This window comes from Aquimarina pacifica (genome assembly GCF_000520955.1).
In the GTDB taxonomy this organism is placed as follows: Bacteria; Bacteroidota; Bacteroidia; order Flavobacteriales; family Flavobacteriaceae; genus Aquimarina; species Aquimarina pacifica.
Genome location: NZ_JACC01000041.1, coordinates 1 through 57,671, shown reverse-complemented (window position 1 = coordinate 57,671; position 57,671 = coordinate 1). Strand labels below are relative to the sequence as shown.

At 35.1% G+C, this 57,671-nt stretch carries 46 protein-coding genes (1 of these 46 running past the window's edge); 27 read left to right on the top strand and 19 right to left on the bottom strand.

Translation table 11 applies throughout. The features are described 5' to 3' along the window. From DZ60_RS0118150 to DZ60_RS0118120, 6 genes are all read left to right on the top strand, one after another. On the top strand, positions 1-2,860 hold the 3' portion of the coding sequence (locus DZ60_RS0118150; RefSeq protein WP_025743445.1) for a DUF6443 domain-containing protein. The gene continues 773 nt to the left of window position 1, outside the view; only the last 2,860 of its 3,633 coding nucleotides appear in the window; its start codon lies off the left edge, out of view; its stop codon occupies positions 2,858-2,860. Positions 2,861-3,118: 258 nt separating this feature from the next. Then, positions 3,119-4,522, top strand: a complete 1,404-nt coding sequence (locus tag DZ60_RS25475; protein WP_025743444.1) for a hypothetical protein — start codon at positions 3,119-3,121, stop codon at positions 4,520-4,522. 20 nt (positions 4,523-4,542) lie between these two features. After that, positions 4,543-7,023, top strand: coding sequence for a S8 family serine peptidase (locus DZ60_RS0118140; RefSeq protein WP_025743443.1), 2,481 nt, complete (start codon positions 4,543-4,545; stop codon positions 7,021-7,023). Positions 7,024-7,381: 358 nt separating this feature from the next. Beyond that, positions 7,382-8,752: a hypothetical protein gene (locus DZ60_RS25625; protein ID WP_025743442.1), complete on the top strand. Its 1,371-nt coding sequence runs from the start codon at positions 7,382-7,384 to the stop codon at positions 8,750-8,752. 32 nt (positions 8,753-8,784) lie between these two features. Beyond that, entirely contained in the window at positions 8,785-9,921 is a 1,137-nt protein-coding gene (locus DZ60_RS24430) for a hypothetical protein (RefSeq protein ID WP_025743441.1), read from the top strand. A gap of 113 nt (positions 9,922-10,034) precedes the next feature. Next, positions 10,035-13,142 carry a T9SS type A sorting domain-containing protein gene (locus DZ60_RS0118120; protein WP_025743440.1) on the top strand — a complete coding sequence of 1,036 codons (3,108 nt, stop codon included), beginning with the start codon at positions 10,035-10,037 and terminating at the stop codon, positions 13,140-13,142. Between the two features lie 289 nt (positions 13,143-13,431). On the opposite strand, the gene DZ60_RS0118115 is transcribed toward DZ60_RS0118120, so the two are convergent. From DZ60_RS0118115 to DZ60_RS0118085, 7 genes are all read right to left on the bottom strand, one after another. Continuing rightward, complete coding sequence (locus DZ60_RS0118115) at positions 13,432-14,133, bottom strand: energy transducer TonB (RefSeq protein WP_025743439.1); 702 nt, start codon at positions 14,131-14,133, stop codon at positions 13,432-13,434. 18 nt (positions 14,134-14,151) lie between these two features. Continuing rightward, entirely contained in the window at positions 14,152-14,874 is a 723-nt protein-coding gene (truB, locus tag DZ60_RS0118110; RefSeq protein ID WP_025743438.1) for a tRNA pseudouridine(55) synthase TruB, read from the bottom strand. Between the two features lie 11 nt (positions 14,875-14,885). Next, positions 14,886-15,680: an undecaprenyl-diphosphate phosphatase gene (locus DZ60_RS0118105; RefSeq protein ID WP_025743437.1), complete on the bottom strand. Its 795-nt coding sequence runs from the start codon at positions 15,678-15,680 to the stop codon at positions 14,886-14,888. 64 nt (positions 15,681-15,744) lie between these two features. Beyond that, positions 15,745-16,011, bottom strand: coding sequence for a DUF3098 domain-containing protein (locus DZ60_RS0118100; protein ID WP_025743436.1), 267 nt, complete (start codon positions 16,009-16,011; stop codon positions 15,745-15,747). Continuing rightward, a complete protein-coding gene (locus tag DZ60_RS0118095) occupies positions 15,992-16,399 on the bottom strand; it encodes a hypothetical protein (protein ID WP_025743435.1) in 408 nt (135 codons plus the stop codon). Before DZ60_RS0118095 ends, DZ60_RS0118100 begins: the two co-directional genes overlap by 20 nt. Beyond that, on the bottom strand, positions 16,399-17,229 hold the full coding sequence (gene lgt / locus DZ60_RS0118090; protein ID WP_025743434.1) for a prolipoprotein diacylglyceryl transferase: 831 nt from the start codon (positions 17,227-17,229) through the stop codon (positions 16,399-16,401). The genes DZ60_RS0118095 and lgt overlap by 1 nt, the downstream gene beginning before the upstream one ends. A gap of 27 nt (positions 17,230-17,256) precedes the next feature. Next, on the bottom strand, positions 17,257-18,135 hold the full coding sequence (locus tag DZ60_RS0118085) for a cell division protein FtsX (protein WP_025743433.1): 879 nt from the start codon (positions 18,133-18,135) through the stop codon (positions 17,257-17,259). A 157-nt stretch (positions 18,136-18,292) separates the two neighbouring features. Here DZ60_RS0118085 and DZ60_RS0118080 point away from each other — a divergent pair, with 157 nt between their 5' ends. The 6 genes from DZ60_RS0118080 (at position 18,293) to DZ60_RS0118050 (ending at position 25,633) form a co-directional block, all read left to right on the top strand. Further along, positions 18,293-19,216, top strand: a complete 924-nt coding sequence (locus DZ60_RS0118080; RefSeq protein ID WP_025743432.1) for a ketopantoate reductase family protein — start codon at positions 18,293-18,295, stop codon at positions 19,214-19,216. Between the two features lie 140 nt (positions 19,217-19,356). Continuing rightward, complete coding sequence (gene leuS, locus DZ60_RS0118075; RefSeq protein WP_025743431.1) at positions 19,357-22,170, top strand: leucine--tRNA ligase; 2,814 nt, start codon at positions 19,357-19,359, stop codon at positions 22,168-22,170. Between the two features lie 45 nt (positions 22,171-22,215). Further along, entirely contained in the window at positions 22,216-22,476 is a 261-nt protein-coding gene (locus DZ60_RS0118070) for a SemiSWEET transporter (protein WP_025743430.1), read from the top strand. Positions 22,477-22,611: 135 nt separating this feature from the next. Then, positions 22,612-23,727, top strand: coding sequence for an alanine dehydrogenase (gene ald, locus DZ60_RS0118065; protein ID WP_025743429.1), 1,116 nt, complete (start codon positions 22,612-22,614; stop codon positions 23,725-23,727). 180 nt (positions 23,728-23,907) lie between these two features. Beyond that, on the top strand, positions 23,908-24,609 hold the full coding sequence (locus tag DZ60_RS0118060; protein WP_152537467.1) for a zinc metallopeptidase: 702 nt from the start codon (positions 23,908-23,910) through the stop codon (positions 24,607-24,609). Positions 24,610-24,892: 283 nt separating this feature from the next. Next, the gene (locus DZ60_RS0118050) at positions 24,893-25,633 is read left to right on the top strand and encodes a DUF547 domain-containing protein (protein WP_025743426.1); all 741 of its coding nucleotides are present in this window, start codon (positions 24,893-24,895) and stop codon (positions 25,631-25,633) included. Between the two features lie 93 nt (positions 25,634-25,726). On the opposite strand, the gene DZ60_RS0118045 is transcribed toward DZ60_RS0118050, so the two are convergent. The 3 genes from DZ60_RS0118045 to DZ60_RS0118035 form a co-directional block, all read right to left on the bottom strand. Further along, a complete protein-coding gene (locus DZ60_RS0118045) occupies positions 25,727-26,827 on the bottom strand; it encodes a DUF4407 domain-containing protein (RefSeq protein WP_025743425.1) in 1,101 nt (366 codons plus the stop codon). Positions 26,828-26,956: 129 nt separating this feature from the next. Beyond that, positions 26,957-31,342 (bottom strand): DNA polymerase III subunit alpha, encoded by a 4,386-nt coding sequence (dnaE, locus tag DZ60_RS0118040; protein ID WP_025743424.1) that lies wholly within the window; start codon positions 31,340-31,342, stop codon positions 26,957-26,959. Between the two features lie 413 nt (positions 31,343-31,755). Then, entirely contained in the window at positions 31,756-32,613 is an 858-nt protein-coding gene (locus DZ60_RS0118035; RefSeq protein ID WP_025743423.1) for a DUF6252 family protein, read from the bottom strand. 583 nt (positions 32,614-33,196) lie between these two features. Between DZ60_RS0118035 and DZ60_RS0118030 the strand changes: the two genes are divergently transcribed. The 3 genes from DZ60_RS0118030 to DZ60_RS0118020 all read left to right on the top strand — a co-directional run bounded on the left by DZ60_RS0118030 (position 33,197) and on the right by DZ60_RS0118020 (position 35,061). Continuing rightward, positions 33,197-33,730 (top strand): 30S ribosomal protein S16, encoded by a 534-nt coding sequence (locus DZ60_RS0118030; RefSeq protein ID WP_025743422.1) that lies wholly within the window; start codon positions 33,197-33,199, stop codon positions 33,728-33,730. Between the two features lie 14 nt (positions 33,731-33,744). Further along, positions 33,745-34,269 carry a ribosome maturation factor RimM gene (rimM, locus tag DZ60_RS0118025; protein WP_025743421.1) on the top strand — a complete coding sequence of 175 codons (525 nt, stop codon included), beginning with the start codon at positions 33,745-33,747 and terminating at the stop codon, positions 34,267-34,269. Between the two features lie 78 nt (positions 34,270-34,347). After that, on the top strand, positions 34,348-35,061 hold the full coding sequence (locus DZ60_RS0118020) for a tRNA1(Val) (adenine(37)-N6)-methyltransferase (RefSeq protein WP_025743420.1): 714 nt from the start codon (positions 34,348-34,350) through the stop codon (positions 35,059-35,061). Positions 35,062-35,293: 232 nt separating this feature from the next. Here the strand turns inward: DZ60_RS0118020 and DZ60_RS0118015 are convergent, their stop codons facing one another. Then, the gene (locus DZ60_RS0118015; RefSeq protein ID WP_025743419.1) at positions 35,294-35,608 is read right to left on the bottom strand and encodes a hypothetical protein; all 315 of its coding nucleotides are present in this window, start codon (positions 35,606-35,608) and stop codon (positions 35,294-35,296) included. 442 nt (positions 35,609-36,050) lie between these two features. Here DZ60_RS0118015 and DZ60_RS0118010 point away from each other — a divergent pair, with 442 nt between their 5' ends. Beyond that, positions 36,051-37,229, top strand: a complete 1,179-nt coding sequence (locus DZ60_RS0118010; protein ID WP_025743418.1) for an acyl-CoA dehydrogenase family protein — start codon at positions 36,051-36,053, stop codon at positions 37,227-37,229. 18 nt (positions 37,230-37,247) lie between these two features. On the opposite strand, the gene DZ60_RS0118005 is transcribed toward DZ60_RS0118010, so the two are convergent. The 3 genes from DZ60_RS0118005 to DZ60_RS0117995 form a co-directional block, all read right to left on the bottom strand. After that, on the bottom strand, positions 37,248-37,508 hold the full coding sequence (locus DZ60_RS0118005; RefSeq protein ID WP_025743417.1) for a hypothetical protein: 261 nt from the start codon (positions 37,506-37,508) through the stop codon (positions 37,248-37,250). A 491-nt stretch (positions 37,509-37,999) separates the two neighbouring features. Beyond that, positions 38,000-38,749, bottom strand: coding sequence for a tetratricopeptide repeat protein (locus tag DZ60_RS0118000; RefSeq protein WP_025743416.1), 750 nt, complete (start codon positions 38,747-38,749; stop codon positions 38,000-38,002). Between the two features lie 5 nt (positions 38,750-38,754). Further along, entirely contained in the window at positions 38,755-39,342 is a 588-nt protein-coding gene (locus DZ60_RS0117995; RefSeq protein ID WP_025743415.1) for an RNA polymerase sigma factor, read from the bottom strand. 762 nt (positions 39,343-40,104) lie between these two features. Here DZ60_RS0117995 and DZ60_RS0117990 point away from each other — a divergent pair. The 7 genes from DZ60_RS0117990 to DZ60_RS0117960 all read left to right on the top strand — a co-directional run bounded on the left by DZ60_RS0117990 (position 40,105) and on the right by DZ60_RS0117960 (position 48,815). Next, positions 40,105-40,782: a glycerophosphodiester phosphodiesterase gene (locus DZ60_RS0117990; protein ID WP_025743414.1), complete on the top strand. Its 678-nt coding sequence runs from the start codon at positions 40,105-40,107 to the stop codon at positions 40,780-40,782. Next, on the top strand, positions 40,782-42,002 hold the full coding sequence (locus DZ60_RS0117985) for a BaiN/RdsA family NAD(P)/FAD-dependent oxidoreductase (protein ID WP_025743413.1): 1,221 nt from the start codon (positions 40,782-40,784) through the stop codon (positions 42,000-42,002). The genes DZ60_RS0117990 and DZ60_RS0117985 overlap by 1 nt, the downstream gene beginning before the upstream one ends. A 230-nt stretch (positions 42,003-42,232) precedes the next feature. Then, a complete protein-coding gene (locus DZ60_RS0117980) occupies positions 42,233-42,790 on the top strand; it encodes a DUF1697 domain-containing protein (protein WP_025743412.1) in 558 nt (185 codons plus the stop codon). Between the two features lie 330 nt (positions 42,791-43,120). Continuing rightward, positions 43,121-43,915 carry a hypothetical protein gene (locus DZ60_RS0117975; protein ID WP_025743411.1) on the top strand — a complete coding sequence of 265 codons (795 nt, stop codon included), beginning with the start codon at positions 43,121-43,123 and terminating at the stop codon, positions 43,913-43,915. Between the two features lie 385 nt (positions 43,916-44,300). After that, positions 44,301-45,287, top strand: a complete 987-nt coding sequence (locus DZ60_RS0117970; protein ID WP_025743410.1) for a tetratricopeptide repeat protein — start codon at positions 44,301-44,303, stop codon at positions 45,285-45,287. Between the two features lie 8 nt (positions 45,288-45,295). Then, a complete protein-coding gene (locus tag DZ60_RS0117965) occupies positions 45,296-47,587 on the top strand; it encodes a CHAT domain-containing protein (protein WP_025743409.1) in 2,292 nt (763 codons plus the stop codon). Between the two features lie 217 nt (positions 47,588-47,804). After that, positions 47,805-48,815: an NAD-dependent epimerase/dehydratase family protein gene (locus tag DZ60_RS0117960; protein ID WP_025743408.1), complete on the top strand. Its 1,011-nt coding sequence runs from the start codon at positions 47,805-47,807 to the stop codon at positions 48,813-48,815. Here the strand turns inward: DZ60_RS0117960 and DZ60_RS0117955 are convergent. Genes DZ60_RS0117955 through DZ60_RS0117945 form a run of 3 tightly spaced genes read right to left on the bottom strand, consistent with a single transcriptional unit; the run spans position 48,812 to position 51,488 of the window. Beyond that, entirely contained in the window at positions 48,812-49,417 is a 606-nt protein-coding gene (locus DZ60_RS0117955; RefSeq protein ID WP_034230074.1) for a DUF4296 domain-containing protein, read from the bottom strand. The two genes, DZ60_RS0117960 and DZ60_RS0117955, sit on opposite strands and share 4 nt — an antisense overlap. Then, entirely contained in the window at positions 49,414-50,754 is a 1,341-nt protein-coding gene (locus DZ60_RS0117950) for a dihydroorotase (protein ID WP_025743406.1), read from the bottom strand. Before DZ60_RS0117950 ends, DZ60_RS0117955 begins: the two co-directional genes overlap by 4 nt. Before the next feature lie 2 nt (positions 50,755-50,756). After that, positions 50,757-51,488: a polyprenol monophosphomannose synthase gene (locus tag DZ60_RS0117945; protein WP_025743405.1), complete on the bottom strand. Its 732-nt coding sequence runs from the start codon at positions 51,486-51,488 to the stop codon at positions 50,757-50,759. A 97-nt stretch (positions 51,489-51,585) separates the two neighbouring features. On the opposite strand from DZ60_RS0117945, the gene DZ60_RS0117940 reads away from it, so the two are divergent. Together DZ60_RS0117940 and DZ60_RS0117935 are read left to right on the top strand one after the other, a co-directional pair. Continuing rightward, positions 51,586-52,239, top strand: a complete 654-nt coding sequence (locus tag DZ60_RS0117940; protein ID WP_025743404.1) for a DUF4271 domain-containing protein — start codon at positions 51,586-51,588, stop codon at positions 52,237-52,239. Positions 52,240-52,267: 28 nt separating this feature from the next. Continuing rightward, entirely contained in the window at positions 52,268-53,014 is a 747-nt protein-coding gene (locus DZ60_RS0117935) for a uroporphyrinogen-III synthase (protein ID WP_025743403.1), read from the top strand. Positions 53,015-53,110: 96 nt separating this feature from the next. Here DZ60_RS0117935 and pckA read toward each other — a convergent pair whose 3' ends face one another. Continuing rightward, positions 53,111-54,727 carry a phosphoenolpyruvate carboxykinase (ATP) gene (pckA, locus tag DZ60_RS0117930; RefSeq protein ID WP_025743402.1) on the bottom strand — a complete coding sequence of 539 codons (1,617 nt, stop codon included), beginning with the start codon at positions 54,725-54,727 and terminating at the stop codon, positions 53,111-53,113. A gap of 67 nt (positions 54,728-54,794) precedes the next feature. After that, on the bottom strand, positions 54,795-55,193 hold the full coding sequence (locus DZ60_RS0117925) for a DUF423 domain-containing protein (RefSeq protein WP_025743401.1): 399 nt from the start codon (positions 55,191-55,193) through the stop codon (positions 54,795-54,797). Between the two features lie 128 nt (positions 55,194-55,321). Here DZ60_RS0117925 and DZ60_RS0117920 point away from each other — a divergent pair, with 128 nt between their 5' ends. Together DZ60_RS0117920 and DZ60_RS0117915 are read left to right on the top strand one after the other, a co-directional pair. Continuing rightward, positions 55,322-56,692: a saccharopine dehydrogenase family protein gene (locus DZ60_RS0117920; protein ID WP_025743400.1), complete on the top strand. Its 1,371-nt coding sequence runs from the start codon at positions 55,322-55,324 to the stop codon at positions 56,690-56,692. A 222-nt stretch (positions 56,693-56,914) separates the two neighbouring features. Further along, complete coding sequence (locus DZ60_RS0117915; RefSeq protein ID WP_025743399.1) at positions 56,915-57,385, top strand: Lrp/AsnC ligand binding domain-containing protein; 471 nt, start codon at positions 56,915-56,917, stop codon at positions 57,383-57,385. Positions 57,386-57,671 lie beyond the last annotated feature (286 nt).

Sequence of the window (57,671 nt, the reverse complement as noted above, 5' to 3'; positions counted from 1 at the left end):
GTTGCCTCCAGATGCAAGCCAGAGCCCAAACTTTGGAGGTTCAGTTTCTGCTACCTTAGAATCTACGGCAGTAGTTAATACCGATGAAACCTTAGATTTGGTTGCTAGCGAATTAATTACCTTAAAAACAGGTTTTAATGCCAAAACAGGAAGTGTTTTTTCTGCTATTATTAGCGATGAAGACTCAGGGAGTAATTCTTATGATCTATGCTATCAATATAAATATGATCACCGCAATCGTCTGGTAGAAAAAAAGATACCAGGTAAAGGTTGGGAATATATTGTATACAATACACTAGATCAACCAGTACTGACTCAAGATGCTAATTTGCGAGAAAACAACCATTGGTTATTTACCAAATATGATGCTTTTGATAGAGTAGCTTTTACAGGATTACATATACATTCATCAGCAATTAGTCGGGAAGCCATGCAAGCACTTGCGGATAATACAACCGCTTACACGCAATATGTAACTCGTACCAATACAGTATCTACTATTGCGGATACAGAAATTTACTATACCAATGGAGCGATTCCGCATGGGGTTTCAGAAATATATATCATCAATTATTATGATAATTATGGTTTTGATACAGCACTGCCAGTTGCACCAACTACTGCTTTTGATCAAAGTATTACTACCAATACCAGAGGTTTGGTTACAGGAAGCAAAGTAAGGGTGTTAGGAACTGATTATTGGATTACTACGGCGACCTATTATGACAAAAAAGCACGACCTATCTATGTGTATTCTAGTAATGAATATCTAGAAACTACCGATATCACGATGATGGAGTTAAACTTTACAGGAAATGTTTTGCAAACACAAAATAGTCATAAAAAAGGAGATCTTGCCGAGATTATTGTTCGAGAAAATTTCACCTATGATCATGCTGGTCGATTATTGACTCATTACCATCAGATAGGGAATCAGACGTCTGAGTTATTAGTAAGCAATGATTATAATAAATTAGGAAAGCTAGAAACCAAAGCAGTAGGAAATACAATAGCGAATCCGCTACAAGAGATTAATTATGCTTATAATATTAGAGGTTGGCTGACCAAAATTAATGATCCTAATACCACATTAACAGACGACCTATTTGCATTTAAGATCAATTATAATACTACTGATCTTACGGCAGCTACTGAACCACTTTACAATGGTAATATCAGCGAGACTCATTGGAAAACTCTAAATGACAATAGGCTGCGTAACTATAGTTATTTATATGATGGATTAGGTAGATTGACATATGCCGGTAATTTAGGAACAAGCTATAATGTTTATGGCATTACTTATGACAAAATGGGAAACATCCAAAGTCTTAGAAGAAACGGGGCAACCAATATCGCCGCTACTAGTTTTGGTACTATGGATAATCTAAGTTATACCTATGATACAGGTAGTAAACTCCTTAAAGTGTCTGACTCTAGTGGCAGTACAGAAGGATTTAACGATAAGAATACAGCAGGAGATGATTATACATACGATGCAAACGGGAACCTGACATCAGATGCCAATAAAGGGATTACCACTATAGGATATAATCACCTGAATTTACCGACCTATGTGAATGTACCCACAGGAGGGAGATACTCGAATGCATTAGGGTATACTTATGATGCATTAGGAAATAAGCTTAGTAAAAACATATATCAATATTACTACTCCAAAACATTTTATGCCGGTAATATTATTTACAAAGAAAATCCAGTTACCAATGTGCTAGAATTACAGTATATCAAACACGCAGAAGGGTATTTAGAACCTGTTAATGGAATCAATGCCACAGGTGGTTTTACATATTCCTATCAACATAAAGATCATTTAGGAAATATAAGACTCTCTTATGAAGATACTAATAATGACGGAAATATTTCTGTAAGTGAAATCAAAGAAGAGAAAAACTACTATCCGTTTGGATTGCAACATCGAGGGTATAACGCTACGGTTGTAGGACGTGAACATCCTTATGGATATAATGGTAAGGAAGAACAAGAGGATCTAGGATTAGATTGGTTAGATTTTAGTGCAAGACACTACAATGCAGCAATTGGTAGATGGATGAATATAGATCCCCTTGCTGAGCAAATGAGAAGGCATTCTGCTTATAATTTTGCGTTTGATAACCCAGTATACTTTATCGATCCAGATGGGATGGCTCCAGATGGACCACCCGATGATAATCATTTTTCTCCATTCAAAAACTCCTATGTCGGAAGAGCGATAGAAAGTAGTCTTCCTTCAGGCCCTGTTTTTGAAGGATCAGTTTCTATACAAGGGAAATTAGGCCCAGGAATCAAAGGAGAAGTTTCTCTGGGAAAAAACGTCAAAGCAGGTGTTGATTTAGCAATAGCCGAAGGTAGTGCTACCCTAAGTACAAAGGACGGAGGAACCCTTTCAGCGAAAGGATCAATTTTAAGTATGAAAGGATCTTTTGTTGCACCAGGTGTGGGTACTGCAGAATTCGGAGGTGCTGTAGGTGAGGTCAACGGATCGATAAATGCTAATGGAGAAAAGACTGGAGATGTAGCCCTGGGAACTATTTTTGCAAAAGGAGAAACGGAAAATGGTGTTTCTGTTAACGAAAGTGCCACCTTGGTAAGTTCTAATGAAGATAAAAGTTTTACCTCTTCAGGGGAGACGCTTAAAAGTCAAGATGGTGGAGTTGGCACCTCATTAAAAGGAGATGTCTTAGCGCTCTCAGTTAACCTTTTAAAAGCAGTTAAGGTCTCAGTTTCGGCTAACCTAACCAATCTGAAAAACAATGCGAACAATGCATTTACCTTATTAGGAGCTCTTATTATGGATAGCCTTGAGATACCAGAAATTCCTGATGAAGAAGGGTATTAGTATATCGAGTCCAATGATAGAATTAATTTGAGGACTTGTCAATAGTTTTAAAACAATTATTGGGTAAGACCCGTAAAAGAAAGCTACAACTGATAACAAGGTTGTAGCTTTTTTTAGTAGTATTTCAAAATAGTCCATGTTTCCCCTAAAAAGCCTGTTAATTTTTTTAAAAACTGCATCAAGTAAATAGGGGTTACATATTTACTAAATGAGTAATTCTACAGTATAAATTAGTACAAAACACACAAATTACATAAAATGAAAACAATTACTTTTTTCGCACTGGCGTTAATCGCCAGCCTTTCTGCACATGCACAATGGACCGATTCAGGAACAAACACGACAACAACCGATAATGTAGGTATTGGGATTACAGCACCCAGAGCAAAGTTTGATATCAATGGTGATATGTACATGGGTATTGGAGAAGGGTTTAAGCTCTACGGAGATGGCAATTATTTTGGACAGTATCTTGACGCGCTTATTTTTGAGATGCGTGATGGTAATAGCACAAATGGTAATACCGACGGAGGTTTTTTATTTAGAGGGCATACTCCTACAGACGGAATAAGTAAAGATTGGATGGTAATTAAAACAGGTGGTAGAGTAGGAATAGGGACAAATTTCCCGACAGAAAATTTAACGGTTTCCGGTAATTCGGCACGTCTAGCGGTAACAGGTCCTTCAGGAAGTTCAGCGATTTTAATGGGAAATCAAGATAGTAGCGGAGTTAATAATCCTGCAATCATACAAGCAGCAAACGGAAATTTATATTTCGGAGGAGGAACAAATTGGAATCGAGGAGGAACTTTGTCTACGACCATGATTGTTGCCGACGGAGGTAATGTAGGTATAGGAATGGGAACAAGTACCCCAACATCAAAATTACAAGTAGTAGGGGATATCAAGCTAGATGATAAAATCACCTTTGATAATGGCGATATGCTATCAACGATTGGGTATACAGGTGATGAAACTGATTTTAATATCGCCACAACTGCGGATGATTTACATTTATCTTCTGGAACTTCTATTCAAAGTAAAACAGCCGAATATATTGTAAATGCCGATTGGTCTTATTTCAAAGGAGCTGAGTTTTTGGTTGATGCTTCTGATGATATTTCTTTTAGAGGTTCTGGGGCTTTCAATATTAAGAATGCAGATGAGATCAATATGGATACGGGCAATGATGTAGCGATTAATGCGGGACAAGGTGTAAATATTCAATCCGAGAATTTTTCAGTACAAGCAGATTCCTACTTTACAGGTGCCGTAGGCATAGGTACAAACACTCCAAAAAATAAACTCTCGGTTAATGGTACGATTTGGGCAAAAGAAGTAAAAGTAAGTCTTACCGATGCTGCTGATTGGGTATTCGAAGAGGATTATAATTTAAGACCATTAGAAGAAGTGGCTGTTTATATCAAAGAAAACAAGCACTTACCCGAAATTCCCTCTGCAGAAGAGTTTAGACAAAATGATATGAAAGTATCAGAAATGACAAATAAGTTATTACAGAAAATAGAGGAATTGACTCTGTATACTATTGAGCAGGAAACTCAGCTAAAAGAAGAGAAAGAAATTAATAGGCAACAAGCTCAACATGTTAAGTTACTAGAAGCTCGTTTACAAAAATTAGAAAATGTACTATTCAATAATTAGAACCTAATTTGTCTTATAACATGAAACCAATTCTTATTATAGTTACATTTTTACTCTTAAATCCAATACTTAATAGTTTTGGTCAAGAAGTACAAAGATTAGACGAACTGGGAAATTTTATCTCAACTAAAAACAAAATTACTGATGATTATGTTCCTGGAGAGGTGATCGTAAAATTTAAAAAAGGAACGCTGTCAGATACGTTTTTAGAGGGTAATGAGGTGTCTATGAAATCAAATGATGCCAAAAGTGCCGTTGTAAAATCAAAGCAAAATGACCCAAATTCTTTTTTTACGCATTTTACGAATGCTAATTTAAGAAAAGTAGTAACGAAATATAAACCCTCTTACGGAGTGTCCAAAAGTAGAAAAGGAAGTGAAGTTGAGGTATTTGACTTTGAAAATTTGACAGTGCTCGAAGTTGATTCAAAATTAGATATTCTATCGCTTTGCGAGCAAATTAGTGCATATGATGAAATAGAATATGCCGAACCAAATTATATTTTAACTACAGATGATATTCCTGCAAACGATACAGAATATAGCAGACAACGAGGTTTCGAGCAAAGTAATGATGCAGATATAGACGCAAATCATGCTTGGGATTATACAACAGGTAACTATGGTATAAAAGTAGGTGTAATTGATAATGGAGTAGATTATCATAATATCGACTTGGGTGATGGAGCTTTCAATGTAGACGGTGCCAAGGTACGAGGAGGATGGGATTATTTTAATAATGATTCAGACCCTGATGATAATGACAATGGGGAGGATAGTCATGGTACTCCCGTTGCAGGAATTATAGGTGCCTTGCGAAACAATAATAACCTAGTCGCTGGATTGGCAGGTGGTGATGGTAATGGAGAACAAGGAGTACAGTTATTTGCATTCAAAGTAGGGCAAAATAGAACGATAGTTACAAGTCATGCTGTAAATGCCATTATTGAAGGATCTACTAATACACCTAGTTTTGGTTATGGTTGCCATGTTTTAAATAATAGTTGGGGATCATATAATTACAACGAATCTGTTAGAAATGCAGTACGAGTAGCGGTACAAAATAATGTGGTTTTTGTAGCTTCAAAAGGAAATGATAATACAGATGATAGGCATTATCCCTCAGATTACGACGAAAGCTGGGTGATATCTGTCGGTGCTACAGATTACCTGGATAGAAGATCAGAATGGAGTCCGCTACAAGCATCTAACTTTGGTAATAATATAGACGTAGCGGCTCCCGGAGGAGGAATAGGAACCTATTCAGAAATATCAAATGTTCGAACTACTGGGGTAGGAAGAACTGAGCATCGCTCTTTTAACGGAACCTCTGCCGCAGGTCCTCATGTAGCTGGTTTGGCAGCTCTTATTTTATCAGAAGCAAAAGAACAAGGAAGAAGTTTGCATCATCAGGATGTAGAAAACTTAATCGAAGTATCCGCAGATGATGTTAATGGGGGAGGATACGATGATGAATTAGGACATGGTAGGATAAACGCAGGACGTGCATTAGAAATGATGAATTCCCCATGGGAGTTAACACATCATAAAACAACCGGAGGTACTACAGTAAGTAGCACTGGTTTTTATAATACGATATTCTCAGGATCGGGTCCTTTATCAAACGCCGTTTATACTGTAAAAAGACATGAAGTTCGGACTACTGTTAGTTTACCAGATTTTTCTAATAGTGTTTACGTTTGGGGAAGAGGATCTAATGAATCAAGTGGTTGGTCAGCAGCAACACCAAATTATCAATTGGGATTTTGTGATGTGCCTGTATACACAAATACCACAGCCACATTAAGAGCGTATGTATATGAGGTATATAGTATTTTGGGGCAACGATTGGGTTGGTACCCTAGTACGCCACAAAATGTCGTTTTTGCATATACTACGTTAGGCGAATCTTGTCCAGATACAATAAATATTTCCGAACCAATTGATGCTAATTCTGAAACAGTACTTTTTACTGCGAATAATCAAATAAATGCCAATAATCGTATAGCAAGTAATGCCAATGTTATATACAGCGCAGGAAACGAAATTAAATTGTCTACTGGGTTTCATGCTGAAACTGGAGCCACATTTAGAACAATATTAGAAGGGTGTGAAGTAACAACAGGCACACGAATTGTATCCAGTAAATCGAGCAATGAGGTGCTTCAGGTAGATGTAAGTGATTTAGGTAAAGATATACAGACATTATCAGTCGATGAGCAAAATCAAATAGTCGATATGTATACTAAAAAGGTAATGGTCTTTCCTAACCCATTTCAAAATACAATTACCATTACGTACAAGCTCAAAGAAAGTTCTAATGTAACTCTAAAAATATATGATAGTCAATCCAAAGTAGTTGCTACATTAGTGGATAATGATAGGAACGAAGGTGGTAGGCATTTTTCGAATTTTGATGGTAGTTTATTAAAACCTGGGTTCTATTATTATTCTCTAACAACAGATGAATATAGTAAAAAAGGGAAAATCATAAAAAGATAAAAAGGTAGAGAAGGTGCTTTTTTAGCTATCGAAAATGTGGTTATGATTATCAGTAAGAATATAAAATTTTAAGGAGAACTAGTAGTTTTGTTCTTGAGAGTAGATCGATAATCAGACTTCTAAAAAAGAAGATTTTTTATTGAATAGACTTATGTTTAATAAGGGATACGTAAAAAAGGTGTTTGAGAAATCAAACATCTTTTTTTATTTTTTTACTAAAGAATACCCCCTCTCTTAATTTTTTTAACTTTTTCATAAAAATGATGTTAAAAATCAGAAACACTGCATTAGTACTATAGAGGGCAGTCAGTATTTGCCAGGCAATCATACAAATCAAATTAGAATACACGAATTTATTATGAAAACAATTACTTTTTTTGCACTGGCGTTAATCGCCAGTCTTTCCGCACATGCACAATGGACCGATTCGGGGTCGAATACAACAACAACTGATAAAATAGGAATAGGAACAACAGAGCCACTTGAGAGGTTGCAAATAGGAACAAGCGGTTTTACTTTTCATGATGGAGGGCATAAGGTAATAGGTTTCGGATTTGCGGCATGGCCGTTCACAGATTTGAGTTCTAGTTCTTATGAAGGAGAAATACGTTTTGATATGGCAAAAGGATCTCTGCATTTGGGGGTAGGATCAAATGATGGGAATTATCCATCGAGAGATTTTAACATTTCTAATAATGGTAATATAGGGATCGGTATCTCAAGTCCTGCAGAGAAATTACATGTTAATGGAAGCATTCGAGGAAACGCAGGAGGAGGAGCTTTACGTGTTCAAACGAGCTCAGGATATATGGATGTGGGAGCACAAAACGCAAGTTGGGCACATATTTATACAGATAGACCTAAGATTATATTTAATAAAGATGTATACACTATATCTAATGCGTTTTCCTCATACAATAATGATTTAATTTTAAAAACGGAAGGAACTGAGCGTTTAAGAATTAATGATGATACAGGTAATGTAGGTATTGGAGCTACAAATCCAACATCAAAATTACAAGTCGTAGGGGATATCAAGCTAGATGATAAAATCACCTTTGATAATGGCGATATGCTATCAACGATTGGGTATACAGGTGATGAAACTGATTTTAATATCACGACTAGTGCTGATGATTTAAATATATATTCTGGAACTTCTATTCAGAATAGAACAGCTGAATATTTTATTACATCAGATTATTTTAGTTTTCGAGGAGATGAATTTTCGATAAATTCTGATGAGGATGTTTCTTTTCATGGTACAGGTGCATTTCATGTTCGCAATGCTGATGAGATCAATATGGCTACAGGTAATGATTTAGCTATTAATGCTGGGCAAGGAGTAAATATTCAGGCAGAAACGTTCTCCGTACAAGCAGAATCTTATTTTGCCAATAACGTAGGAATAGGAACTCCTAATCCAAAAAATAAACTCTCAGTAAACGGGACCATTTGGGCAAAAGAAGTAAAAGTAAGCCTTACCGATGCAGCTGACTGGGTGTTCGAAGAGGATTATAATTTAAGACCACTAGAAGAAGTGGCTGCATATATCAAAGAAAATAAACACTTACCAGAAATCCCTTCTGCAGAAGAGTTTAGGCAAAATGATATGAAAGTATCAGAAATGACAAATAAGTTATTACAGAAAATAGAAGAATTAACTCTATATATTCTGCAGCAAGAGGAACGTATCAAGGTGCTAGAGCAGACAGCTCAGAAAAATTAATTCACAAACACATTTATTCAAAATCAATTACAATGAAAAAGATCACAACACTTTTATTTTTTATTGCCTTGGGAATGACCTCAATGGTGCAAGCTCAACTTTTTAGTAATTCATTTAATCTAGATAGTAATCATGGAGACCTTTTAATGAGACGTTATAGCGCAGGAGACCTGGATTGGAAAAGAGCATTAGTCCCTATTTCTAGCACAAATCAATTAGTAATTAATTACGGAGGAGATTTTATTGGTGGGACCCGTATTATGGGAAATAGCGTACTTATAGATGGTTCACTAACAACGGATCAAGTAAACTTCTATAATGACGAAGAAGGCGCGGTAACAGGATATATAAAAGCGGACACACAGGGATTAGATCTCATTAGTAGTGGAGATGAAATGTCATTGCGTTCAGGGAATAATTTGAATTTTTACGCTTCTGAAGTAGGAACGTATGCTGATATTCAATTTTTTAGAGGAGAAGAGTTGAATATTAGAACTTCATACGGAACTACTTTTACGGGAGAAGGAAACTTTAACATCAACAATATGGATGAGATCAATGTATCTGTATCAAATGATGTAGCTATCAATGCAGGACAAGGAGTAAATATTCAGGCTGAAGAATTTTCTGTAGGTGCAAAATCCTCGTTTACTCGCAGTATTTCTTGGGGAACGACAGGAGCTCTTTTGAATACCGATCAAGGAGCATCGATGGAACTAAGAGGTACAGGAACACCGTATCTTGATTTTTCTAACGATGCCTCGACCGACTATGATATGCGATTAATCCTGACTGGTAATAATACGTTGGGCGTTTCTGGAGGAAATCTAGTGGTTGATGGAACTATAAATGCTAAAGAAATTCATGTGAAATCAAATGTATGGTCTGATTTTGTTTTCTATGATAACTACAAACTACCCACGCTAGCAGAAGTAAAAAAACATATTGAAGAAAACGGACATTTAAAAGATATTCCGAGTGCTGATGAAGTAATTAAAAACGGGATTAGTCTGGGGGAAATGGATAGTAAACTCCTTCAGAAAATTGAAGAATTGACCTTATATACCATTGAGCAAGACGAAAAGTTAACAAGCCAAGAAAAAGTAAATCAGGAGTTACAAAATCGATTAGACAAATTAGAGTCATTGATTTCCGAATTAACCAAATAATAAAAATACAAATCACCTATATACTCTTTTTGATCTGCATTTTTTCATAAGAAAACAGTGAATTTTTGCCAAAAAATTAAATCAGAAATAGAAGTATTCATAACATATAAATTATGGTAAAAACAATACAACAAGTAGTACTTGTACTCTCTTGCCTTTTTGTCTTTCAATTTGGTTGGGCACAAGACGAAGATGATGATCCTTATGGCGAATATAGAGCGTATCTTGACCAAATGGATTATACCAAAATCCAAAGCGGATTTTTACTTAATAGAGGATTTGCTTCACCAGAAGAAGGAGAGTCATTAGGAGAGTTTGCCCAGGCAATTAATGAAGAAACAGGAGAACCAGCACCCAACATTACTTTTGTTGATGGCGTTTCTTGGCTAGAATATTACAACAGCCTTTTATTGAGTGAGGTTAGGAGTATAAAGTCGTTACCTAGCCGAATTGAACTAGAAGAAAAAGCCACAGCATATACCGATAATGATCTGATCCCCTTTATGGCTTTTGATATCAAAGGAGAATATCTAGGACCTGAGATGTTAGAGCAGTATATTAATGGTACTACTGCCTCTTCTTCGGCAACACAGTATCAGAGTTTTGATGTTTTTGGAGCGATTAGCTATTTGGGTCAGACGTCTAAATCCGAAGTAACCTTTGCCTTTAGAAAAGCGTTATACTGGACTAATAGGGACAAAGAACCTAAATATATACATATCGATTTTTCTGACGGACGAGGATCAAATCAATATGTATTCGAAGATGCAAACTTTTCTGTAACCTATACAGAAACAGGTGATAAAGCGATTGACTTTATAGTCGAATATGAAGATGGAGAATTAGCACAACCTTATTTAGGTACTTCTTTTATTTTTACAGTACTTTCCATTGCTAATACTGATGAATCTGATGTTATAGAAACAGGCTCTAGCGGTACTTCTTCTGCTAAGCCCATTGGAGGTTTTGATGGTACGATAAGCTCGGGTGGTGCCAAATCATATATCATAACTAATGATGTATTTGATAAACCATTGATTGTAGTGCAGGGATTTGATCCTACTGGGACTATGGATGCAAATTTTCAGTTTGATAAGTATAAGGATATTCTAGATAACCAATTAAATCCAAATGGATATGATTTGGTATTAGTGATGCTAAATACTCCAAATCAGTCTATCCAGAATAATGTTGAGGTAGTAAAAGACGCAATCAAGGCAATTAATGTCAAAAAACATGAAAACAGTTATTTTGAGTCGATTGTGATCGGAGAAAGCATGGGAGGGTTGCTGGCCAGAGCCGCACTAAAAGAGTTAGAAAACGAAAACGTTGATCATGAAACTGGATTGTTTATTTCATTTGATGCACCTCAAAAGGGAGCAAATGTTCCTCCTGGTTTTCAGGGAGGTCTAAAAGATATTATGAGTCTTAATTTGACAAGTAAAATATTACCCGTTGTCTTAAAAAGTATTTTATCGTTTATTAACGGTTTTAATTCTATTTTCGGGACCAATATATCTTCATCAGGAACTAGTGATCTTAATGATGCCTTGACACTAGGAAATAGAGCTGTGACTGCATTAGGTTCTAGTGCGGCAAAATCAATGTTGGTCAGACATATCACACCAAACACTAATTTTGAACAGACACAAAACTATTTGGATAATTTAGGATACCCAGAAAAAACAAGAAATATCGCCCTGATCAATGGAAGTCGTTTCAGCGGAAGTGTACAGCGAAAATTTGATGGCACTGCTTTAGGTTTATATGATGAATTATTATATTTCAGAGAAGGTTCTTCTCATACATATGCCTTAGTCGATGTAAGGTCTTCACCAATAAATACAACCGCCAAAGTATCTGATCTAGAAGTTTCTCTTGGTTTTAGCACAAAACTACCAGACGTGAGTACCAGTTGGAAATGTAAAAATAAGTGTCTAAACTTAGGGTTTACTAAAATATGCTCAAAAATATGCTGGTGGGATATAAATGTTACTTGGAAATTAGTCACCATTAAATCAAAATTAGTAGATAAAGAGACCATATATTCATTTGATGACGTACCCTATGATATAGCTCCGGGATCATTTACAAGACTTAGTGAAGATGCAGAAGATTTCGGTCTCCAATCTGATTTTTGTTTTGTACCTACCGTAAGTGCTATTGATTTAGATCAAAATGTACTGGATGCCTTACCCTCTGGGGGATTATATGCAGTTAATGGAATTGGTTCATTAAATGGGTATATCAATAATGATCAAACCCCTTTTGATGAGGTATATGCACCTGCCTTAAACACCAATCATGTGTTTGTTAAAAATAATATAGAAGGCGTATTTGCTACAATGTTTAGAAATGAATTTATGCCTGATGATCTGAACATTCAAAATAGAACCATCTCAGCCAAAAGAGAATTTGAGGCTAACAATACCATAACAATTGGAGAAAACGTAAATAGCTATGTAGGTAAAATTATAGAGCAAGGGCCATTTATAGCTACATCAGCAGCCGATATTGATATGTATGCCGAAGATGAAATCGTACTTTCTACAGGAACATATTTAAATAATGGTTCTAATGTAGAGTTAAAAGTAGGGGTAGATAATAAATTTGCTAACAAATCTTTCTCAGGAGTAGCTTCTTCAAATGTTGATCATAACATGACGCTTAAGATCAACGGAGCTTCCAAAGTATGCGACGGTATTACAACATCATTTACAGGACAACCGGTATATGTATCAGATGAAGGATTAACGTATCAATGGGTACTGAATGAAGAACAGTCGTTTAGTGGAAAAAGTATACGTTTAACCACAGAGGATATGTATGGGATGAATGCGTTGCATCTTAGTGTATATAAAGATGGGCAATTAAAGGGAACAACAACCAAAGTATTCTATGTAGAATCTTGTTCAAAAGAGGAAGCATTTAAGGAAAATGCAATAGCAAATACGCTAGAGTCTTCAGATCTAACGATAAGTCCAAACCCTTTTGATGATCATATTAAGATTTCCTTTATCAATCAGGATAAGTTTACATCTTCTCCTTTAGATATTAGGTTACATGACTTGCAAGGCAGAATGATCAAAAGACTTCAGATCGATGAATTGACATCAACAAGCATTCGATTAGATATTGGTAATACCCTTAACACAGGAATATACCACTTGGTAATTATGAGTAAGGCAGGACATCATATACAAAAAATAATGAAAAAATAAATAAGCCTATTGAGTTTTTATAATTCGTAGGGTTAGGGTAAAAAATAGAATGAGTTTTCAGTTCTATTTTTATGGCCGCATATACAAAATACGTATATGTGGCTTTTTTTTATTTTAGATAGTAATTTCAGATAAGCAAGGAAGTACAAAAAGAAATGAACAAGTCTTTTGGACTATATTACCTCATACTTGGTATAAGAGTGCTGCTGCATTTCTCAGTGTTAAATAATAAATAAAGATGTTTTATTTATTAGTCTAATGATATCATCATGATGGCAAAACAACTTAATTATTCTCCGTAATTAAAATAATATGTAATTGATCCTTCTTGTTTTTCTATATCAGAACGAGAGAATAAAGCTTGTCTGGCATACTGCATTGCATTGTCAAATAAGCACTCATTGCGAGTAGTAGAGCTTTTTTTGTCGACTTTGGTATCGATAACATACCCATTTTTGTTTACTTCTATTTTTACTACAACTTTACCACTCCCATTACATGTATATACAGGGTTTGGTAACTCTACAGATTTTCTGTCCTTAAGAACATACGTCAAAGAACTATTTCGGTTATTCGTCTCACTCTCTTCTAATTTTTCTTTCTCTTTTTTGTCAAGGTCTTCTTTTTTTTCTTCTTCATCAAGAGCAGCTTCTCCCTCACTCGGATCGGCTTCGTCACCTGCTGATGCTTCTTCGGCTTCCATTAGAGACTTAATTCTTTCCTCTACTTCGTCATGATCTTCAAAATCTTCATTATACGCTTCATGTGTTCTTCTGGCATTATCAAGTTGTCTGTTTTCTTGCGCCATCAAGTCTTCTTCAGGTTGTTGCTCTTCTTCAAGTTCAGATAGAAATTCTTCAGGAATTTCCATCAAAATTTCTGACTGCTCTTTTTGCTTATTAATCATATTGATGTTATAAAGACTCATAACAACAATTCCCATAAGCATTAATGTGATTATAAGGGCTTTATGTTTTTCTATAAATTCCATAGGTATCTATAACTTCTTTTATTCTACAATATTTTGCGTAGTTTTTATTTTTGGACTTAACTGATTTTCAAAAGATGTAATGGTCATAGCATCTTCAAGAGAAAATGACCCTATTTTAGTTCTTTTCAGCGCAGTTAAGTGAGCCCCGCTTTCTAATTTTTTACCAAAATCGTGTGCTAATGATCGTATATAAGTTCCTTTACCACAAACTACTCTAAAATCTACTTCTGGCAGTTCTATACGGGTAATTTCAAATTCATGAATGTGTATTTTTCTTGCATTAATTTTTACGGCCTCTCCTTCTCGTGCATATTCATATAATCGTTTTCCATCTTTTTTTAGGGCAGAAAAAACAGGAGGAAATTGCGCTATCTCTCCAATAAAATGTGACGATGTTTCTAGTATTTTTTGACTAGAAATATGATCAGTCGGAAAAGTTTCGTCAATAGCCGTTTCTAAGTCGTAAGAGGGGGTAGTTGCACCTAACTTAAAGGTGCCTGTATATTCTTTAGACTGTCCTTGAAATTCCTGAATGCGTTTCGTGAATTTTCCTGTACAAATCACTAATAATCCTTCTGCAAGTGGATCTAATGTACCAGCGTGTCCAACTTTGATTTTTTTAATCCCGAATTGCTGCTTAATAAGCCATCTCAATTTATTTACAACCTGGAAAGATGTCCATTGCAAGGGTTTATCGATCAAAAGAACTTGACCATCTTTATAGTTTTGTTCGGTTAACATTATAGAGGGGGCTATTTGATAAAACCAAAGGCGATGGCGATTAAGCCAACAACGACACAATATACGGCAAAATAAGTTAACTTACTCTTTTTTACCAACGAAATCATCCAGGTACAGGCGAAAAGTCCCGATACAAATGCAGCAATAAAACCAAGACCTATAGGGATACTATTTTCTGAAGAAAAAGTAAGATCGCCGCTTAAAATATCTTTGGCAATTTTTCCAAAAATAAGAGGGATGACCATTAAGAATGAAAAGCGTGCTGCTTTTGTCTTGTCGTTTCCTAACAATACCGACGTAGAAATGGTAGCGCCACTACGAGAGATTCCTGGTAACATTGCTATTGCTTGGGCAATACCAATTACAAATGCATTAGAGTTACTAACCGACTTTCTGGTGCTCTTTGCTTTATCTGCAAACCATAATAATGCAGCCGTTATAAGAAGCATAAAGCCAACGAACATAATATTACCACCAAAAAGTTGTTCTAATTGTTCTTCAAAAAATAATCCAACCAATACAGCCGGAATCATAGAAAGGATAATTTTAAGAGAAAAAAGAGTTTCCTCATTGTTCTTGAATTGTAATAATCCTTTGAGAATTATCCATATATCTTTTCTAAATATCACAATAGTACTAAGTGCTGTAGCAAAGTGCAATACCACCGTAAATAGAAGGGATTCTTCGGGGATACTTTTATCACCCAAAAGGGCTTTTCCTAATTCTAGGTGACCGCTAGATGAGACAGGTAAAAATTCAGTGAGCCCTTGTATGATTCCTAAAACAATCGCATCAATAATTTCCATAGAGGAGTTTAGTTTGGATAAATTCGATGCAAATATATAATTACCACTATAATTATAGTTTTAATTATTGTTTTTTCTTCTTATTAGGGTCAAGTAAAATCGCATATACTTCGATACCAAAACCAATTAAAACTATAGTAGGAGCCAATCGTATTCTTCTGAAATTATAGATGTCTGGATTAAACACATTAGGATCATCGCTTCCGCCACCAGCCATAAGAATAAATCCCAAAGCAATTACAGCAATACCAATAGCCATTACCATATAATTTTTCTTCCCAAAAACATAATCCGGTTTATGTGGTGTGTTTTTATTTGATTGTTTGCTCATGAATATCGTTATTTATCTCATTAAAAATTATGCGATCATCTATCATTAATTTAGAGATATGTCCCATATTTTTATCACGCGTAAATATAGTCCATCTTTTTATGACATACAAAGTAACTTTTTTATCTAGAAGATCTGAGCGCAAAGAATCTGCAGAAAGATTGTATTGAAGTCCTCTATTAATATAATAATAGTGCAAATCATCTTTTAAAGTAAAAGAAATATCAAAACCTGGGGCGTCATTAATATCAATCACTGTTCCTGTAATTTTTAATACATCTTCTGGTTGTACATTACGCACAGGGCGAAAGGTTTGTATCACAACAGCCATAAATAGAAGGAAGAGAATAAAGAGTACAGTAAGATATATTTTTGTGCCTTTTCCCATTACTTTTTTGTTTCTAAAACAGATTTCTCTTTACCTCTGATTATTAAAAATACACCTATGATGATAAAGGGTAGACTTAATAGTTGGCCCATATTTAGGGTCATTGAATCTTCAAAGGCTACCTGATTTTCTTTGAAAAACTCTAAAATTAGTCGTGCACAGAATAATACAGATAACAGTACCCCCAACAAAACTCCTTCTTTTTTAATCACATTGGTTTTTTTATATAGATACCATAATAATGCAAATATTAATAGATAGGTACAAGCTTCATACAATTGTGTCGGGTGTCTTGGGATCATATCATCCCGAACGAATATCATTCCGTAATCCCCATGAGTTGGTTTTCCGTAAATTTCAGAATTCATTAGGTTTCCTAGCCGAATAAATGCTCCGGTAATAGGAGTGCCCAGCGCTACACGATCCATTACCCAAAGAACCGATGTTTTGTTTTTTCTACAATACAAAATAATAGCTAGCAATGCACCAATACTTCCGCCATGACTTGCAAGTCCCGAAAAACCTGTAAAATGCCATGAACCATTTACTATCTGAAAAGGAAGAAATATCTCTAATGGGTGTTGAGAGAAATAAGCGAAATCATAGAACAAGCAATGTCCTAAACGAGCGCCAATTAATATTCCTGCAAAGATATAGGTAGAAAGTTTTTCTAGGTTTTCTACAGGAATATTTTCCAATCGATATACTCTTTTTACCAGATTATAGCCTAGTAGCAATCCGCTAACGAAGAAGAGGCCATAATATTTAACCGGAAAAGTATCAAATAATCGAAAGATTTCAGGATCTACATTCCATTCTATTGCTCCCATGCATTACAAGTTGTGTTAAAAGATGTTTTAATAATAAAGCTCATCAGTTCTTAGATTCAAGAATCTTTGAGTCGCAAAGAACGTACTTATCCATGTTATTAATACACCCATCCCAAAAACACCAAAAAACAGAATTCCTAACAAGATTTTGTCATTTAATAAGGCCAGTTCGGGAAATGCCTGATTAAGATAATATAGTACAATGCCTACGCCAATAAGCGCAACTATGGCACCTATCATTCCTAAGCGAACACTTTTCCAGACAAAAGGTCTTCTAATAAATCTCTTGGTGGCTCCCACCATTTGCATTGTTTTAATAATAAATCGCTTAGAGTAAACAGATAAACGAATAGAACTATTAATTAGTAGGACCGCTATAAAAGTAAAAACCCCACTAATCAATAAGACCCAAAAACTAATTCGTTTAATATTGTCATTAAGTAATGAGATAAGAGGTTTGTCATAGATTACTTCATCAACAAAATCCTTTTTTATGATAGAGGCATTAATCGTTTCAATTTTAGCAGGATCTACAAAATCTGCTTTTAGAAAGACGTCAATAGAGTTTTGAAGTGGATTATATCCCAAAAAGTCCATAAAATTTTCTCCAATATCTTTGCTATGCGCTTCTGCGGCTTCATCTTTAGAAATATACGTAGTAGATTTTGTGTATTCTGCAAGTGCCAGCGTTTTTTGTAGTTGCTTTATTTCTATATCTTTTGCGGTATCTTTTAAATAAATAGTAAGTGCAATTTTTTCTTTAAAATGGTCAGCTACTTTTTTTGTGTTAAGTACCAAAAGCCCTAATAGACCTAATAAAAAAAGAACAAGAGAAATACTAATCACCACAGAGAAATAAGAAGAAATTAATCTGCGTTTTTGGTATTTGTCAAAAGAAGAACTCATAAATAAACTGATTTGTTCGTAAAAATAATAAAGAATAGTTAATTAACTTTGGTTTACAATGTGAATAACGCCGCTATAAAATTAATATTTTTGATAGTTGGTATAGAAATAGGATATGTGGCCCTTCACATTTTAGAATTTGATAAAAAATAAAAGCATGCATACAGTCATTATAGGTGTCGGGGGAGTCGGAGGGTATTTTGGAGGAAAAATAGCGCATTCAGGTCAGAAAGTAACTTTTGTTGCGAGAGGAAAACATCTAGAAGCCATGCAAACGAATGGATTAGAAGTTAAAAGTGTTGATGGTGATTTTAAGACAAATTCGTTTAAGGCGACCGATGTTCTTAAACAGGTAGAAAAAGCAGATTTGATTTTGATTTGTACAAAATCTTGGCAAGTGGCTAATGCAGGTGAACTAATCAAACCTATCCTAAAAGATACAACCATTGTTATGCCGTTGCAAAATGGAGCTGATAATGCAGAAAAACTATGTGACGTAATTGATAGTAAACATGTAGTTGGCGGATTATGTAAAATATATAGCAAAATAGAAGCCCCAGGTATTATTTCTCATTTCGGACACCCTCCTGAGATTATTTTTGGAGAGCTTGATGCTCTTAAAACACAACGATTACAAATACCCAAAGCTATATTTGATAAAGCAGGGTTTTTAAGTACAATTTCTGATAACATTCATGTAGATATCTGGAGTAAATTTATGTTCATAGCGACGGTGAGTGGATTAGGAGCATTAACACGAGCAACTATTGGTGAGATGTATCAAAATCCTGAAACCAGAAACATTATGAGTGAGACTGCTACAGAAATTCATAATATTGGTACAGCCAAAGGAGTTACTTTACCAGAGAATTTGGTAGATCGTATTATGACTTTTATAAGCATGCAACCTTTCGATTCGACAGCATCAACTCAGCGAGATATTATGGCAGGAAGACCCTCAGAACTCTATAATTTTAATGGGTTTATAGTGCGTGAGGGTGAAAAATTAGAAATAGCAACACCCACAAATCATTTTATATACAGTTGTTTACAGCTGATGGAAAATAAGGCCAGAAGTTAATTTTTTTTAGGAGAAGCGTACTATTTGAAAGGAAATGAATGCTCATCGTATTACATTTCCTAGAATATATTGTAATATTACTAGTAATAGGTATATTTTTGCACTCATTATAAGAATTAAGAACTTTTGAAGTAAACGTAATGAGTTACGATTTTAATACTATTGAAGCCAAGTGGCAAGCCTATTGGGCAGAGAAAGAAACGTTTAAGGCCGAAAACAACAGTCAAAAGCCAAAATATTACGTTTTAGATATGTTTCCCTATCCATCGGGTGCAGGATTACATGTAGGACATCCCTTAGGATATATCGCCAGTGATATTTATGCAAGATACAAACGTCATAAAGGATTTAATGTATTACATCCGCAGGGCTATGATTCTTTTGGATTGCCAGCAGAACAATATGCAATTCAGACAGGACAACACCCCGCAATTACTACCAAAGATAATATAGCAAGATATCGTCAGCAACTTGATAAAATCGGGTTCTCTTTTGATTGGAGCCGAGAAGTAAGAACGAGCGGTCCAGAGTATTATAAGTGGACACAGTGGATTTTTATAGAATTGTTTAATTCATGGTATGATATCGATACCAATAAGGCAAGAGCAATCAAAGAGCTCGAAACTATTTTTAGTGCCAAAGGAAATACGACAGTAAACGCCGTGAGTGATGATGAGACAATTGTATTTACATCACAAGAATGGAATAGTTTTACTGACAAAGAAAAGCAAGCGATACTATTACAATACCGACTTACGTATTTGGCAGAAACCGAGGTAAACTGGTGCCCTGAGTTAGGAACAGTATTGGCAAATGACGAAATAGTAAATGGTGTTTCTGAACGAGGTGGATATCCGGTAATTCGTAAAAAAATGACACAATGGAGCATGCGCATTTCTGCCTATGCCGAACGTTTATTACAAGGTTTAGAAACTATTGATTGGACAGATTCTCTAAAAGAATCACAACGCAATTGGATAGGAAAATCTGTAGGAGCAAGCGTTACTTTTAACGTCAAAGAATATGATGAGGTTATAGAAGTATTTACCACTCGTCCCGATACAATATTTGGGGTTACTTTTATGACACTTGCACCAGAACATGAATTGGTTGCCAAAATTACTACACCCGAACAAAAGAATAAAGTAAACGCATATATTGAAGCAACAGCAAAACGAAGCGAACGTGAGCGTATGGCAGATGTAAAAACCATTAGTGGCGTATTTACAGGGGCGTATGCAGAACATCCATTTACCAAAGAACCTGTACCAATTTGGATCGGAGATTATGTGTTAGCAGGATACGGTACAGGAGCCGTAATGGCAGTTCCTTGCGGTGATCAACGAGATTATGATTTTGCGAAACATTTTGATATCCCAATCCATAATATTTTTGAAGGCGTTGATATTTCAGAAGAAGCATTTTCGGACAAAGAAAAAACGGTGATTGCTAATTCTGATTTCTTAAATGGCCTTACGTATAAAAAAGCCGTAAAGACAGCTATTTATGAACTCGAAAAGCTAGGACAGGGGCAAGGAAAAACCAATTATAGACTTCGTGATGCTGTATTTAGTCGTCAACGATATTGGGGAGAACCTTTTCCTGTATATTATGTTGATGGGATGCCACAAATGATTGATGTCGAGCATTTACCCATCAAGCTACCAGAAGTAGAGAAATATCTACCTACAGAAACAGGAGAGCCACCTCTGGGACGGGCAGACTTCTGGGCTTGGGATGTAGAGAAAAACGAAGTAGTTTCTAATAGCAAAATAGATGACAAGAGCGTATTTCCTTTAGAGCTAAATACAATGCCAGGTTGGGCAGGCAGTTCGTGGTATTTATTTCGATATATGGATGCGGGTAATCAAAATGAATTCGCTTCCGCGGAAGCGTTAGGGTATTGGCAAAATGTAGACCTGTATATTGGTGGAAACGAGCATGCTACCGGGCATTTGTTGTATTCGAGATTCTGGACCAAGTTTTTAAATGATAGAGGATATCTTCCTGTAGAAGAACCGTTCAAAAAACTGATCAATCAAGGAATGATTTTGGGGACAAGTGCCATTATTTATAGAATAAGTGGTTCGAATACATACGTTTCAAAATCATTAAAAGAAACATATGACATAGAAGAGCTTCGTGTCGACGTAAGTCTTATAAATGCTTCTGATGAATTAAATATTGATGGGTTAAAAAAATGGCAGCCACAATTTGCAGATGCAGATTTTAAACTTGAAGATGGAAAGTATATTGTTGGGCGCGAAGTAGAAAAAATGTCTAAGCGCTGGTATAATGTTGTCAATCCAGATGGTATTTGTGAACAATACGGAGCAGATAGTCTGAGACTATATGAAATGTTCTTAGGGCCATTAGAACAGTCAAAACCATGGAACACAGCTGGTATAACAGGGGTACACGGTTTTCTTAAGAAATTATGGAAATTGTATCATAATGGTGATGTCTTTGCTGTAACAGAAACAGCACCTACGAAAGACGCTCTCAAAACGTTACATAAAACCATCAAAAAAGTACAAGAAGACATAGAGAATTTCTCTTTTAATACATCTGTGAGTACATTTATGATTGCAGTAAATGAATTGACGGCGCAAAAATGTACGTCAAAAGAAATATTAGAACCACTAGTGATTTTGATTTCACCATATGCACCTCATATTGCAGAAGAATTATGGAGTAAATTAGGACATGTTGATTCTATTGCTACTTCAGATTTTCCTGTTTTTGATGCCTCTCACTTAGTAGAAAGTACAAAAGCGTATCCCATATCATTTAATGGTAAAATGCGTTTTACTATGGAGTTATCTTTAGACTTAAGCAAAGATGAGATCGAATCGGCAGTAATGGCTTATGAAAAAACACAGCAACAATTGGCAGGGCGTTCACCCAAAAAAGTAATTGTAGTACCCGGAAAAATAGTAAATATAGTGGGGTAATGGTATTGAAGTATTTTTTCACTTTATTTATGTAAATCATGATTTATGGTAGATCCAATAGAAGTTTTAGGATTGGTAGCGGCTACATTAACAACAGCAGCTTTTTTACCTCAGGTATATAAAACCTGGAAAACAAAGTCAGCAGAAAGTTTATCGTTATCCATGTTATCGATTTTTGTAAGTGGAGTGTTTTGTTGGTTGATTTATGGCTTTTTGATCGATAGTTTGCCTATAATTTTGGCAAATCTTATAACAGCTGTTTCTGGATGCATATTGTTATATTTTAAGTATCGATATAAAAACTGATCTAAATTATTAGGATTTTTTGTTTTTTAACACTTTAAGTATCATCTTACTTAGGATTACTAATAAAGTGTTATATGGTTCGTTTTAGTTGTTTTATTTTAAAAAAACAGCTATTTTCGCCCAAAAAATAAGAATATGATAATCGGTGTTCCTAAAGAGATTAAAAATAACGAGAATCGAGTTGGTGTTACTCCTGCGGGAGTGATGGCTTTTGTTACTCATGGACATACAGTTTTTATTCAGCGAAATGCTGGTTTTCATAGTGGTTTCGAAGATCAGGAATATATAGACGCAGGAGCACAGATATTACCTACTATAGAAGAGGTATATCAGATAGCAGAAATGATTATAAAGGTAAAAGAGCCAATTGAGCCAGAATACGCTTTGATTAAAAAAGATCAACTGGTGTTCACATATTTTCATTTTGCATCAAGTGAGCCCTTAACGCATGCAATGATCAGTAGTAAGGCGATATGTATTTCTTACGAAACAGTAGAAGATGCAGACAGAAGTTTACCATTACTGACCCCAATGAGTGAAGTTGCAGGTAGAATGTCTATACAGCAGGGAGCAAAATATTTAGAAAAACCTTTAAAAGGAAGAGGAATTCTTCTAGGTGGTGTTCCTGGAGTGGCTCCTGCTAAGGTATTGGTCTTAGGTGGAGGTGTTGTAGGAACGCAAGCTGCAAAAATGGCAGCTGGAATGGGGGCTGATGTTACTATTTTGGATATCAGTATGAAAAGATTACGATATTTGGACGATGTTATGCCTGCGAATGTAAATACAGAGTTTTCAAATGAATATACAATCCGAAAACATATAAAGTTTTCAGATTTGATTATTGGAGGCGTATTAATTCCGGGCGCAAAAGCCCCGAAGTTAATTACTCGCGAAATGTTAAAAGATATGCGTCCGGGGACTGTATTGGTAGATGTTGCAGTAGATCAGGGAGGTTGTTTTGAAACTACAAAACCAACCACTCACGAGGATCCGATATATATTATAGATGACGTGGTGCATTATTCTGTGGCGAATATGCCCGGAGCCGTGCCTTTTACTTCGACTATGGGACTAACTAACGTTACTTTGTCTTATGCTTTGCAATTGGCAAACAAAGGTTGGAAAACAGCGTGTAATGATAATGAATCCTTAAGAAAAGGATTGAATATAATCAACGGGAAAGTAGTGTACCCTGCGATATCAGAAGCTTTTAATCTTCCTCTTGAAGATGTAACGCACTATTTAAGTTAAACTAAACTTATTTGGCTAACTCAAGTTTATTTAACCAAAAACCTCGTCAGTTTGGCGGGGTTTTTGTATTTATTATGTACATTTATTAGCCTATTTTTAGAATCAAATGGATATTAGATAGATAAGAATACGAGTGTCATAAATTAATGTAACGTTTAATTTTAATAAAAAAAGAAAAATATGTTATCAGGATATATGGGGTACTATGTCATTGTAGGGTTAATTGCTCTGGTAAGTGGTTTAGTCAGTTCCAAGTTAAAAAGTAAGTTTAAGTATTACTCAAAATTACAATTACAAAATGGTTTGAGCGGAGCCGAAATTGCGCAAAAAATGCTTATCGATAATGGAATAACAGATGTTCAGGTGATTTCTACTCCAGGAATGCTTACCGATCATTACAATCCTAGAAATAAGACTGTGAATCTTAGTGAGGGTGTTTATAGTCAGCGAAATGCTGCTGCTGCTGCTGTTGCTGCGCATGAATGTGGTCACGCAATACAACATGCCACGGCATATAGTTGGTTAACTATGAGGTCAAAATTGGTTCCTGTAGTTAATATAGCTTCAAAAATGTCAATGTGGGTAATTATGGGAGGTGTTGCGTTGATGGCAAGTATGCAATTAGGGCAAACAGTAGCTTTAATAGGGCTTGCGTTATATGCTACCAGTACACTGTTTAGTTTCATTACATTACCAGTAGAATATGATGCCAGTAATAGGGCATTAGCCTGGTTAGAAAATACAAATATGCTTACTAGAGAAGAGCATGATGGTGCTAAAGATGCGTTAAAATGGGCAGCAAGAACCTATGTTGTTGCGGCGATTGGATCCCTAGCAACTCTGTTATATTTTGCTCTGCAAATTCTGGGCAGAAGAAATTAAATTCTGACTGTAAAATTAGCAATATAGAATTAAAAAATTAAAGCGGTTGCCTAGGCAACCGCTTTAATTTTTTTCATGTATTTCTGTATAGAAAGTTCGTTCAGAAGTGCCCCTATTTCTCATGGTAGAAATCTTTTTTAAAATTAAAATTATGTTAAGTTCTAATATGATGTTGTAAGCTTTATAAGTTTTATCTGACAAACTTCCTGAGACGTAAGAAATAAAAAGGTTGGCCAAAGTCTCAAAGTAAAAAGAATAAAGCACCATTAAAAAAGATAATATCATGAGAACAATTACAATTTTATATTTTGCCCTAAGTTTAAGTTTAAATCTATATAGTCAAGAGAAATTTGATCACTCCAGTTGGGATCAAGCACTACTACTAAATGTCTTTGAAGACGGAAGTGTTAATTATGAAGGGTTTATGAAAGACAGCTCTTTGTTGTATAGATATTTTCAGGAACTCTCAGAAAACAGACCTAATGCAAATTGGTCAAAAGAAGAACAGATGGCTTATTGGATTAATACGTATAATGCATATACAATCAAGTTAATTATAGATAGCTATCCATTAAAGAGTATCAAAGATTTGAAGAAACCATGGGATAAGAAATTTATTAAAATTGACGGAGAATGGTTTAGTTTAAACGACGTAGAGCATAAGATTTTGAGAAAATTCGGCGATTCAAGAATTCACTTTGCAATTAATTGTGCTTCTATATCTTGTCCAGTAGTTTGGAATAGAGCGTATACAGCAGATAATCTAAATTATGCGTTAGACAGCCAGGCAGAAAAATTTATTAATGACCCAACTAGAAACAAGATAACAAAAACCACTATTAGTCTTTCGAGAATATTTTCTTGGTATAAGAGGGATTTTAAACAAGATGACGAAGATTTGAAAAGCTTTATAAACCAATATGCAAAAATTAAAATTACGAATCAAAGTAATGTAGGGCCAATGGAGTATAACTGGAGCTTAAATGAAGTAGTTCAGCCTATTAATGGGTATGCATTTGATTAAGTGTCTGTATATGTTATATAAAATCCCCAAAGCCTAATCACATTGATTAGGCTTTGGGGATTTTATTCTATTGAATTCGAAGTTTATACTGCATTATAAAATACCCGTTTGCCTTTTGTAAAAAGCATCTTGTTGTTTTTTCATAATCTCTCTGGCAATTTTCTTTTTATACTCAAACAATTCTTCTTCTTCTGCAAGGTCATTATATACGCGATCGTTGATAGTATGATCAGTTTCTAATAATGCATTTCGTTGATCTTGTTTTTGTGCTACCCAATTCTTTACCTCATTCTCTAGATCCTCTATTCGGAAATCGTATTCTCCTTTGGGAGAAAGAAGTTTTGCAAAAATCGGGGAGGTTTCTATTGCTAGAAATAGTAAAAAAATGAAAAAAGAAGGAAGCCATGGCAACTTACCCAGCGCATTTATTCTTGCCATCAACCCATCAAAGTTATTAATAATAGGCTGTGATGTGGCTACTTGATCTTCGTAGGATGCGGTTAATTCTATTTTTTGTTTTTCTAACTCACTAATCCTAGCAACATTCTCCTTTTTTAGCGTCACTAATGCTGCTAACTCTGCATCATGCTTTTCCCTTTTTTCTTTGTATACCGGTCCCTTTCCTAGAATTTCAGTTCCTTTACGCCCTTCTGCCTCGGCAATATAGGTGTCATATAGGATATTAACCTCGGTTTCTTTGGTAGCGATTTCTCCTTTCAGTTTGTTGATTTCAGTATTTAAAGCGTCTATAGTAGGTGTGTATTGAGTTGCAATTTGTTGCTGATTGGCAAGAGTAAAATCATTTTTTTGTTCAAGCAAAACGCGGTCAATCTCTTTCTCAAAGATTTTTAATTCTAAAGGTTTTGAAATTACCACTGCAATAATTATAGCCAGAATAATTCTAGGTGTTGCTTGTAAAAATTCATCCAGAAAATGTTCTTTCTTTTTGATTGTTGAGACTATAAATCTGTCAAGATTAAAAATTAAAACACCCCAGATAAGTCCAAAGAAAATGGCTGCAAAATAGTTGTCAAATACAGTATAGAGGGCATATGCAGCGGCAATAAAGGCCATAATAGCAGTAAAAAATACGGTAGCACCAATGCCGACGTATTTGTTCTGTTCTCCGTTGCCACAAGTAGACAATATGTCTGCATCAGCTCCTGAGCATAAAATAAAAAAACGTTTTAACATGATTGAATATATTTTGATTGATAGATATATAACGTTGATTTACAGCATGATGTTGCGTAAAGGGTATAGGGCTCAGTAATTTGAATGCATTTGGCACACTATTATTTGCGCTACTCTTTTTATTTCTTGCTAATTCAGTTTATAGTATACCGATTCATTCTCTAAGGCAACTAATAATTCTTGCGAAATATTAACCTTTTGTTTTCTACTGGGCATATGCAATTTTAGTTGTTCTTCCATCTCGTAGATTACAAAATTTAGTGTGTGATTTCCAGAGTGTTCTGTTAATAATTCCTTTAAACTATCGATGCTTTGGTCACTAAGATTATTGATATCTAATTGAATAGTTAATTTTCGAGCATAGGTTTCCATGACATCATGTAGCAATTGAAAACTATTAAACTGTATTCTAGGGTCTCCTTTTTTACCAGTATCACGATTCACCCAACCTTCTTTTATAAAGGCTTTGGTGTACACGAATGTGCTTTGAACCAGAAATGGGCGATGCTTTAGGTATTCTTCGCCAAATACTCTGAATTCGTGGGCGGTATTATAATCTTCTATAATAAAAGTTGCCCAACCTTTGCCATTTTTTGAAGTACGATGTTCTACGCTAGTAATAACGCCTCCAAACGAAATTTCTCTATTGATATTACTTTCTAAATCCGCAAAATTAAGTAAGGTGCCATTACAGAAATATTTCATTTCATATTTAAAATCATCTAATGGATGTCCTGAAAGATATATTCCAACAACTTCTTTTTCTCGTGCGAGTTTTTCCATAGTTCCCCATTCCTCACATGGTGGTACCACTGGTTCTGGGATTTGTACCTCGCTAGCTTCTCCGAAGAGACTTACTTGAGAGGAATTTTCATTTTCCTGATACTTAGATCCGTACTTCATGGCTTTTTCAAGAAAGGTGATGTCATCACCATCCTTATGAAAGTATTGTCCTCTGTGGGTTCCTATAAAAGAATCAAACCCTCCTGCCAAAGCAAGACTTTCAAAAGCCTTTTTATTAGCTGCTCGAAGATCTATACGTTTTGCCATATCAAAAATCGATCGATACGGACCATCTTCTTTTCTATTTTCAACAATAGTGGCTACAGCACCTGTACCGACCCCTTTTATAGCTCCCATCCCAAAACGAACGGCACCATCTTTATTTACTGAGAATTTTCGGTACGATTCATTGACATCGGGACCCAAAACATCAAGTTTCATCCGTTTACATTCTTCCATAAAGAAAGTGACTTGCTTGATGTCGTTCATATTGTTAGAAAGTACAGCTGCCATATATTCTGCAGGATAATGTGCTTTTAGATATGCAGTCTGATATGCAATCCATGCGTAACAGGTAGAATGTGACTTATTAAAGGCATAGGCTGCAAAGGCTTCCCAATCTTTCCATATTTTTTCTAATTTATCTTCTGCATGTCCTTTTGCTGATGCTTGCGAGATAAATTTAGGTTTCATCTTATCAAGTACAGCTTTTTGTTTCTTACCCATAGCCTTACGAAGGACATCGGCTTCACCTTTTGTAAAATCTGCTAGTTTCTGAGAAAGAAGCATCACTTGCTCTTGATATACTGTAATTCCGTATGTTTCTTTTAGGTATTCTTCACAAGCTTCGAGGTCATAAATAATTTCTTCTGTACCATGTTTACGGTTAATAAAACTTGGGATATATTCTAATGGTCCAGGACGATACAGAGCATTCATGGCGATTAGATCAGCAAAAACTGTCGGTTTAAGCTCCTTCATGTATTTTTGCATTCCAGGAGATTCATATTGAAACACCCCAACAGTTTCCCCTCTCTGGAATAAGGCATAGGTTTCTTCATCATCTAGCGGAAAGTTTTCTGGGTCCAGTTCTACTCCATGTTTTGCCTTTACAATTTTCACCGTATCCTTGATGAGGGTAAGGGTCTTTAATCCTAAGAAATCCATTTTTAGTAATCCCGCATCCTCAACAACAGAGTTGTCAAATTGCGTACAATACATATCAGAGTCTTTGGCAAGTGCCACAGGAACGAATTTTGTAATATCATCTGGTGTAATAATGACACCACAGGCATGAATCCCTGTATTTCGTACGGATCCTTCTAGAACACGTGCTTGATTAAGTGTTTCTGCTTCGAGATCACTACCCTCAGCAATATTGAGAAGTTCATTTACTTTTTCTAGCTCATCACTTCTAAACTTTTTTTTCAGTATGGCTTCATCTACGCCGAATATCTTTCCTAATTTTGACATATTAGGAATAAGTTTAGAGATACGGTCAGCGTCTCCTAGCGGCAGATCAAGTACGCGAGCAGTATCTCTAATAGAGGATTTTGCTGCCATGGTACCATATGTAATAATTTGAGCTACCTGATTAGCACCATATTTTTCGATGACATAGTCCATGACTCGACTTCGTCCCTCGTCATCAAAATCTATATCAATATCGGGCATACTTACACGATCAGGATTTAAGAATCTCTCAAAAAGTAAGTCATATTTAATAGGATCTAAATTAGTAATCCATAGGCAATAAGCTACCGCTGATCCTGCTGCCGATCCACGACCTGGCCCCACCGATACATCCATGTCTCTGGCTGCACGAATAAAGTCTTCGACAATAAGAAAATATCCAGGGTATCCTGTTTTTTCAATTACTTTTAGTTCAAAATCAAGACGTTCATCAATTTCTGGAGTAATTTCTCCGTATCGTATTTTGGCACCTTTGTAGGTGATATGTCTCAGGTATGCATTTTCTCCGCGTTTGCCCCCGTCAGACTTATCTTCTTCAAATTGAAATTCTTCGGGAATCTCAAAAGCCGGTAATAATACATCTCTTGCAAGGACGAACGGTTCTATTTTGTCAACAACCTCTTGTATATTAATAATTGCTTCAGGAAGATCTTTGAATACTGTTTTCATTTCTTCAGAAGACTTGAAATAGTATTCCTGATTTGGTAATCCGTAGCGATAACCTCGACCTCTACCTATAGGGGTAGCTTGTTTTTCACCGTCTTTTACACATAATAAAATATCGTGGGCATTGGCATCTTCTTTTTCACAATAATATGTATTGTTAGTAGCAATAGTTTTGATGCCATATTTCTTAGAAAAGTTGATTAATACTTGATTAACTCGATTCTCATCTTCTTGATTATGGCGCATAATTTCTATGTAGAGATCATCTCCAAATTCCTGATGCCACCATAATAAGGCTTCTTCTGCCTGTTTTTCACCTATATTTAGTACTTTACTTGGGACCTCACCATATAAGTTTCCTGTAAGTACAATGATATCTTCCTTATATTGCTTAATAACTTCTTTGTCTATTCTAGGGAGATAGTAGAATCCATCTACAAAACCAATCGAGGACATTTTTGCCAGATTGTGATATCCATTTTTGTTTTTGGCAATGAGTACGATCTGATACCCATTATCTTTTCGTGATTTGTCGGTATGGTTTTCACAAACAAAAAATTCACAACCTACAATAGGTTTTATTTCTATTCCCTTTGGTTCTTCTCCATTTTCTATAGCTTCGGCATTAGCCGCTTTGACACTCTTATTGTGATTGGCAACACCTTGAACGAAATGAAATGCCCCCATCATATTGGCATGATCTGTCATGGCAACAGCATTCATTTTGTGTTTTGCCGTAGTTTTGATCAGATCGGGGATACTTGTGGTTGATTGTAGAACTGAGAATTGGGTATGATTGTGTAAATGAACAAAATTCACTTCATCCAGAGCCGCAATATTAGCATTGATCTCCTGTTGAGACAGGTCGGTTCCTTCCTTTTTGCTCAGAGCTTCTTGGATTTTTTGAGAAGCTTTTTTAAGATTGATGTGTTTTAGACCTATTAATTGAATAGGTTCAGTGTTTTCTTTTGTGAAATTTTGAAAATAATCCTGCTCAACGTCTAATTCTTCCTGAGTAAAGATTTGTTTACGAATTAGTTCTAGAAAACAACGTGTTGTGGCTTCTACATCTGCTGTTGCATTGTGAGCTTCACCAAAAGCAACACCGAAAAGGTGTTGATGTAATTCGGTAAGTGTAGGGAGTTTAAATTTACCTCCACGACCTCCCGGTATCTGACATAAACTTGCAGTTGTCTCGGTACAAGTATCTAATACAGGAAGTTCTTGTAGTTTATTTGCTACCTCAAGACGATAAAATTCTGCTCCCATGATATTGACATCAAAACCAACATTTTGACCAACCACAAATTTGGTTTTAGATAATGCAATATTGAACTTTTCTAAAACCTCAGATAATGGAATTCCATCTTGCTGGGCCAACTCGGTAGAGATACCATGAATTTTTTCTGCATCATAAGGAATATTAAACCCTTCAGGTTGTACAAGGTAATCTTGATGCTCGATACAGTTCCCCATCTCATCATGTAACTGCCATGCAATTTGGATACATCTCGGCCAGTTATCACTATCACTAATGGGAGCATCCCATCGCTTCGGTAATCCAGTTGTTTCGGTATCAAAGATTAAATACATAAAAAATAAGTTTACTCAATTTTGATCGGGGTATTGTTCGTAACCTCTTTTACGTTCTACGGTAAAGAGTATTAGCATATTCCATTATTTTTTCTAAAAAGCTAGGTGCTACCTATACTGTCTTATCCCTTTCTGGTAATTGAAGTGTAATTAAAATCAAAAATACTTAAAAGGAGGGATTCGATCTGTAAAAGTTATTCAGAATTATTAACTAGGGGTATATGTGAAGAATGCTTTTTTGAGTAGTAAGTTTCACTACACAAGATTATGATAGGGTTTATAAGTAAAAAAGTGTTCATTTTTTTTATGAACACTTTTTCGGTTAAGTTGAGTAATTATAGGGGTAATATATGTGTTTGCTTGTACAAATTAGCTTTGTTTATTCTATGTCTGTACAGGTGCTGTTTCTTGTTTTAGTATCCGAAATCAAAACTTCCATTTGTAATTTGATTCCCTCCTCTGGTTTCGAAATTAAAAGTTCCGCTAATACATTTAGAATCTATGTTATGTTCTGTAATTGTTAGCGTTCCGGATAATGCAGAAGATTTGTCATTATTAAGACTATGAGAAGCACTAAAGCTTCCTGATCCTGATAGGTCATAAGTCCCAGGTGTCACATTTGACAAGAATACTATTGATATTTCATCAGTTTCGTTAGCAGCATTGATACGAATAGAATATACATCATTAAGTTCGTTAAGCACTGCCGAATGATCATCAGTAATCATTTCAGAACCATTAACCAATGCGGTAAGTGATGCGTTAAGTAAGCATGGGTTGCTGATGTTTTGATCTTCTTCATTTTCAGTTTCATCTTCTATAAAACCATTTTCAATAGGTAGTCTGTAAAACCATCCATCTTTAAAACTTATTGTATTGCCGTCATCATCTTTTAGATCGTCGAAGTAAAAATTACCTGTTATCTCATTATCATAGATTTCGGTGATAGTTACGGTTCCGTCAGACTCGTCGTTTTTAGAAACAAATTTAGTTTGATTTTGCTCAAAACTAATTTTGCTAATAGTTTGTTGACTTGTTTTATAGGATCCAACCTTTTCTGAGGTTGTAGTAAAGCTGATTGTTTTGCCATTGTGGCTTCCTGTTATAACCAAAGTTCCGTCATCATATAGGACTGCTTTTTTGATAGATGATACAAAAACTTCTCCATCAATTTTTGCCTGAAGCGCAGGGTTATTAACTTCTATGTCTGTAGTACAAGAAGTTAAAACTAATAGACTGGCAATAAGTAGGTACGTAATTTTTTTAATCATAATTAGGGGTTTTTGGTATAATTTCTATTTAAAAACCATAATTAATAGAGATTTATAGGTGCAAACATAGCTTGAAAACAGGAGTAAAACAAATTTTATCACGATTAAATGTATATTTATTCGATGAAATACACAAAAAATAACATTTTTAATTTATAAATGTAAAAATATTCAACTTTTCCTTCGTTGTTTTTGGTTTTTATCGTTTAAGTGCATGAAAATAAGATGTTTTGTACTTGTACTTTTTTAGAAATGACAATAGATTACTATATTATTGTTATCTAATTTGTTACAGAAAAATCGAATGTGAGAGCATTTTTTTTAGAATGGTTTAACCTTTTAGAGGCGTACATATATAAAATCGACAGTTCGTTTTTCGTTATATTTTTTTAGAGACCGTGTTTGGAGATTAAAAAACTAGAAAGGATATATGCGTAGGACCCCATTGATTTTTTGTGTTTTTAATTGATTTTCTTGTTTTTATAAAAATAAAAAGATTACTATTTGATTCGTTTTGGTTAAAAAGGATTATATTTGCGCCCTTAATTATAAACAGGGTCGAGAACCCAAAAATTAATTTTATATGCCTGTTAAAATCAGATTACAGAGACATGGTAAAAAAGGGAAACCTTTTTACTGGATCGTGGCAGCAGATGCTAGATCAAAAAGAGATGGTAAATTCCTTGAGAAATTAGGAACTTACAACCCTAACGTAAACCCTGCAAATGTTGACTTAGATGTTGATGGAGCAGTAAAGTGGTTACAGAATGGTGCGCAACCTACGGATACAGCAAAAGCTATTTTGTCTTATAAAGGAGCATTATTAAAGAATCACCTTGCGGGTGGAGTAAAGAAAGGTGCATTGACTGAGGAACAAGCAGAAGAGAAGTTCCAAGCTTGGTTATCAGAAAAAGAAGGTACTGTAAACTCAAAAATAGATGAGTTGGCAAAAGCTGAAGCAGCAGCAAAAGCAAAAGCTTTAGAAGCTGAGAAAGAAGTAAACGCTAAGCGTATTGCAGCGAATGCTCCAGTAGTAGAAGAAGCGGCTACAGAAGAAGTTGTTGAAGCAGCTACAGAAGAAGTAACAACAGAAGAAACTAGCAACGAGGAAGAATAGTTGCGTTATAAACGATGAAGAAAGAAGAATGCTTCTATCTGGGTAAAATCGTAAGTAAATTTAGTTTTAAGGGTGAGGTACTTATTAAGTTAGATACCGATGAACCTGAAAGTTATGTAGGAATGGAATCAGTATTTGTTAGTTATAACAATAATCTGGTTCCATTTTTTATTGAAAAAAGTTCACTACATAAAAGCGATTTACTTCGAGTAAAGTTTGAGGATATTGACACCGAAGAGGATGCCGATGATCTGATGAAAGCAGAACTATATCTGCCCCTCACAATGTTACCCAAACTAGAAGGGGATCAATTTTATTATCATGAGGTTATTGGATTTATGGTCGTAGATACATCTTTTGGAGAAGTAGGAGTTGTTACTTCTGTGAATGATAGTACTGCACAGGCATTGTTTGAGATCGACAGAAAAGGAATTGAAATTCTTATTCCTATGAATGATGAGTTTATCGATAAAATAGATAAAGAGGCCAAGATAATCTATGTGAACACTCCAGAAGGCTTGATTGACCTTTATTTATAGTAGAATATCAAATGGGCAGCCATAAATTTCTATAAAATGCACACCATTTCTGAAGTACTATTTTTGTAGTTAATAATAATGAAGAAGCCATTTCAATTTAAGCAATTTACAGTACACCAGGATCGCTGTGCTATGAAAATTGGTACAGATGCAGTACTACTAGGTGCGTGGGTAGAAATAGAAAATTCTGTTCAGTCGATTTTGGATGTTGGTACAGGTACGGGAGTATTGGCACTAATGGCCGCGCAGCGGTCGTCTGCAGAAGTTATTGATGCTCTTGAAATCGACGCAGATGCGTATGAGCAGGCCGTAGAAAATTTTGAAGCTTCTTCTTGGGGGGATCGGTTGTTTTGTTATCATGCCTCTTTTCAGGAGTTTATGTCAGAAATAGATGATCAGTATGACTTGGTAATTAGTAACCCGCCTTTTTATGTCGAAGCATATCAAACTCATGATACGCAACGCAATTTAGCAAGATTCGAAGATGCGTTACCTTTTGAGCACCTGATTATAGGTGCAGGGAAACTAGTGTCTCCTGTGGGAAAATTAGCTGTGATTGTGCCATATACAGAAGAAGAAAGGATGATTTCTCTTGCATCTCATGTGCAATTATATCCAGAGAGAATTACAAGAGTGAAAGGGACACCAACATCAGAAATTAAGAGAAGCTTGTTGCTTTTTGGAAGAGAAACTTCTGCGATTGTCACAGATGAACTGGTTATAGAATTTGAGCGCCATCAATATACTGAAGCTTATATAGATCTTACTAAAGATTTTTACCTCAAAATGTAATTTTTTACTTAAACTTAAGTCTCACATACAAAAAAAGGAAGACGTATGAGAAACATCTTCCTTTCTTACTAAACTGAGACAACGAATGTATTGGTTGTAAGAACAGCTATTCAAAATATGTCGTTGCCTACTTTTGATTGGTTATTTGTCTTACTATAACTGCTCTTATGTATTTTGGGACTACCATTTTTGTGTTCAAATACTCAAATGGTGTAAAAGGGGGATAAAAAAATTATTTCTTGCTAATCCATTTTCCGTTTGCATCACAAAAAACTTCCATTTCTTTATCTCCTTGCTTCAATAATAACTTGAACTCAGAAGCATCTTCTTTAGCAGCGGCACTTTCGATAATTGCACCCGCATAGTCAGTACTTACAGCATCAATTACTGTTTGAGGTAAATTTTCTACGGCAAGATCTATGTATTTATCTTGAATCGGTGTAGTCACTTCGATAGCATCAATAACAGCTACTTCATTGGCATTAATGTTTTGTGCTCCTACTAATAATCCAAAAGCTACTGCTGGCAATACAAATAAATTTTTCATTTTTTTTAATTTTAAATTAAACGTGTTTGAATTTGGTTAGTGTTACGCTAAGAGTATATAGAAGAATTATGCCAGATCTAATGTGGTGTGTGGTAAATGAAGTGTAACCTGTTGTTTTATAGATTTTTGTATGTTTTTAAATGGAATGTGTATTTTTTTTGGAGGGATCGTATTGTGTAGAAAAAAAGAAAGAACTGCGGAATTAGTACACGGAATTTGAATGAAAATACATGTATTATCTAACTAATTTTTGTAAAAATTTGTCTTTTTTTAAGGGGTGTGATAGATTTAGAATGTGTATTTAGTTAAGAAATCAACTTTTTTTTTGATTAAATACATTTATTTCACATTTATATGTAGTAGTTTTGATAATACTGCAATATGATGATAGAATATGATGAGATAGCATTTACAAAACAATACTATACCTAGAAAGAAAGCAATGAAACCAGATCTGTTTGAAGCCCCCGATTATTATAATCTCGATGAATTATTAAGTGATGAGCACAAAATGGTGCGTGATGCAGCTCGATCATGGGTAAAGCGAGATGTGTCCCCGATTATAGAAGAATATGCTCAACGGGCAGAATTTCCGAAACAAATTATAAAAGGACTTGCCGAAATCGGTGCATTCGGTCCTTATATTCCTGTAGAATATGGTGGTGCTGGTTTAGATCAGATTAGTTATGGTTTGATTATGCAGGAAATAGAGCGCGGAGACTCGGGAGTAAGATCTACTTCTTCTGTACAATCATCACTTGTGATGTATCCTATTTGGAAATACGGTTCTGAGGCTCAACGAAAAAAATATTTGCCCAAACTAGCATCGGGGGAATTTATGGGGTGTTTTGGTCTTACCGAGCCCGATCATGGGTCTAACCCTGGCGGAATGACAACTAATTTTAAGGATAAAGGAGATCATTACCTTCTTAATGGAGCCAAACTTTGGATTTCTAATGCGCCTTTTGCTGATATTGCAGTAGTCTGGGCTAAGAATGAAGAAGGAAGAATTCATGGGATAGTGGTAGAACGGGGCATGGAAGGGTTTACAACACCAGAAACACATAATAAGTGGTCCTTACGGGCATCTGCTACAGGAGAGTTGATTTTTGATAATGTTAAGGTTCCCAAAGAAAATCTGCTACCAGGTAAAAGTGGATTAGGAGCCCCTCTGGGATGCCTGGATTCTGCACGATATGGTATCGCTTGGGGTGCAATTGGTGCTGCCATGGATTGCTATGACACCGCATTGCGCTATGCCAAAGAACGAATACAGTTTGATAAACCTATTGGTGCCACACAGTTGCAACAAAAAAAGTTAGCAGAAATGATTACCGAAATTACCAAAGCACAATTATTAGCATGGCGATTGGGGGTTTTGCGTAATCAGGGTAAAGCTACTTCTGCACAAATCTCAATGGCAAAACGTAATAATGTCGATATGGCTATAAACATCGCCCGAGAAGCTAGGCAAATTCTAGGCGGAATGGGAATCACAGGAGAGTATAGCATTATGCGACATATGATGAACCTCGAAAGTGTAATTACCTACGAAGGAACACATGATATCCACTTGCTAATTACCGGAATGGATATTACGGGACTTTCTGCTTTTAAATAGGCAGGTGATAGCATTCAGTTATGGGCTTTGTTTTTTATTCAATTCTTTTTTGTCAAAGAATCCAAACCTAAAGTCTACTGCTTCATCATAGACATAACACTGAATCGTATTATTATAGCTTATTGGTGCATCTAGTGCTTTCATGGTGTTAATGATGCGATAGAGCTTTCCTTTCGAAACCCCTAATTTTGATGCTAATTCTGTAGGTGTTCCCGTGGCTTTTAGACGAACCAGCTGATCGATTCGCTCTATAAATTCGATGTACTTGATAACGTTCATAATTTTTTATTTACTGACAACTGAGTTATATCAGTTGTTGTTTACAAAAATTGATACTAAAAGGGGTGTTATAAGTATATGTCAGTACCGTAAAGAATGTTACGGTAAAAAAGTAATTTTTTCAATATTGATTTACATACTTCTATTTTTGATGCAGATAAAAAGAACCCAGAATTCTATTGAAATCAAGAAAATAGTAGTTTTAATACTATATAATTAGATAGGTATCTGCAATAGATTTCTAATGTGTAAAGCGAGTAATAGATTGTTTCAATCTATAAAAACCAGACGTTATAATAGTTTTTTCGAAGTATATATAAAATAGATCACCCTTTCTAATACCGCTCGCAAGCATAGGCAAACGATGAGTTTACTTCTATTAACATTATAATATAAAAATGACTACATAAGGGTAATCTTTGTCTCTACTAAGATCATAAAGCTATAAGGGTATAATAAAGGAGCAAGAAAAAATAGAGTAATAGTATGTGCTATTCTGATAAACGTTTTAAAAGATTAGAAGCCTTCGTTTTATAGGTGCCATCATAGCTGATGATTTTTTTGAGTAACCGAATCGTCTTTTTCGGTTGGTTTAATTTTAGGTGTGTAAGTGCTATATACCAAGTCGCTACTTCGTTATAGGTACTGGTATTTGGGATGTTTTCGAATAAGGAAAGAGCCTTTTTTTCTTGATTAGTATTAAGATAGCTATTACCAAGATACAATTGTAGGGGTTCCTGATTTGCTAAATTGGCATACCCTCGTAATGCTGTAACTACAGAGTCATAACTTTTATTTGAATAGTGTTGCATAATATGCTGCAATGTGGTGTCGGTATTTCCCCGAGTAACATCTTCTATAGGAAATGGTTGGTAGTATGCCAGATACAATTCCTTAGTCTTGTCATGAGTAGATGTTGAGGTATACCAGAAGAAAGTTCCTAACCCCAAAATAATTGCGATAGAAGCTGCAATTTTCCAATAATTCGCGAACCTGTTTGATGGCGTATTGTTCGATACTTCTTCTTCCTTAATACGAGTACTTATTTTTACTAACTTTTCCTTAAAAGCAAGTGTGTCAGTATCTCCTAAAATGGTATGTAATGCTCTATGTTTTTCAACTTCCTGAGCCAATTCGGGATTTGCTGTTATTTCTTTTTCAAAATCAGCATATTCATTTTCGGATAAAGTGTTATTAAGATACCCTTCTATTTTATCAAATATTTCCGGAGTTCTTTTCATGGCGGTTATTCTTTTTCAGAATCTTGATGTAGTTCCTGATATATAGGATCTTTTTCGATCATTTGTAATAAAGATTCTTTGCATTCAAATTTTTTCTTTCGGGTATACCCTTCTGTATATCCTGTGGTTTCTGATATTTCTTTCATACTTTTTCCAAGAAAAAGCAGATTAAGAACTTCTCGACAAGTATCACTTAGATTCATGAAATGTGTGCGATAGACATGTTCTCGATCTCGGTCTTCTATATCTGTTAATACTTCTGGATCAATCATTTCCTCATCATCACTCATATCTTCTGTTACCACGAGTCTTTTGTTTTTTCGTAGTCGATTTCTCCAGATATTTTTACATACCCCAAAGAAATAAGAACGAAAAGATGAAGAAGGTTCTATTTTTATAGTGTCCTCTTTTAATTTTTGATATATAAATACCAATCCATCCTGAAACACATCTTCTACATCTTCTTCACAACCTGAGTTTCTCAGAATATAAGGACGAATATATTTTATATTGTCCTTATAAAATTTGGTTAATACACCCTCATCTCCGGCAACGATACCTTTTAGAATTTTTTGATCTTCGGTGTTGTTCATAAGTATATGTGCTATGCTGGCAAATTGTTACTTTTTAGGGGTGTTAAATTTAGGTTAAAAAAACTACGATACCTTATAAATATAGGCAAAACATATCACTTGCGTATGTTTTTATACATACATAATATGGGGGTTTCAGTGCCACAATAATACAATATTCAGGATATTTATTAAAATTTGCAATACAAAACTCTAAAACAGAAATCAGTTAATTATATTGTAATACGCTATGTTCTTTTCTATCAATTAAAAATTGATACAGTATTACCATTCCCTTACTCCTTCTTTCTTGCGACTCTCCTATTTCTTGAGTCAATTAAAACGATGTTGTTGTTGAGTTTTCGATTTTTTTGATAAAAAACAGAAATTTACTTATCAAAAAGATCAATGCACTGAAGAAATCGCAATTTTAACTTAATAGTATTCAATTTAAAAATACTCTTCAAAATAACTAAGGAGGTTTCACGTTGATGCAATATGTAAAGTACATATGTTCCTGTTTTTTTTGGGATTAGTAATATGGCGACATAAAAGTCATACTACCGATTTACTTTTATAATGTCGTATCCAGGCGATGTTATTTTTTTATCTAAAAAAAGCTAAAACTATATTACGCAGCTTTAGATACGGAATATATGAACAAGGGATTTAGACGAAAAAGAACGAGTCAACATGCGCATTATATAGGGGTAAATTGGTATCAGATGTTTGGTAGGTGAAATATACACGCATTTTGACTTAAGAGTAGAAAGAATATAGTACATGAAAATATTTGGACATCGCGGAGCTGCAGGTCTTGCTGCAGAAAATACGCTAGAATCGATAATGGCAGCTTTGTTGTATCATGTAGATGGGATAGAGATCGATGTACATTGTTGTAAAAGTGGAGAGCTGGTGGTGATACACGATGAGACAATTGATAGAACTACCAACGGGATCGGTCCCGTAAGTGATTATACACTAGAAGAATTACAGGGATATAGAACAAAAGAAGGCTTTTTGATACCTACCTTGAGAGAGGTGTTAGATATTGTGAATGCGCAGTGTATTCTTAATATCGAACTAAAAGGAGAAGGAACAGGAGTTCCTTTAATTAAGTTGTTAAGAGAGTATGTGCTAAAAACCAATTGGGAATACCACCATTTTATTGTTTCTAGTTTTGATCACGAACAATTACTCACAGTAAAGTCACTAACATCAAACCTTCGTTTGGGAGTGCTCACAGAAGAAAACATAACCAGTGTGCTGGATATTGCCAAAGAAATGAGGGCCTATTCAATACATCCCCCAATTATATCTCTTAATCAAGAAGAAATTAATAGTGCTAAGGGACTGGGATACAAGGTGTATGTCTGGACTGTAAATTCTGCTTTGTTAATTCGTAAATCAAAATCGTGGAGTATTGATGGTATCATCACAGATTTTCCGAATTTTGCATAATGAACTATGATCTCCTTATTGTCGGTGGTGGTGCTGCCGGTTTTTTTACTGCAATTAATGTAGCCGAAAAGATACCCGGAATTCGAATCGCAATTTTAGAACGCGGAAAAGAAGTCTTATCAAAAGTACGAGTCTCTGGCGGAGGGCGCTGTAATGTGACTCATGCAGAATTTATTCCTAATGAATTAAGTAAGAATTACCCCCGAGGAGAGAAAGAACTCAAAGGTCCGTTTCATACATTTATGACAGGAGATACTATGGATTGGTTCGAACGCCGTGGTGTAGCTCTTAAAATAGAAGAGGATGGTCGTATTTTTCCGGTTACAGATGCATCAGAAACCATAATCAATTGTTTTTTGACAGAGGCAAAGCGCTTGGGGATTACAATTTTAAAAAATCATTCCGTTAAGAATTTTAATACCAATGGAGCACAATGGACGGTACATACCAGTCAGGGAGATTTTGAAACAGCAAAACTAATGATCGCTACCGGAAGTAATCCTAAAATGTGGGAACGCTTAACGGATCTTGGGCATACAACAGTCGCTGCTGTACCATCACTATTTACATTTAATATTAAAGATCCAAAAATCAAAGGACTGCCCGGAGTAGCAACAGAAGCTTTGGTACAAGTAAAAGGTTCAAAATTATCAAGTGAAGGGGCTTTGCTGATTACACATTGGGGGTTAAGTGGCCCCGCAATTCTAAAATTATCTGCCTGGGGAGCCATAGAACTTCATAAACGTGCCTATGATTTTGAGATTTTAGTGAATTGGTTACCGCAATGGTCACAAAATGATGTAATTGATACCTTGCACGAACGTAAAGGCCAGTTTTCGAAGCAATATATACATACCTATGCTCAATTTGAGCTACCCAAAAGACTATGGCAACGTTTGGTGATTACTTCGGGAATACAAGAGGATACCCGTTGGGCAGATCTGAGTAAAGTTCAGTGCAATACATTGTCAGAACAGTTAACTAAAAGTAGTTTTAGGGTGCAAGGAAAAAGTACTTTCAAAGAAGAATTTGTTACCGCCGGAGGGGTAGTGCTGAATGAAGTTAATTTTAAAACTTTTGAGAGTAAAAAACATGCAAATTTGTATTTTGCCGGAGAAGTTCTTAATATAGATGCTATTACAGGTGGGTTCAATTTTCAGAATGCATGGACAGGTGGTTTTATTGCTGCACAAGCCATCGCTAACAAAAAAGATGATTAAAAAAATGAGACCAAACAATAACTTTGCCTGGATACGACATTATAAAATTAAATTGGTGTAGCATTAAAAAGTAAAGTTGTGTTAAGAGTTTTTGTGTTTAGTATGATGCTATCAAAGACATTCTAATCTCAGATACCTTGTGTATTTCGATAAGTTTAATGTGATATTCGAGTTGCTTTAGAGGATAACTAATCACATTTTACAAACAACATATTTCAACAAAACAGAATATGAAAACTTATATCGCGTTGTTACGAGGGATTAACGTAAGCGGGCAGAAGAAAATAAAAATGGTCGATCTCAAAGCTATGTTCGAAACCATTGGTTGTACTTCGGTGCAAACCTATATACAGAGTGGTAATATTGTTTTTGAGTATGCCGAAGAAACGAATAATATCCTTGGTCAACGAATTAAAGAAGCCATTTTAGAACATTTCGGATTTGAGGTGCCTGTACTGGTTCTGACTCCCAAAAAACTCATAGAAATCTTCGAAAACAATCCTTTTTCTAAACGACTAGGCACTTTGGGGTTCGAGGATAAAAAACTATACTTTACGCTACTTACGAATGTACCAGATCCGGTTGCGGTTTCTGCGCTAGAAGCTGCCGATTATGGAACCGAAGAATTTGTAATTACAAACGAAGTTGTCTATTTCTATGCCGCCAATGGCTACGGAAAAACAAAATTAGACAATAATTTTTTTGAAAGAAAGCTAAAATCTCCCGCTACAACACGTAACCTAAGAACAATGACCAAACTTATAGAGTTACTACCAAATACCTATTGAAATTATACCGAAAGCAGATTCAAAATATAAGTAGGATTAGTTTTTATAACTGGCTGATTTTTTGTATCTTAATATGAGATAAAAACATCAAATAAACTATGGTTTTATACTACTATGCTATAATGTTTACTTGTTGATTATAAGTGTTTTATGTAAAAAGTGATAAAACATTATAATTCTAAGTATAGAAGATAATAATAGTTCGACTTCTCAAAACAGCTGCGCCGTGTTGCCGATGCGTAATTTTTGGAAGAAGGAATAGTAGAAAAAGAAAGGCTCTTGGGATGAAATTAAGGTTTATTTGATATAACCCTTTAAATATCAAATGTTATGAAAAAAATTACCCTAATTCTTACCTTTTTATTAGTCAGTCTACCTATGTATCATGGTTTTGCCTTGGATACGAATGAAAATGACCCTATAAAAAAACTTTTAGTTGATTACATCAATAAAATAAATGCATTAACTCAAGAAACTCAAAAAGAAGATGTATTGAATTTGTTTGACGATAAATACAGAGGTAATACTGTGTATGTAAATCTGTCGGGCGCATTGGTGCGAAAAAACTATAGTAAAAATGATATCTCTAATCAGTTAGATGATATTATTGATGATAATAATTATAGGTTTAAGCTGACCTTGGATAAAATCGTTTTTCAGAGTCAAAAAGAACGCGCCGGAATTATTTCTGCAGTTGTTAGTTTTGAATCATTTATAGATAAAAAACTTGCCGAAAAAGGAACCATGTTGATGGATATAGTGGCTATAAATGTTAGCGGCCTATGGAAAATTGTTCAGAATAACATGGTACGTGTATCCGAAGCAAAAGATATCGGAGACTGTGTTTGTTATGTCTACGAAAAAGGAACTACGAAGTTTGTGACCGAAGTATATTTTCCTTCGGGATTAGAGTACAGTCAGAAGCTGAATGCGTTTCAGGTAACGACCAAAGACAGTAAGCGTATTATTAAATCAGATAGTAATGATTTTTATTGGAGCAAAGACACGGGTAATGTGTCTTTTAAAGGAGGACAAATAGGAAAAGCAACAAGCTCCCGAGAAGCCATAGAATATGTGCTTCAAAATTTATACGAAGATTCTTGTGTGAATATGATTTTTAATTAAACGAGAACCTTTAAGTACAGTACAACATGCGTAAGGTGTCATCTGTTTCGTTTTCTTTTATACTAACAAAATAAAAAGGATTCCCTCAATGAGGATCCAAGTCCCTTCAGGTTTCTAAAACCTGAAGGGACTTAAGTTTTATATCAATCATAAATTAAAACGAACCAAAAAAAACCAAGTTACTTTCTTTGAAGATGTCACGATTCTTTTTTATAACAAATAGAAAGAGGTTTAAGCCACTTCATTGCCAAAAAAGAAAATAAAAGATAGGTAGCCTATAATTGGATTATAAGCACTTATCATTATTTTTTAATTGTATCTCCTAAATAAGGTAACATTTTCTTGTATTTTGCTATATACTAAAAAGAGAACTCTGGACTTTCTTATGAAAACATATACTTTGGTAGTAGTACGCACTTGTATAATGGTGATCATGTTCATGACCATTGGGATTTCTGTAGGGCAAGACAAAGTAGCGCAAGATACGCTCGTTGCACAGCAATACTTCATCAAAGCTGATTCGTTATCAAAAGACCTACAATATAATAATGCGATCCTGTCGTATCAAAAGGCATTACCAATCTATCAAAATGCAAGCACCTGGGAACGCGTGGCGGAGTGTTATAATAAAATAGCCGTAGAACAAAGAAAAAAGTCTTCTTACAAAGAGAGTTTATATACTGCAAAAAAAGCACTTGACATCTGTACAAAGTATTTAAAAAAAGATCACCGACAAGAAGCTTTTGCATACGATCATATGGGGACTTATTATCGTAGTTACATGGTTGATAATGAAAAAGCCTTACGCTATTATGAAAAAGCATTGGCAATTCGAAAGAAAATAAGAGTTCATTATCCCAAAGATATTACTAAATCATTTTTAGCCATTGGAGTTTTAGAATTTACTAAAGGTAATTTTAAAAATTCGTTGAAACTTTTTGATCAATCGCTAAAAATAAGTTTAAATGAATATTCAGAAAAGCATTATACCATAGCGAAAAACTACTGTTATATAGGGGCATCTTACAGGAGTATGGAATTATTTGACGAGGCGGTAGAATACTACAACAAAAGTCTAGTTCTTGTAAAAAGTGATAATAGCAAAAGAGCACTTGATTTACAAGCAAACATACATATAAACCTTGGTGGAATATATAGAACTCTAGGGCAATATGATAAGGCTTTATTTTTTTTGCATAAATCACTATCCGCAAAAAAAGAACTCAATCATGTTTTTGATGATGCTATTAATTCTAATTATAATTCTTTGGGTATTTTATATAAAAAGAAAGGTGAGTATGATAAGGCGATTCAATTTTACAAAAAAGCATTATCAAGATATGAAAAAATTATGGCAAGAGTCACAACTTAACTAGCCCAATGTATAATAATCTCGGGGTTGTATATAAAAGAATAGGGAAATACAATAAAGCTTTGTCTTATTATGAAAAGGCCCTTAGTATTAGTAAGAATACTAAAAGACTAGCTTTATATTACAATAATATTGCTTATATCCACATAATGCAAGGGGAGCATGACAAGGCCTTACAGTATATTGATAAATCTTTACAAATTAGAATAGAATTATTAGGTGAAAATCATACTGATCTTACAGATTGTTACACATACAAAGGTTTGGTGTATTTATCTAAAAAAGAGTATGCAAAGGCACTGGTTAATTATAAAAAAGCAACTGAAATTTTGACCCAGGCTTTTGGAGAATACCACCCATTAGTAGCGAATGCCTATAATAATATTGCCAAGGTCTATATGGCTCAAAAAAAATTTTCTAGTGCATTGCAGTATTATCAAAAAGCGATTCTAGCCAATACGATTAATGCTCAAGACATGACTAATACCTCGTATGCAGATGCTAATTATCTCCTAACCTCACTACAAGGAAAAGCCAAAACCTATCAACAACGATATGCCTCCCAAAAGAATGTAACCGATTTACAAAAAAGCATCGAGATCTATCAAAAAGCCGACACCTTAATTTCTAGTATCCGGCAAACCTTTACCAATTATCAAGACAAGGTAACTTTTGCCGAGACGGCTAAAGTACTCTATAAAGACGCTATTGCAGCAAATATGGTACTCTATGAACAAAACCAAGATAAAAAAGTACTTGAGCAGGCTTTTTATTATGCAGAAAAAAGTAAGTCGAACACCCTAAAGGAGCTACTTGCTGCTGGCAATGCCAAAAATTACAAAGGCTTACCCAAAAACGTAATCACACTTGAGAAAGAGCTACGCACCGATCACGCTTTTTATAGATCTCAATTGACCAAACAACAAACAAAACAAACTCGGGATACCCTAAAAGTGACCCAATATCAAAACCGACTTTTTGAGATCGGCAGAAAACAAGATTCTATCACCGAGGTATTAGAAAAAAACTACCCAAAATACCACGCCCTAAAATATCAACATACTGTTGCTTCGATTTCAGACATACAAAATCAACTCGATGGCAACACCACGGTAGTAGAATTTTTTACTGCAGATAGTAGCACCTATGCATTTACGATTTCTAAACATGATATGAGGGTGCACCAACTCGCTACAGCAAACCTTGGAGCAAAGATCAAAAAATTGCATACCAGTATTACAACCAAAAACCTTAAGACTTATAAATCACAAGCGAATCAATTATACAATATGTTGATGGCTCCCATTGCAGATCAATTGATAGGGGATACGCTTATAATTGTTCCTGATGGTGTTTTATGGCACCTTAATTTTGAGCTGTTACTTACACAGTTCGATCAAAGTAATAACCCAGTGGCACTTTCGTATTTTCTAAGAGATAAGGCCATCTCTTATGCCAATTCTGCCAACTTGGTGTTCAATTCTTTTGTTAAGAATACAGTCAAAACTACCAAACAAGCATGCTTGGCTTTTTCATTTTCTGATGAACAAGCACCTGCAGAGACCAATAGCATTCGGTTGGCAACCTTACGCAATACATCGGCTGATTTACCAGGCACCAGAAAAGAGATCAAAGCCATTGCAGATATTATCGATGGTACCTATTTTTATGGTTCAGAAGCGATTGAGGCGAATTTTAAAAAAAATGCCAGTCAATATAGTATGTTGCATCTGGCATTGCACGGAGAAGTTGACCATGAGCGCCCCGAAAATTCTAAACTTTATTTTACAAATCCTACAGACAGTATTCAAAACATCACAGGCGAAACTCTGGTAGAAGATAACTTTTTGTATGCCCACGAATTATTTGCCTTAGATATTCCTGCAGAATTGACAGTGCTTAGTGCCTGTAATACGGGAACAGGTAAAATAGCCCAAGGAGAAGGAATTATGAGTTTAGGAACTGCTTTTCAGTATGCAGGGACTAAAAGTTTGTTATTGACCAGTTGGGAAGTATCTGATCAAACCACACCCATATTAATGCGAAATTTCTATAGCAATCTAAAAGCAGGAATGAACAAATCAAAAGCATTGCAGCAAGCAAAATTAGAGTATTTGAATACCGCAGATCTTCATCGCACGCATCCGTTGTATTGGGGTGGTTTTTATTTGGTAGGAGATGCATCACCGATGCAGTTTGATACGGGTATTAGTTGGTATTGGTGGGCAGCGGGACTTCTTGCTGTAGGAACTCTTGTTGTTGTTTTTTTATGGTATACCAGAAGAAAAAGTAATTCCTAGGTCCAAAATAGGTACACCTTATTTGTGTGCCAGATCTTTCAGGTTTAAAAAAACTGAAAGATCTAAAGTTTTATTTTTAATACATGCTATATTCATTGACAACTGATGTGATTACTGCAAAACAGACAAACTATTGTTTTTATATCCAAAAACCCCAAATGTACCAGGGTATTAAATACCATTAATTTTTATACTTTAGTAACCTAGAATACACACTATGATTTTAGTAACGGGAGCAACCGGTTTGGTAGGAACACATCTATTGGTACAACTAATAAAAGAAAAAAAGAATGTACGTGCCCTGTATCGAACCGAAACCAAAAAAGAACATGCCCAAAAAGTAGCCTCTCGATACATTTCTGAGGAAAACATGCATCTTTTTGATGCTATAGACTGGTTTAAAACTGATATTAATGATATTCCGTTATTAGTAGAAGCTTTTGAGGGGGTAACACATGTGTATCATTGTGCTGCCCTGATTAGTTTTAATCCCAAAGATTATAAGGAATTAAGAAAAGTCAATATTGACGGTACCGCCAATATTGTAAATTTGTGTTTAAGCAATCGGGTAAAAAAACTATGTCATGTAAGCTCTATCGCTGCATTAGGAGAAAATATTGCAACTAGTGAGATAGATGAAAACACCGAATGGAATCCAGAGATCCCAAATTCAGTATACGCAATTACTAAATATGGTGCTGAGATGGAGGTTTGGAGAGGAATACATGAAGGAATTGATGCTGTAATTGTAAATCCTGGAATTATTATCGGTGCTGGTTTTTTTGACTCGGGGAGCGGTTTTTTGTTCAAAAGAATGTATGCTGGCATGAAGTATTATACCGCAGGTGTAACAGGGTATATTGCTATAGATGATGTTGTCGCTATCATGAATCAATTAATGAATAGAAATACGGTCAATGAGCGTTACGTCCTTGTAGGAGAGAATCTAAGTTTTAAAGAGGCTTTTGGACTAATTGCCAGAGCACTTAATAAACAAGAACCGAAAAAGGAGGTTTCTCTTTTAGTATTAAAGGTTGTGTATCATATCCAATATGTAAGTCATCTAATTTTTAGGACAAGGCAATCCATATTCAGATCATCACTGCGAACCGCATTTTTGCATAGAAATTATAAGAACGATAAAATAAAACAAGCACTTGATTACAGTTTTATTCCTGTCGAAAGAAGTATAAAAGAAACAGCAACGGCTTTTTTAGAAGTACATTAATTTTCTTCTTTCTTTTTTTCCTTCTCTTCTTTTTTGTTTTTGCCAGTAATAAGGTCTTTTCTGCTTTTTAATTTATGATCTTGCGTAATTTCTTTGAGAGCTAAACTATCTTTAATTCGTTTCAGTTTTAGGGAGTCTTTTTCTCTTAAAGATTCTCGAATCAGTTTTTCTTTGTCTGATAAGGTGTCTAATGCTTTTTTGATAGAGTCTTCTACCTTTTTGATCGAATCTTTGATTTTCTTAACCGAATCTTCACGTTTTTTTAGTCGCTCGTATACTCTTTTTTCTTTATTTAGATTTATTTTTACGCGTTTAAATATAGTAGAATACGTGTCTAGGTTGTCAGAATACCAGGCATTGTTTTGTGCGAAAACAGCACTATCAATGCCATGTTTTCGCAAGATGTATGCTTCGGGATTAATACTCTCGTTTTCTAAAATTTTCTTGTTCGATGTTTTTCCTGCACGAATAAATGCAATATCCGTTAGTATTTCTACCATTTGATTTTCGTCAATCAGTGGGTCTGGCAAAGGTGCTTTTTCTATACTTTGACAAGAAATCACCATCAAAAGAACAAAACAGTAGGATATTAGTTTACTCATCGGTCAAAAGTTAATCGCTGCGCATTACGCACATCGTAAAATTTAAAGTTTTTGTACACCAGACTTCCGTTCACAAAAGTATGTGTAATTCTTGATGTAAAGCTGGTTCCTTCAAAAGGTGACCATCCACATTTATAGGCAATATTATCTTGATTTACTGTCCATGGGGCATTAATATCTACTAAAACAGCGTCTGCAAAATACCCTTCTTTAATGTATCCTCTTTTCTCAACTTGAAATAAGATGGCTGGGTTATGGCACATCTTTTCAACAATTTTTTCTAAGGTGATTTTACCTTGATGATAGAATTCTAACATTGCGGGTAGCGCATGCTGTACCAAAGGTCCTCCTGAAGGTGCTTTGGTATATACATTGTTTTTTTCTTCTTTGGTATGAGGTGCATGGTCTGTAGCTATTACATCGATTTTATCGGCAATCAATGCTTTTAGTAAGGCATCTCTGTCTTTTTTTGTCTTTACCGCAGGATTCCATTTAATTAAAGTCCCTTTTTCTTCATAGTCTTCATCAGAGAACCATAAATGATGGATACAAACTTCTGCAGTAATTTTCTTTTCTCTTAACGGAATTTTGTTGCTGAATAATTTTAATTCTTTGGCTGTTGATAAGTGAAAGACATGAAGTCTTGCGCCCGTCTTTTTTGCCAAGGCAACCGCTTGTGATGATGATAGGTAACAAGCTTCTTCACTTCTAATAATAGGATGCAAGCCTATGGGGATATCGTCACCGAATTCGGCTTTGTATTTTGCAGTGTTGTTCTTGATGGTTTGTTCATCTTCGCAATGTACTGCGATTAATAGATTTGTAGAAGAAAATATCTTTTCTAATACTTCGGGATTATCGACAAGCATATTTCCTGTTGATGATCCTAAAAATAATTTTAGTGCTGCTACTTTCTTTGGGTCTACTTTTAGTATTTCATCAAGATTATCATTGGTGCCCCCAAACATAAAAGAGTAATTTGCATAGCTTGTTTTTGCTGCAATGTCAAATTTTTCTTCTATTTTTTCGATAGTGGTTGACTGCGGTACGGTATTAGGCATCTCTATAAAAGAAGTGATTCCTCCTGCGATAGCAGCCCTTGATTCGGTTTCTATAGTAGCTTTATGGGTCAATCCCGGTTCTCTAAAATGTACCTGATCATCAATAACACCTGGTAACAGGTATTTTCCTTCCGCGTCAAAAATATGTACATCTGCCGATTTTGCACTTATTTGTGGTGCAATTTCTTTAAAAATGCCGTCTTCTATATACACATCTCCATTGGTGATCTTTCCTTCGTTTACAATATTTGCATTTTTGATAAGCACCCTATCCATAATCATATTTCGTATTGATTAAATAAACTTTTAATTTTCATTTTTATAACTCCAAAAACGGCTTCAGAAATAATTCCTTTACTCATTTTTGATGCTCCCCTTGTCCTATCTGTAAAAATAACAGGAACTTCTTTTATTTTAAATTTTAATAAGTACGCCTTGAATTTCATTTCGATCTGAAAAGCATATCCTACGAACCTTATTTTGTCGAGGTTTATTTTTTCAAGAACCTCTCTTTTATAACAGATAAATCCGGCAGTTGTGTCATTAATATCCATTCCTGTTATAAAACGCACATATTTAGAGGCTCCCCAAGACAATAATACTCTACTCATTGGCCAGTTTACAACATTTACTCCAGTAGCATATCTTGATCCTATCGCTACATCAGAAGATCCTTTGGCGCAAGCATTGTACAATCGAATAAGGTCATTTGGATTGTGTGAAAAATCAGCATCCATCTCAAATATGTATGCATACGATCTTTCTAATGCCCACTTAAAACCTGCAATATACGCTGTTCCTAAACCCGATTTACTAAAGCGTTCTAACAAAAAAAGAGTTTCTGGGTATTCTGATTGTAGTTCTTTTACCTTAGCCGCAGTATGATCAGGTGAATTGTCATCGACAATCAAAATATGGAAATCACGCTGTAGCGAAAACACATTTCTAATAATGCGCTCCACGTTCTCAATTTCATTATAGGTAGGGATTATAACTAAAGCATCCACCATCAAGACTATTTTTCACGCAAATATAACTAAATAATTACGAGTTATTTTTTTGTTTTTGTGAGTTAATTGATCGTAATTTTACGAGCGATACCAAACTATGGATTTTATCTTACGCGAAATACCTTCGACCAACTGGCAAACTATTTTGATTGTAGCTTGCATGTCATTACTGGCTATTGCTAGAGGTGTAAATGTGCTTTTGTTTTCTGATTTCATAATGCTTTTTAATACAAACAAGTATATTATTTCTCATCAAAAAATAAATAAGCTATCCTCTTTGTTTAATTCACTATTGGTCCTATTTCAGGTGTTATCGATATCCTTGTTTTTGTATCTGTGTTTCGATGTTTTTGGGTGGCAGGTGGCACCAAACGAAAGCACGCTGTTTATTAAAATTGCTATAATATATACCGTTGTGGTGGTGTGTAAGATACTCATTGAGAAAATTATTGGCGCAATTTTTTCTATCGATGACCTCATAGATGAATATTTGTTTTATAAAATATCCTACCGTAATTTATTGGGAGTTATTTTGTTACCCATAGTTGTAGTTTTTACATATACATTACCGCCTTCTAAACCGGTATTTCTTGTTTTGTTTGTTTTATTGGGTATTGGGAACAGTGTTTTGTTGGTTTCATTTTACAAGAAAAATGAAAAAATCATTTTCAACTATATGTTTTATTTTATTTTGTATCTTTGCACACTTGAAATTGCACCTTATTTCATACTGTACAAGCTAATTAATTAATGATCTCGCTACAAAAAGAAAAAGATATATGAAAGTGAAAACAATTTTGGTCTCGCAGCCTGAGCCTAAAGTGGAAAATTCACCTTATTTTGATTTAGAAGAAAAGGAAAAGGTAAAAATAGACTTTATCCCTTTTATTCATGTCGAAGGAGTTGATGCTAAAGAAGTAAGGTTACAAAAGGTAGATTTATCACAGTACACTGCTATCATTCTTACAAGTCGTAATTCTGTGGATCATTTCTTTAGAATTGCAGAAGAAATGCGTTTTAAAGTGCCAGATTCTCTAAAGTACTTCTGTCAAAGTGAAGCTGTAGCTTATTATTTGCAAAAATATGTGGTATATAGAAAGAGAAAAATATATGTAGGAAAACGTACATTTCTTGAATTATCTCCTTTAATAAAAAAATATAAGTCAGAAAAGTTTTTACTTCCTTCTTCTGATAAATTAAAGCCAGAAATTCCTAAAACACTAGATAGTTTAAAAGTAGATTGGAAACAAGCTGTATTCTATAAAACTGTTGTAAGTGATCTTTCGAACTTAAGAGATGTGTTTTATGATATTTTAGTCTTTTTTAGTCCGTCAGGGATACAATCTTTATTTGAGAATTTTCCGGATTTTAAACAAAATAATACAAGAATAGCTGTTTTTGGTAACTCTACGGTTAAGGCAGCTCAGGAGCAAAATCTTGTGGTAGATATACAAGCACCTACTCCAGAGACGCCATCTATGACAATGGCACTTCAAAAATATATAAAAACAGTAAATAAGAAATAATTTTTCTAATTACACTGTAAACTAGTAAAAAGGCCCGAAAACAATTTGTTTTCGGGCCTTTGATATTTATATAAATATAAAATAAAAGAAGTTTCTCTAGAAGGAATAGCGTTGAGGTCCACCGCGTCTAATTTCTTCATTGGCATATGCTTCGAACTTTTTAAAGTTTTCTCTAAAGGCATTCGTAAGTTTGAAAGCTGTTGTATAGTATGCCTCATCATTGTTCCAGGTTGCACGAGGACTTAATACACTTGTAGGGACCCCAGGACATTCTCTTGGTTGCGCTACTCCGAATACAGAATGAATATGATAGGTATCGTACGAATATAGTCCTAATTCACCATCAAGAACAGCTTTAATCATTGCACGTGTATATTCTAATTTCATTCGAGTACCGACGCCGTAAGCTCCACCTGTCCATCCTGTATTGACCAGCCATACATTCACACCAGCATTTTTCATTTTATCAATTAGCATTTCGGCGTATTTTGCGGGATGCAATGGCATAAAAGGAGCTCCGAAACAAGCAGAAAAAGAAGGAACGGGTTCAACCACTCCAGCTTCTGTGCCAGCTACTTTTGCTGTATAACCTGAGATAAAATGATATGCGGCCTGGCTGGGAGTTAGTTTAGAAATAGGAGGTATTACCCCAAACGCATCAGCGGTCAAGAAGAAAATATTCTTCGGATTTTTTCCAATCGAAGGTGTTTGTATGTTTTTAATATGATCAATAGGATAGCTAACCCTTGTGTTCTGAGTAATAGAAGTGTCTGTAAAATCTACAACACCATTACCGTCTAAAATTACATTTTCGAGGATAGCTCCTTTTCTTATTGCCGCAAATATTTCGGGTTCTTTTTTTGCCGACAGATCAATCACCTTGGCGTAGCACCCTCCTTCAAAGTTGAAGATGGTATTTTCTTTAGTCCATCCATGCTCATCATCTCCTATAAGTTTGCGATCAGGATCGGTAGATAATGTTGTTTTTCCGGTACCCGAAAGTCCAAAAAATATTGCAGTATCCCCTTTTTCTCCCACATTTGCAGAGCAGTGCATAGGAAGCGTGTCTTTGTCTACAGGTAAAATAAAGTTGAGAGCAGAAAAAATCCCTTTTTTGATTTCTCCGGTATATCCTGTTCCTCCTATTAAGGCGATTTTTTTATCAAAATTTAGAATAGCAAAGTTGTGTTGGCGAGTACCATCGGTATCTGCTACTGCCATAAAACCGGGCGCATTAACAATGGTCCACGCTGGCTCAAAGTTCTTTAATTCTTCGGTAGTAGGTCTCAAAAACATGTTATATGCAAACATATTTGACCAAGGGTACTCATTGATCACCCGAATGTTGAGTCTATATGCCGGATCGGCACAAGCATAACTATCCCGTACAAAAACCTCTTTACCTGATAGGTAATCAACTACCTTGGTGTACAGTGCGTCAAATGCTTCTGGAGTAAAAGGGATGTTGATATCACCCCACCAGATCTTATCTGCTGTAATATGATCTTTGACAATAAATCGGTCCATTGGTGAGCGACCGGTGAACTCTCCTGTGTTGACTACCAACGTACCAAACGCAGTATTTTTTCCCTGACCTTTTTGGATAACTTCATCCTGAAGATCGTCGGGGGATAATTGGTAACGCATTATGGCATCTTTAATACCGTATTGCTCTAACGAAAACGTTTTCGTAACTGGATACTGTGGTTCCATAAAACTATAGTTGTGTTTGTTATGTATACAAAATTAGGAATAATATTGTACCAAACCACAAAAAAAGTCACTTAATCTTTATACACGAAATTAACAGAAAAACCCAGCCCAAAATAAGTAGTAAACCTCCTAAAGGGGTTATAAAACCTATGCTTGACAAAGATATGTTGAAAATTTCATCAACCACCAAAAGATAAATTGATCCAGAAAAAAGAAGAATTCCTGATATAATAAAAGAAAAAATACGTTTTTTAGAACGTTCGCTGAATGTGTTAATGTTCGCTAAGAATAAACAAAAAATAGCATGATACATTTGGTACCGAGTTCCTGTAGCAAAAGAGTCAATGTTGTTTGCATCGACGAGTTTTTCTAATCCATGTGCTCCAAAAGCACCTAGTATTACAGCAAGAAGCCCTAGTATAGCTCCCGTTATGAGTATGGTTTTGTTTAAAGATCCTGTGTTCATAATTCTTTATTCTTTTTGTGATAGCACGTTCTTATAATTCAGGTTAAAAAATTAATCTCTTAAAATTGAGAACCTATTCTTAGCGGTATTTATTACATTGCATCAAAGTTATCAAAATATATGTACGTATGCGAAAGATCTTAGTCATTGGCGCAGGTAAATCTACTGCGGTATTAATTAAATATTTTCAGGATAAGTCTGTTTCAGAGAACTTGCATATTACCATTGGGGATATTTCTTTGGATGTTGCCAAAAAACTGGTAAAGAACCACAAGAATACAAAAGCTATACTTCTGGATGTCTTTGATGACGCTTCTCGTGAGCATGCGATCAAAGATGCTGATATTGTGGTGTCGATGTTACCTGCTCGTTTTCATATTGAGGTTGCCAAAGATTGTTTGCGTTTAGGCAAGTCGATGGTTACGGCTTCATATGTAAGTGATGAGATGCAAGAGCTTGATGAAGAAGTTCGTAAGAAAGGATTGGTTTTTATGAACGAGATAGGAGTAGATCCTGGGATTGATCATATGAGTGCAATGCAAGTTATAGATAGGATACGCAGCCAAGGAGGGAAAATGATTTTATTTGAATCCTTTACTGGTGGATTAGTAGCTCCCGAAAGTGATACTAATCTTTGGAATTATAAATTTACTTGGAATCCTCGTAATGTAGTCATTGCAGGGCAAGGCGGGGCGGCAGAATTTCTTCAGGAAGGGAGTCGTAAATATATTCCCTATCATAAATTATTTAGAAGGACAGAATTTCTAGAAATCAATGAGTATGGCCGTTTCGAAGCGTATGCCAATCGCAATTCATTAAAATATCAAAAGCTGTATGGCCTAGAAGATGTAAATACTCTATACAGAGGTACTATGCGTCGCGTCGGGTTTTCGAGAGCATGGAACACTTTTGTGCAATTAGGAATGACGGATGATGAGTACACTATAAGTAATTCTGAAGAGATGAGTTATAGGGATTTTACCAATTGTTTTTTGGCTTATTCACCTACGGATTCTGTAGAATTAAAACTTCGTCACTATCTCAAAATAGATCAGGATGATATTATGTGGGATAAACTTTTAGAGCTTGATCTTTTTAACCCAAATAAAAAAGTAGGGATTTCGAATGGTACCCCAGCTCAAATTTTACAAAAGATCTTAATGGATAATTGGTCACTTGACGAAGGGGATAAAGATATGATCGTAATGTATCACAAATTTGGCTATGAACTTAATGGCAAACGTAAACAAATAGATGCTACTATGGTTACTATTGGTGAAGATCAGGTGTATACGGCAATGGCAAGAACGGTAGGTTTACCAGTGGCAATAGCAACAGTACGTATCTTGAACAAGCAAATTACTCGTACAGGTGTGCAGATTCCTATTCATAAAGAAGTTTATGATCCCATACTCAAAGAACTCGAAGACTTTGACATTAGATTTAATGAACACGAATGCACATATATGGGATATAACCCGGATGGAGTAAAAGGATAATATAAATATTTATACAGTTTCTGAATTATACATTGACGTATCATAATGATTACACAGAAAATAAGGAAAAATGATAGTAAAGGCAGTAGTTGACTCATAATTCTTAGTAACATAATGTTAGTCTAAGTGTCTGAAGTTAAGATTAGTGTTGTTTTGATTGTTTTTTGTTTAAATATTAAACGATAATCGTATTTTTGATTGATATATGTAATTTTATTCATGATGAAAGATATAAGTAGTAATCTTAAAATTGATGGTATTGATAAGGAAATTTTACGAAGTCTTATGGAAGATGCTCGCAAACCAATTCTTGAAATTGCAAGAAAAGTAGGAGTTTCTGGGGCGGCTATTCATCAGCGATTACGTAAACTTGAAGCATCAGGATTGATTACTGGATCTAAGTTTATAATTGATCCAAAAGTTATGGGGTATAAGACAATGGCATTTGTGGGTGTTTATCTTGATAAGGCTGTTAGTAATCCTATGGCAGTAAGGCAGTTAAAAGATATACCTGAGGTTATTGAATGTCATTATACTACAGGAAATTGGTCTATATTTATTAAAATACTCTGTAGGGATAATGAACACTTAATGAAAGTGCTGAATAAAGAAATACAGGCCATCGAAGGTGTGTCGAGAACGGAGACCTTTATTTCTCTTGATCAGCAAATTGACCGGCAAATAAAAATCTAAATGATTTATAATTCTTTCGAAAGGAAAATTGACTGTTTTTTGGCGTAAAGAGAGAAGTAAGCGTAACGTTTATTAAGGTGCATGTATGACGAAGAATTCAAAGTATACCATTATTTCCTAATTAAAATTAAATATTAAGAGCTTTTTAAAAAACGATCATATTTAATTCTTAAGAGCGGTTTTTTAGTAAGTAGACGGCAAATGCACCTCTAGTTTAGTTTTAAAGTATATAGGTATATAATTAGAGGACTTATGTAGGATCATTCCAAAAAGTTGTGGTTAGATT

Bases quoted from the DNA above. Each gene is read 5' to 3' on its own strand.
- DZ60_RS0117935 (WP_025743403.1), top strand. From the start codon at position 52,268: ATGAAAGTGAAAACAATTTTGGTCTCGCAGCCTGAGCCTAAAGTGGAA.
- DZ60_RS0117940 (WP_025743404.1), top strand. From the start codon at position 51,586: ATGGATTTTATCTTACGCGAAATACCTTCGACCAACTGGCAAACTATT.
- DZ60_RS0118095 (WP_025743435.1), bottom strand. From the start codon at position 16,399: ATGGGAAAAGGCACAAAAATATATCTTACTGTACTCTTTATTCTCTTC.
- DZ60_RS0118085 (WP_025743433.1), bottom strand. From the start codon at position 18,135: ATGAGTTCTTCTTTTGACAAATACCAAAAACGCAGATTAATTTCTTCT.
- DZ60_RS25625 (WP_025743442.1), top strand. From the start codon at position 7,382: ATGAAAACAATTACTTTTTTTGCACTGGCGTTAATCGCCAGTCTTTCC.
- DZ60_RS0118100 (WP_025743436.1), bottom strand. From the start codon at position 16,011: ATGAGCAAACAATCAAATAAAAACACACCACATAAACCGGATTATGTT.
- DZ60_RS0118070 (WP_025743430.1), top strand. From the start codon at position 22,216: ATGGTAGATCCAATAGAAGTTTTAGGATTGGTAGCGGCTACATTAACA.
- DZ60_RS0117960 (WP_025743408.1), top strand. From the start codon at position 47,805: ATGATTTTAGTAACGGGAGCAACCGGTTTGGTAGGAACACATCTATTG.
- DZ60_RS0117980 (WP_025743412.1), top strand. From the start codon at position 42,233: ATGAAAACTTATATCGCGTTGTTACGAGGGATTAACGTAAGCGGGCAG.
- DZ60_RS0118050 (WP_025743426.1), top strand. From the start codon at position 24,893: ATGAGAACAATTACAATTTTATATTTTGCCCTAAGTTTAAGTTTAAAT.
- DZ60_RS0118060 (WP_152537467.1), top strand. From the start codon at position 23,908: ATGTTATCAGGATATATGGGGTACTATGTCATTGTAGGGTTAATTGCT.
- DZ60_RS0118105 (WP_025743437.1), bottom strand. From the start codon at position 15,680: ATGGAAATTATTGATGCGATTGTTTTAGGAATCATACAAGGGCTCACT.
- DZ60_RS0117925 (WP_025743401.1), bottom strand. From the start codon at position 55,193: ATGAACACAGGATCTTTAAACAAAACCATACTCATAACGGGAGCTATA.
- dnaE (WP_025743424.1), bottom strand. From the start codon at position 31,342: ATGTATTTAATCTTTGATACCGAAACAACTGGATTACCGAAGCGATGG.
- DZ60_RS0117975 (WP_025743411.1), top strand. From the start codon at position 43,121: ATGAAAAAAATTACCCTAATTCTTACCTTTTTATTAGTCAGTCTACCT.
- DZ60_RS0117920 (WP_025743400.1), top strand. From the start codon at position 55,322: ATGCGAAAGATCTTAGTCATTGGCGCAGGTAAATCTACTGCGGTATTA.
- pckA (WP_025743402.1), bottom strand. From the start codon at position 54,727: ATGGAACCACAGTATCCAGTTACGAAAACGTTTTCGTTAGAGCAATAC.
- DZ60_RS0118020 (WP_025743420.1), top strand. From the start codon at position 34,348: ATGAAGAAGCCATTTCAATTTAAGCAATTTACAGTACACCAGGATCGC.
- DZ60_RS0117965 (WP_025743409.1), top strand. From the start codon at position 45,296: ATGTATAATAATCTCGGGGTTGTATATAAAAGAATAGGGAAATACAAT.
- DZ60_RS0117955 (WP_034230074.1), bottom strand. From the start codon at position 49,417: ATGAGTAAACTAATATCCTACTGTTTTGTTCTTTTGATGGTGATTTCT.
- DZ60_RS0117950 (WP_025743406.1), bottom strand. From the start codon at position 50,754: ATGGATAGGGTGCTTATCAAAAATGCAAATATTGTAAACGAAGGAAAG.
- lgt (WP_025743434.1), bottom strand. From the start codon at position 17,229: ATGGGAGCAATAGAATGGAATGTAGATCCTGAAATCTTTCGATTATTT.
- leuS (WP_025743431.1), top strand. From the start codon at position 19,357: ATGAGTTACGATTTTAATACTATTGAAGCCAAGTGGCAAGCCTATTGG.
- DZ60_RS24430 (WP_025743441.1), top strand. From the start codon at position 8,785: ATGAAAAAGATCACAACACTTTTATTTTTTATTGCCTTGGGAATGACC.
- DZ60_RS0117945 (WP_025743405.1), bottom strand. From the start codon at position 51,488: ATGGTGGATGCTTTAGTTATAATCCCTACCTATAATGAAATTGAGAAC.
- DZ60_RS0117990 (WP_025743414.1), top strand. From the start codon at position 40,105: ATGAAAATATTTGGACATCGCGGAGCTGCAGGTCTTGCTGCAGAAAAT.
- DZ60_RS0118005 (WP_025743417.1), bottom strand. From the start codon at position 37,508: ATGAACGTTATCAAGTACATCGAATTTATAGAGCGAATCGATCAGCTG.
- DZ60_RS0118140 (WP_025743443.1), top strand. From the start codon at position 4,543: ATGAAACCAATTCTTATTATAGTTACATTTTTACTCTTAAATCCAATA.
- DZ60_RS0117985 (WP_025743413.1), top strand. From the start codon at position 40,782: ATGAACTATGATCTCCTTATTGTCGGTGGTGGTGCTGCCGGTTTTTTT.
- rimM (WP_025743421.1), top strand. From the start codon at position 33,745: ATGAAGAAAGAAGAATGCTTCTATCTGGGTAAAATCGTAAGTAAATTT.
- ald (WP_025743429.1), top strand. From the start codon at position 22,612: ATGATAATCGGTGTTCCTAAAGAGATTAAAAATAACGAGAATCGAGTT.
- DZ60_RS0118045 (WP_025743425.1), bottom strand. From the start codon at position 26,827: ATGTTAAAACGTTTTTTTATTTTATGCTCAGGAGCTGATGCAGACATA.
- DZ60_RS0118000 (WP_025743416.1), bottom strand. From the start codon at position 38,749: ATGAAAAGAACTCCGGAAATATTTGATAAAATAGAAGGGTATCTTAAT.
- truB (WP_025743438.1), bottom strand. From the start codon at position 14,874: ATGTTAACCGAACAAAACTATAAAGATGGTCAAGTTCTTTTGATCGAT.
- DZ60_RS0118015 (WP_025743419.1), bottom strand. From the start codon at position 35,608: ATGAAAAATTTATTTGTATTGCCAGCAGTAGCTTTTGGATTATTAGTA.
- DZ60_RS0118030 (WP_025743422.1), top strand. From the start codon at position 33,197: ATGCCTGTTAAAATCAGATTACAGAGACATGGTAAAAAAGGGAAACCT.
- DZ60_RS0118080 (WP_025743432.1), top strand. From the start codon at position 18,293: ATGCATACAGTCATTATAGGTGTCGGGGGAGTCGGAGGGTATTTTGGA.
- DZ60_RS0118010 (WP_025743418.1), top strand. From the start codon at position 36,051: ATGAAACCAGATCTGTTTGAAGCCCCCGATTATTATAATCTCGATGAA.
- DZ60_RS0117995 (WP_025743415.1), bottom strand. From the start codon at position 39,342: ATGAACAACACCGAAGATCAAAAAATTCTAAAAGGTATCGTTGCCGGA.
- DZ60_RS0117915 (WP_025743399.1), top strand. From the start codon at position 56,915: ATGAAAGATATAAGTAGTAATCTTAAAATTGATGGTATTGATAAGGAA.
- DZ60_RS0118120 (WP_025743440.1), top strand. From the start codon at position 10,035: ATGGTAAAAACAATACAACAAGTAGTACTTGTACTCTCTTGCCTTTTT.
- DZ60_RS25475 (WP_025743444.1), top strand. From the start codon at position 3,119: ATGAAAACAATTACTTTTTTCGCACTGGCGTTAATCGCCAGCCTTTCT.
- DZ60_RS0118115 (WP_025743439.1), bottom strand. From the start codon at position 14,133: ATGGAATTTATAGAAAAACATAAAGCCCTTATAATCACATTAATGCTT.
- DZ60_RS0117970 (WP_025743410.1), top strand. From the start codon at position 44,301: ATGAAAACATATACTTTGGTAGTAGTACGCACTTGTATAATGGTGATC.
- DZ60_RS0118035 (WP_025743423.1), bottom strand. From the start codon at position 32,613: ATGATTAAAAAAATTACGTACCTACTTATTGCCAGTCTATTAGTTTTA.